At 70.7% G+C, this 57,336-nt stretch carries 49 protein-coding genes (2 of these 49 only partly in view); 30 read left to right on the forward strand and 19 right to left on the reverse strand.

What is annotated here, in order from left to right; genetic code table 11:
* The 5 genes from MTES_RS09635 to MTES_RS09655 form a co-directional block, all read left to right on the forward strand.
* Positions 1 to 242: the final stretch of an alpha/beta fold hydrolase gene (locus MTES_RS09635; protein WP_013585062.1), read on the forward strand. The gene continues 925 nt to the left of window position 1, outside the view; only the last 242 of its 1,167 coding nucleotides appear in the window; the start codon falls outside the window, past its left edge; it ends in the stop codon at positions 240 to 242.
* Between the two features lie 195 nt (positions 243 to 437).
* Entirely contained in the window at positions 438 to 1,484 is a 1,047-nt protein-coding gene (locus tag MTES_RS09640) for an acyl-CoA dehydrogenase (RefSeq protein ID WP_231848068.1), read from the forward strand.
* On the forward strand, positions 1,478 to 2,839 hold the full coding sequence (locus MTES_RS09645; protein WP_013585064.1) for a PIG-L family deacetylase: 1,362 nt from the start codon (positions 1,478 to 1,480) through the stop codon (positions 2,837 to 2,839). Before MTES_RS09640 ends, MTES_RS09645 begins: the two co-directional genes overlap by 7 nt.
* A 14-nt stretch (positions 2,840 to 2,853) precedes the next feature.
* Entirely contained in the window at positions 2,854 to 3,555 is a 702-nt protein-coding gene (locus tag MTES_RS09650; RefSeq protein ID WP_231848069.1) for a glycosyltransferase, read from the forward strand.
* 86 nt (positions 3,556 to 3,641) lie between these two features.
* Positions 3,642 to 4,823, forward strand: a complete 1,182-nt coding sequence (locus MTES_RS09655) for a zinc-dependent alcohol dehydrogenase (RefSeq protein ID WP_013585066.1) — start codon at positions 3,642 to 3,644, stop codon at positions 4,821 to 4,823.
* Positions 4,824 to 4,968: 145 nt separating this feature from the next.
* Here the strand turns inward: MTES_RS09655 and MTES_RS09660 are convergent, their stop codons facing one another.
* Complete coding sequence (locus tag MTES_RS09660) at positions 4,969 to 6,192, reverse strand: carbamoyl phosphate synthase large subunit (RefSeq protein WP_013585067.1); 1,224 nt, start codon at positions 6,190 to 6,192, stop codon at positions 4,969 to 4,971.
* Positions 6,193 to 6,310: 118 nt separating this feature from the next.
* Between MTES_RS09660 and MTES_RS09665 the strand changes: the two genes are divergently transcribed.
* From MTES_RS09665 to MTES_RS09675, 3 genes are all read left to right on the forward strand, one after another.
* Positions 6,311 to 8,095, forward strand: a complete 1,785-nt coding sequence (locus MTES_RS09665; RefSeq protein ID WP_013585068.1) for a circularly permuted type 2 ATP-grasp protein — start codon at positions 6,311 to 6,313, stop codon at positions 8,093 to 8,095.
* A gap of 49 nt (positions 8,096 to 8,144) precedes the next feature.
* Complete coding sequence (locus MTES_RS09670; protein ID WP_013585069.1) at positions 8,145 to 9,077, forward strand: alpha-E domain-containing protein; 933 nt, start codon at positions 8,145 to 8,147, stop codon at positions 9,075 to 9,077.
* A 76-nt stretch (positions 9,078 to 9,153) separates the two neighbouring features.
* Positions 9,154 to 9,999, forward strand: a complete 846-nt coding sequence (locus MTES_RS09675) for a transglutaminase family protein (RefSeq protein ID WP_013585070.1) — start codon at positions 9,154 to 9,156, stop codon at positions 9,997 to 9,999.
* On the opposite strand, the gene MTES_RS19720 is transcribed toward MTES_RS09675, so the two are convergent.
* Entirely contained in the window at positions 9,983 to 10,609 is a 627-nt protein-coding gene (locus MTES_RS19720) for a TetR/AcrR family transcriptional regulator (protein WP_050901776.1), read from the reverse strand. The two genes, MTES_RS09675 and MTES_RS19720, sit on opposite strands and share 17 nt — an antisense overlap.
* 72 nt (positions 10,610 to 10,681) lie before the next feature.
* Here MTES_RS19720 and MTES_RS09685 point away from each other — a divergent pair, with 72 nt between their 5' ends.
* Entirely contained in the window at positions 10,682 to 12,151 is a 1,470-nt protein-coding gene (locus MTES_RS09685) for an MDR family MFS transporter (protein WP_013585072.1), read from the forward strand.
* Positions 12,152 to 12,194: 43 nt separating this feature from the next.
* On the opposite strand, the gene MTES_RS09690 is transcribed toward MTES_RS09685, so the two are convergent.
* Entirely contained in the window at positions 12,195 to 13,181 is a 987-nt protein-coding gene (locus MTES_RS09690) for an aldo/keto reductase (protein WP_013585073.1), read from the reverse strand.
* 186 nt (positions 13,182 to 13,367) lie between these two features.
* The gene (locus tag MTES_RS09695; protein WP_013585074.1) at positions 13,368 to 14,378 is read right to left on the reverse strand and encodes a LacI family DNA-binding transcriptional regulator; all 1,011 of its coding nucleotides are present in this window, start codon (positions 14,376 to 14,378) and stop codon (positions 13,368 to 13,370) included.
* A gap of 154 nt (positions 14,379 to 14,532) precedes the next feature.
* On the opposite strand from MTES_RS09695, the gene MTES_RS09700 reads away from it, so the two are divergent.
* Genes MTES_RS09700 through MTES_RS09720 form a run of 5 tightly spaced genes read left to right on the forward strand, consistent with a single transcriptional unit; the run spans position 14,533 to position 22,977 of the window.
* Positions 14,533 to 15,876, forward strand: coding sequence for an MFS transporter (locus tag MTES_RS09700; protein WP_013585075.1), 1,344 nt, complete (start codon positions 14,533 to 14,535; stop codon positions 15,874 to 15,876).
* A gap of 36 nt (positions 15,877 to 15,912) precedes the next feature.
* Positions 15,913 to 18,402, forward strand: a complete 2,490-nt coding sequence (locus MTES_RS09705; RefSeq protein ID WP_013585076.1) for an alpha-L-rhamnosidase — start codon at positions 15,913 to 15,915, stop codon at positions 18,400 to 18,402.
* On the forward strand, positions 18,399 to 20,651 hold the full coding sequence (locus MTES_RS09710; RefSeq protein WP_013585077.1) for a beta-glucosidase: 2,253 nt from the start codon (positions 18,399 to 18,401) through the stop codon (positions 20,649 to 20,651). Before MTES_RS09705 ends, MTES_RS09710 begins: the two co-directional genes overlap by 4 nt.
* 2 nt (positions 20,652 to 20,653) lie before the next feature.
* Complete coding sequence (locus MTES_RS09715; protein ID WP_013585078.1) at positions 20,654 to 22,144, forward strand: NAD-dependent epimerase/dehydratase family protein; 1,491 nt, start codon at positions 20,654 to 20,656, stop codon at positions 22,142 to 22,144.
* Positions 22,141 to 22,977: an alpha/beta hydrolase gene (locus tag MTES_RS09720; protein ID WP_013585079.1), complete on the forward strand. Its 837-nt coding sequence runs from the start codon at positions 22,141 to 22,143 to the stop codon at positions 22,975 to 22,977. Before MTES_RS09715 ends, MTES_RS09720 begins: the two co-directional genes overlap by 4 nt.
* Positions 22,978 to 23,079: 102 nt before the next feature.
* Here the strand turns inward: MTES_RS09720 and MTES_RS18485 are convergent, their stop codons facing one another.
* Together MTES_RS18485 and MTES_RS09735 are read right to left on the reverse strand one after the other, a co-directional pair.
* A complete protein-coding gene (locus MTES_RS18485) occupies positions 23,080 to 24,849 on the reverse strand; it encodes an RICIN domain-containing protein (RefSeq protein ID WP_013585080.1) in 1,770 nt (589 codons plus the stop codon).
* Positions 24,850 to 25,096: 247 nt separating this feature from the next.
* A complete protein-coding gene (locus tag MTES_RS09735; protein WP_013585081.1) occupies positions 25,097 to 26,107 on the reverse strand; it encodes a LacI family DNA-binding transcriptional regulator in 1,011 nt (336 codons plus the stop codon).
* Positions 26,108 to 26,251: 144 nt separating this feature from the next.
* Between MTES_RS09735 and MTES_RS09740 the strand changes: the two genes are divergently transcribed.
* From MTES_RS09740 to rhaS, 4 genes are all read left to right on the forward strand, one after another.
* The gene (locus MTES_RS09740; RefSeq protein ID WP_013585082.1) at positions 26,252 to 27,784 is read left to right on the forward strand and encodes a sugar ABC transporter ATP-binding protein; all 1,533 of its coding nucleotides are present in this window, start codon (positions 26,252 to 26,254) and stop codon (positions 27,782 to 27,784) included.
* Positions 27,781 to 28,815: an ABC transporter permease gene (locus MTES_RS09745; RefSeq protein ID WP_013585083.1), complete on the forward strand. Its 1,035-nt coding sequence runs from the start codon at positions 27,781 to 27,783 to the stop codon at positions 28,813 to 28,815. Before MTES_RS09740 ends, MTES_RS09745 begins: the two co-directional genes overlap by 4 nt.
* Entirely contained in the window at positions 28,812 to 29,876 is a 1,065-nt protein-coding gene (locus MTES_RS09750) for an ABC transporter permease (protein ID WP_013585084.1), read from the forward strand. The genes MTES_RS09745 and MTES_RS09750 overlap by 4 nt, the downstream gene beginning before the upstream one ends.
* Positions 29,877 to 29,958: 82 nt before the next feature.
* Positions 29,959 to 30,999 carry a rhamnose ABC transporter substrate-binding protein gene (gene rhaS / locus MTES_RS09755; protein ID WP_013585085.1) on the forward strand — a complete coding sequence of 347 codons (1,041 nt, stop codon included), beginning with the start codon at positions 29,959 to 29,961 and terminating at the stop codon, positions 30,997 to 30,999.
* Positions 31,000 to 31,283: 284 nt separating this feature from the next.
* On the opposite strand, the gene MTES_RS09760 is transcribed toward rhaS, so the two are convergent.
* Positions 31,284 to 32,282, reverse strand: coding sequence for a LacI family DNA-binding transcriptional regulator (locus MTES_RS09760; RefSeq protein ID WP_013585086.1), 999 nt, complete (start codon positions 32,280 to 32,282; stop codon positions 31,284 to 31,286).
* Positions 32,283 to 32,364: 82 nt separating this feature from the next.
* On the opposite strand from MTES_RS09760, the gene MTES_RS19110 reads away from it, so the two are divergent.
* From MTES_RS19110 to MTES_RS09785, 5 genes are all read left to right on the forward strand, one after another.
* Positions 32,365 to 32,865: an L-rhamnose mutarotase gene (locus MTES_RS19110; RefSeq protein WP_013585087.1), complete on the forward strand. Its 501-nt coding sequence runs from the start codon at positions 32,365 to 32,367 to the stop codon at positions 32,863 to 32,865.
* Positions 32,862 to 34,028 (forward strand): L-rhamnose isomerase, encoded by a 1,167-nt coding sequence (gene rhaI, locus MTES_RS09770; protein WP_013585088.1) that lies wholly within the window; start codon positions 32,862 to 32,864, stop codon positions 34,026 to 34,028. The genes MTES_RS19110 and rhaI overlap by 4 nt, the downstream gene beginning before the upstream one ends.
* A gap of 205 nt (positions 34,029 to 34,233) precedes the next feature.
* On the forward strand, positions 34,234 to 36,270 hold the full coding sequence (locus tag MTES_RS09775) for a bifunctional rhamnulose-1-phosphate aldolase/short-chain dehydrogenase (protein WP_013585089.1): 2,037 nt from the start codon (positions 34,234 to 34,236) through the stop codon (positions 36,268 to 36,270).
* A complete protein-coding gene (locus MTES_RS09780) occupies positions 36,267 to 37,790 on the forward strand; it encodes a rhamnulokinase (RefSeq protein ID WP_013585090.1) in 1,524 nt (507 codons plus the stop codon). The genes MTES_RS09775 and MTES_RS09780 overlap by 4 nt, the downstream gene beginning before the upstream one ends.
* Before the next feature lie 68 nt (positions 37,791 to 37,858).
* On the forward strand, positions 37,859 to 39,115 hold the full coding sequence (locus MTES_RS09785) for an alpha-hydroxy acid oxidase (RefSeq protein WP_013585091.1): 1,257 nt from the start codon (positions 37,859 to 37,861) through the stop codon (positions 39,113 to 39,115).
* 122 nt (positions 39,116 to 39,237) lie between these two features.
* On the opposite strand, the gene MTES_RS09790 is transcribed toward MTES_RS09785, so the two are convergent.
* The gene (locus tag MTES_RS09790; RefSeq protein WP_013585092.1) at positions 39,238 to 39,861 is read right to left on the reverse strand and encodes a TetR/AcrR family transcriptional regulator; all 624 of its coding nucleotides are present in this window, start codon (positions 39,859 to 39,861) and stop codon (positions 39,238 to 39,240) included.
* 112 nt (positions 39,862 to 39,973) lie between these two features.
* Here MTES_RS09790 and MTES_RS09795 point away from each other — a divergent pair, with 112 nt between their 5' ends.
* Together MTES_RS09795 and MTES_RS09800 are read left to right on the forward strand one after the other, a co-directional pair.
* A complete protein-coding gene (locus MTES_RS09795; RefSeq protein WP_013585093.1) occupies positions 39,974 to 40,798 on the forward strand; it encodes a sugar phosphate isomerase/epimerase family protein in 825 nt (274 codons plus the stop codon).
* Positions 40,795 to 41,925, forward strand: coding sequence for a Gfo/Idh/MocA family protein (locus tag MTES_RS09800; RefSeq protein WP_013585094.1), 1,131 nt, complete (start codon positions 40,795 to 40,797; stop codon positions 41,923 to 41,925). The genes MTES_RS09795 and MTES_RS09800 overlap by 4 nt, the downstream gene beginning before the upstream one ends.
* Positions 41,926 to 42,137: 212 nt before the next feature.
* Here the strand turns inward: MTES_RS09800 and MTES_RS09805 are convergent, their stop codons facing one another.
* Positions 42,138 to 42,917: an aminotransferase class IV gene (locus MTES_RS09805; protein ID WP_013585095.1), complete on the reverse strand. Its 780-nt coding sequence runs from the start codon at positions 42,915 to 42,917 to the stop codon at positions 42,138 to 42,140.
* Between the two features lie 103 nt (positions 42,918 to 43,020).
* On the opposite strand from MTES_RS09805, the gene MTES_RS09810 reads away from it, so the two are divergent.
* Positions 43,021 to 43,452, forward strand: a complete 432-nt coding sequence (locus MTES_RS09810; protein WP_013585096.1) for a hypothetical protein — start codon at positions 43,021 to 43,023, stop codon at positions 43,450 to 43,452.
* On the forward strand, positions 43,449 to 43,760 hold the full coding sequence (locus tag MTES_RS09815; RefSeq protein ID WP_013585097.1) for a winged helix-turn-helix domain-containing protein: 312 nt from the start codon (positions 43,449 to 43,451) through the stop codon (positions 43,758 to 43,760). Before MTES_RS09810 ends, MTES_RS09815 begins: the two co-directional genes overlap by 4 nt.
* 183 nt (positions 43,761 to 43,943) lie before the next feature.
* Here MTES_RS09815 and MTES_RS09820 read toward each other — a convergent pair whose 3' ends face one another.
* The 9 genes from MTES_RS09820 to MTES_RS09860 all read right to left on the reverse strand — a co-directional run bounded on the left by MTES_RS09820 (position 43,944) and on the right by MTES_RS09860 (position 53,600).
* A complete protein-coding gene (locus tag MTES_RS09820) occupies positions 43,944 to 44,945 on the reverse strand; it encodes a S41 family peptidase (RefSeq protein ID WP_050901778.1) in 1,002 nt (333 codons plus the stop codon).
* 201 nt (positions 44,946 to 45,146) lie between these two features.
* Complete coding sequence (locus tag MTES_RS09825; protein ID WP_013585099.1) at positions 45,147 to 46,829, reverse strand: hypothetical protein; 1,683 nt, start codon at positions 46,827 to 46,829, stop codon at positions 45,147 to 45,149.
* Position 46,830: 1 nt separating this feature from the next.
* A complete protein-coding gene (locus MTES_RS09830; RefSeq protein ID WP_013585100.1) occupies positions 46,831 to 47,583 on the reverse strand; it encodes an SDR family NAD(P)-dependent oxidoreductase in 753 nt (250 codons plus the stop codon).
* A gap of 10 nt (positions 47,584 to 47,593) precedes the next feature.
* Complete coding sequence (locus MTES_RS09835) at positions 47,594 to 48,460, reverse strand: phosphogluconate dehydrogenase C-terminal domain-containing protein (protein ID WP_013585101.1); 867 nt, start codon at positions 48,458 to 48,460, stop codon at positions 47,594 to 47,596.
* Positions 48,457 to 49,251, reverse strand: a complete 795-nt coding sequence (locus MTES_RS09840) for a sugar phosphate isomerase/epimerase family protein (RefSeq protein WP_013585102.1) — start codon at positions 49,249 to 49,251, stop codon at positions 48,457 to 48,459. Before MTES_RS09840 ends, MTES_RS09835 begins: the two co-directional genes overlap by 4 nt.
* Positions 49,248 to 50,015, reverse strand: a complete 768-nt coding sequence (locus tag MTES_RS09845; RefSeq protein WP_013585103.1) for a triose-phosphate isomerase family protein — start codon at positions 50,013 to 50,015, stop codon at positions 49,248 to 49,250. The genes MTES_RS09840 and MTES_RS09845 overlap by 4 nt, the downstream gene beginning before the upstream one ends.
* Complete coding sequence (locus MTES_RS09850) at positions 50,015 to 50,485, reverse strand: ribose-5-phosphate isomerase (RefSeq protein WP_013585104.1); 471 nt, start codon at positions 50,483 to 50,485, stop codon at positions 50,015 to 50,017. Before MTES_RS09850 ends, MTES_RS09845 begins: the two co-directional genes overlap by 1 nt.
* Positions 50,482 to 52,233: a dihydroxyacetone kinase family protein gene (locus MTES_RS09855; RefSeq protein WP_013585105.1), complete on the reverse strand. Its 1,752-nt coding sequence runs from the start codon at positions 52,231 to 52,233 to the stop codon at positions 50,482 to 50,484. The genes MTES_RS09850 and MTES_RS09855 overlap by 4 nt, the downstream gene beginning before the upstream one ends.
* Positions 52,230 to 53,600, reverse strand: a complete 1,371-nt coding sequence (locus tag MTES_RS09860) for an MFS transporter (protein WP_013585106.1) — start codon at positions 53,598 to 53,600, stop codon at positions 52,230 to 52,232. The genes MTES_RS09855 and MTES_RS09860 overlap by 4 nt, the downstream gene beginning before the upstream one ends.
* Positions 53,601 to 53,701: 101 nt before the next feature.
* On the opposite strand from MTES_RS09860, the gene MTES_RS09865 reads away from it, so the two are divergent.
* Positions 53,702 to 54,430 carry a FadR/GntR family transcriptional regulator gene (locus MTES_RS09865; protein WP_013585107.1) on the forward strand — a complete coding sequence of 243 codons (729 nt, stop codon included), beginning with the start codon at positions 53,702 to 53,704 and terminating at the stop codon, positions 54,428 to 54,430.
* An 83-nt stretch (positions 54,431 to 54,513) separates the two neighbouring features.
* A complete protein-coding gene (locus MTES_RS09870) occupies positions 54,514 to 55,704 on the forward strand; it encodes a Fic family protein (protein WP_013585108.1) in 1,191 nt (396 codons plus the stop codon).
* A gap of 113 nt (positions 55,705 to 55,817) precedes the next feature.
* Here the strand turns inward: MTES_RS09870 and MTES_RS09875 are convergent, their stop codons facing one another.
* The gene (locus MTES_RS09875; protein ID WP_013585109.1) at positions 55,818 to 56,846 is read right to left on the reverse strand and encodes a LacI family DNA-binding transcriptional regulator; all 1,029 of its coding nucleotides are present in this window, start codon (positions 56,844 to 56,846) and stop codon (positions 55,818 to 55,820) included.
* Positions 56,847 to 56,981: 135 nt separating this feature from the next.
* Between MTES_RS09875 and MTES_RS09880 the strand changes: the two genes are divergently transcribed.
* Positions 56,982 to 57,336, forward strand: the 5' end (the start) of a protein-coding gene (locus MTES_RS09880; RefSeq protein WP_013585110.1) for an alpha-galactosidase. Its footprint extends 1,835 nt past the window's final position; the window shows 355 of its 2,190 coding nt (coding positions 1–355); its start codon is at positions 56,982 to 56,984; the stop codon falls past the right edge of the window.

Raw genomic sequence — 57,336 nt, forward strand, 5'->3', positions numbered from 1 at the left:
CGGCGGCACCGGATGCCACCCTCGTGCGCATCCACAACGGCCACAGCGCCCTCGACACCCACCCGATGGCGCTGCTCAACGCGGTCCGACGGCTGGTTCGGGGCCAGCAGGACCGCCTCCCCGGCGACGAGCCCGCCCTCGACCGCCTGCCTCGGAAGGGGCTGTCGGCTGCCTTCCCCGGCCTCCTGCTGCACATCGCGCACCTCGACGCCCTGCTCCGCCGGCGCGTGCTGCGCCGCTGATCCGCGGCGCCGGGGCGTGGCATCCGGATCTCGTGCGGGACGCCCTGGCTCGAGAACACGCGCGTCGGGGACCTCCGCGGGACGATGCAGGGCCCGTGGGCCCGTCGCCGTGAGCGGCGCGGGACGGCACGACCCGCGCGGAGTGCCGTGTCAAGGATCTGGCCGAACCCGGACCCCGGGCCCAAGCTGACGCGCGTGACCGACGGCGACCATCCCCGCTTCCCCCTCCTGCTCCCACCCGACACGGCCGGCCTCGACGGCATGCGCGCGACGCTGACGGGGGCGGATGCCGTCGGCGACCTCGGTACCGACCTCGCCGCCACGCTCGCCTGGGTGACGAGCGTCGCGCGGCCGCACTCCCTCGCGACGACCTGGGAGCTGCTCGCCTCGGTCGCTGCGCGCGACGTCGCCGCGGCGAGGATGCTGGAGCCGCACCTCGACGCCCTCGCGATCCTCGACGAAGCCGCTGCGGCCGGGTTCGCACCCGACCTCGACACGAGCGGATCGTGGGGCGTCTTCGCCGCCGAGGGCCCGGGGATGCGACTCGAGGCGAGACGGGATGCCGGCACCTGGACGCTGCACGGCACGAAACCCTGGTGCTCCCTCGCCGCCGACCTCGACCGCGCGCTGGTGACCGCGTGGGTCGATGACACGCACCGGCAGCTCTTCGCCCTCGACCTGCGCGACCCCGCCGTGACGGCGCGCCCCGGACCGTGGCACGCCCGTGGACTCGAGCGGGTCGTCAGCGCGCCGATCGACGTCGACGGCGCTCCGGCCGTCCCGGTGGGGGATGCCGGGTGGTACCTGCGGCGTCCCGGCTTCGCGCACGGCGGGGTCGGTGTCGCCGCGTGCTGGTGGGGCGGGGCCGTTCCCCTTCGCGACCCGCTCGCCGCGGCGGCGGCGCGAGACAGCGCCGACCAGCTCTCCCGCGTGCACCTCGCGCGCGCCGACGTCGCGCTGTGGGCCGCGCGCGCTGTGCTCGTCGAGACCGCGACGGTGTTCGGCGCCGGGGGAGAGGCATCCGAGGGTCTGCGGGCGAACCGCGCGCGCACCGTCGTCGCCGACGCCGTCGAGACGACCGTCGCCGAGGCCGCGCGTGCCCTCGGCCCGGGACCGCTCGTCGTCGACGAGGCTCATGCCCGCCGGGTCGCCGATCTGCAGGTCTACATCCGGCAGCACCACGGCGATCGCGACCTCGCGAGGATCGGCGCCGACATCGCGGCGGGGAACGCCGCATGGTGAGCTTCGATCACCGCGATCCCGGAACCGCCGAGGACGTCTGGACCGCCGCCCTCGCCCGAGACCTCCCCGCCCTCGACCTCGATGTCGACCGGATCGTCGTCGTGGCCGCGCATCCCGACGACGAGAGCCTCGGCGCCGCGGGACTCCTCGCCACCGCCGCCGCCCGCGGCATCCCGATCGACCTCCTCGTCGTGTCCGACGGCGAGGGCTCGCACCCCGATTCGCCCACCCACAGCCCGGCGACCCTGGCATTGCGCCGCCGCCGAGAGGTGTTCGCCGCGACCGAGATCCTCGGGCTGACGAATGCGCCGATCTTCCTCGGTCTCCCCGACGGCGGCGCGGACGAGTACCGGGATGCCATCGCCGCGGCCCTCCACGACACTCTCGACCGCGCTGGTCCGTGCCGTGTGCTCGTGCTGTCGCCGTGGCGCGGCGACGGGCACCGCGATCACCGCGTGGTGGGCGAGGTCGTCGAGGAGGTCTGCGCCGCGAGGCGGATCCGCTCGCGCGCGTTCCCCATCTGGCTGTGGCACTGGGGCGGCCCGGACGACGTCCCGTGGGAGCACGTCGAGCACCTGCCGCTGAGTCCGGACATCCAAGATGCCAAGACCCGCGCGCTCGCCGCGCACACGAGCCAGATCCTTCCGCTGTCCGCCGCCCCCGGCGACGAGGAGATGATCCACACCCGCATGCGCGCGCATTTCGACCGGGACAGCGAGGTGTTCTTCGCCCCGGCCCGTGTGGAACGGCCCTCCGTCGGGCAGGAGTACTTCGACGACATGTACGCGCGGCACGACGACCCGTGGGGCTTCGACTCGCGCTGGTACGAGGAGCGCAAGCGCACCGTGCTCCTCGCCGCTCTGCCCCGCCACCGCTACCGCTCGGCGTTCGAGGCGGGATGCTCGACGGGGGCACTGACGGTCGAGCTCGCCGAACGGTGCGACCGGGTGTTCGCGGTCGACCTCGCGCCTGCCGCCCTCGACCGGGCGAGCGAACGCCTGGCCGGACGGGCGAGCGTCGAGCTCCGCCGCGCGACGCTCCCCGCCGAGTGGCCCGAGGGTGCGTTCGACCTCGTCGTGCTGTCGGAAGTGGCGTATTACTGGGCCGGCGCCGATCTCGACCGGGGTCTCACCGCGAGCGTCGGCTCGATGAGCGCCGACGGTCATCTCGTGGCCTGTCACTGGCGGCATCCGGTCGCCGAATACCCGTGGACCGGCGACGACGTGCACGACGCGCTCGCCGCGCGCCCCGACCTGGTGCGCCTCGTCCGGCATGAGGAGGAGGACTTCGTGCTCGAGGTCTTCGCGCGCCCCGGTGCGCGGTCGGTGGCGGCCGAGGCGGGACTCGTGCCGTGAGGGCGGTGGCGGTGGTGATCCCCGCGCACGACGAGGAGGCGCTGATCGGGCGCTGCCTCGCCTCGGTGACCCGCGCGGTGGCGCACGCGCGCGAACGGGAAGCGGGGCTGGCCGCAACGGTCGTCGTCGTGCTCGACGCGTGCACCGACACGACGACCCCGCAGGTGCGACGCTGGCCGGTCGAGGCGGTCGAGATCTCGGCGCGCAACGTCGGCGCCGCCCGCCGGACAGGCGTCGCGCGCGCTCTCTCGTCCCTCGGGTCCGCTCCGGAGGACACCTGGATCGCGATGACGGACGCCGACACCGTCGTGCCCCGAGACTGGATCACGCACCAGCTCGACCTGATGGATGCCGGGATCGACCTTGTCCTCGGAACGGTCCGCCCCGACTTCGCCGACCTCAGCGCCCGCCACGCGGCCTACTGGCGCGCGACGCACCACCGGGGTCGGCCGCCGGGCAACGTGCACGGGGCCAATCTGGGCGTGCGGGCGAGCACCTACGCCGAAGCCGGTGGCATCCGGGATCTCGTCGCGCACGAGGACGTCGACCTCGTCCGTGCGGTGCGGGCTCTCGGCGCGCGCGAGCGGGCGAGCGATGTGCACGAGGTCGAGACGTCGGGCCGGTTCACGGGGCGCGCCCCCGCCGGGTACGCCGCGTTCCTGCGTCGGGTGCACGACTGGGTGGACGCGCCGCCGCTCGCGGCTCCCGGCGCCTGAACCATCGGACGAGCGTTCGTCAACCACCTCGGTCGCTCCCGTCGCACCGCGCAGACTGGCCGTCCCCCGGAACGAGAGGCACCACCATGAAGGCACTGACCTGGCAGGGCACGCGCAACGTGAGCGTCGAGGAGGTCCCCGACCCCGAGATCCTCGAGCCGACCGACGCGATCGTGAAGATCACCTCGACGGCGATCTGCGGCTCCGACCTGCACCTGTACGAGCTTTTCGGCCCCTTCATCGACAAGGGCGACGTGCTCGGCCACGAGCCGATGGGCGTCGTCGTCGAGGTCGGCTCGGCCGTGACGAACCTCGCCGTCGGCGACCGCATCGTCGTCCCCTTCAACATCTCGTGCGGACACTGCTTCATGTGCCGCCGCGGCCTGCAATCGCAGTGCGAGACGACGCAGGTGCGCGAGTACGGCAGCGGCGCGGCGCTCTTCGGCTACACCAAGCTCTACGGTCAGGTGCCGGGCGGCCAGGCGGAGTACCTGCGGGTGCCGCTCGCCGACTACAACCACATCCGCGTCGGCGACGACCTGCCGGACGACCGCTACCTCTTCCTCAGCGACATCGTCCCCACCGCCTGGCAGGGCGTGCAGTACGCGAACGTGCCCGAGGGCGGCACGCTCGCGGTCATGGGCCTCGGCCCGGTCGGCCAGTTCGCCGCCCGCATCGGCGTGCACCTCGGCTACCGCGTGCTCGCGATCGAGCCGGAGGCGGAGCGTCGCGCGATGGCCGAGCGCCACGGCATCCTGACCTACGACCTGACCGACACGGTGGTCGACGAGCTGATCGACCTCACCGAGGGGCGCGGAGCGGACGGGATCGTGGATGCCGTCGGCATGGAGGCGCACGGGAACGGGGCCGTCAAGCTGGCCCAGAACGCCGTCGGGCTGCTTCCCGACGCGCTCGCGCAGAAGCTCATGGACAAGGCCGGCCTCGACCGCCTCGCCGCGGTCTACGCCTCGATCGACCTCGTGCGCCGCGGCGGCACGGTCTCGCTCAGCGGTGTGTACGCCGGCGAGGCCGACATCCTGCCGATGAAGACGATGTTCGACAAGCAGCTGAACTTCCGCATGGGCCAGTGCAACGTCAAGCGCTGGATCGACGACCTGCTGCCGCTGGTCGAAGACCCCGCGGACCCGCTCGGCGTGATGGACCTTGTCACGCACCACGCCCCGCTCGAGGACGCCCCTCGTCTGTACGAGACGTTCCAGAAGAAGGAGGACGGCTGCATCAAGGTGGTGCTCCGCCCCGGTTCCTGACGGCCGGAGCGGCCGCGGTGCCGTGACGCGGCCGGACCGTCCTGCGGAGAACGGCGGTGGCACGCCGGGCACGGGTCCTCCGTGGCGGCGTGCCGGCCGCGAACTCCGCGGGACGGCACGGCGCCCGACTCCGGATGCCGGGAAGTTACACGCGGCCCGCGTGCACGGCCTCGAGGGCCGCGGCGTCCGCGTCGCTCATGCCGTCGATCGCCTCGCCGTTCCACACGATGTCGTCGCCGAGCGCCGCGAGGATCTCTTTGCGGTCGCCGTGCGAGATCTTCGCGCCGTGGACGATCGTGGCCGGGCTCCAGAGCATCGCGGCTCCGTCCCACCACCCCGCGCCCACGTCGCGCACGTGGAGCAGGTCGTGCAGGGTCTTGGGCAGGTGCGACAGCGGCTCGGTGAACGCGTCCGCGACGACGGCGAGCGTGATCTGGCGCTCGGTCCCGGGAACGGCGACGACGGGCTCGGCCAGCTCGCCCTCGATGGCCTTCGACACGTCCTCGGCGTCGAGCAGGATGACACCGTTGGTGGGGCGCGGGTTGCACTCGATGATCTTGTAGTCGGGGGCGGCGTCGGTGCCGTGGTAGACGAAGTCGAACGAGATCTGGCCGGTGAACCCGGGGTCGAGGGTGTCGACGATCTGCTGCGTGTAGCGCAGGGTGTCGGTGCTGTCGACGGCGATGAACGCGATCGCGGTGGAGTGCGCCCACTGCTCGGCGGCCTTGTAGGTGGTGTGCGCCTGCACCTTGCCGTCGACGACGACGCTGTACGTGCAGACCATCGGCCCGTCGACGAACGGCTGGACCAGCCACGGCTGCTCGGGGGTGGGGACGCACTCCTCGACGGGGATCTTGCCGGCGAGCGGACCGGTGTTGGTCAGCAGGCCCACCCCGCCCCGCGAGAACGCCGCGCGGGCGAAGTAGCGGGGGAAGCTGTCGATCGCGGTGCGCAGCTCCTCGGGGGAGGTGACGATGACCGTCTCGGGGATGGGCACCCCGGCATCCTGAGCCAGGCGCTGGAAGCTGGCCTTGTCGTGGAGGCGGGCGAGGTCGGCGAACGTGCCGGAGAAGAGGCGGACGCCGGAGGGGAGATCGGCCACGCGCGCGGCGAGGTAGAAGACCTCCTCGAACGTCGGGATGATCAGGTCGATGTCGTGCTTCTCGACGTAGTCGCCCACCGTGGCGATGAAGGCGTCGGTCTCGAACCGCGGCGACGGGGTGGCGAGGTGGCCGGCGAGGAAGCGCGAGTGGTTGCCCACCGCTCCGTCGTAGGTGTCGCTGGCGAAGACCGTGTGGCCGACGCTCCCGAGCTTGCGGATGAGGTCGAGGGCGAAGGTGTTACGGGAACTGGTGACGAGCACGCGCATGGAGGCACCCTTGGTCGTGGCGGCAGACGTAGGCGTCACTCTATCCATCTGCTGTGCCCTCGCGTGAGACGACCGTGGGGAAACCTTCCCGCAACACGGCCCTGAGTAGAGTCGTCGCATGGGTGACCTGTTCGACGGTTACGGCTCCACGCTGGCGCCGCGCAAGACCGCTTCCGGCATCCCGGCGTTCGACGAGATGTTCGGCGTTCCGGCGAGTCCCGGAGAAGCCGCCCCCTCTCGCGAGGCGTACCGGGAGCTGTACCAGACGCTCGCGCAGATGACGCAGGAAGAGCTGCGCGGGCGCACCGAATCGCTCGCCAGTTCGTATCTCGCGCAGGGCGTGACGTTCGACTTCGCGGGCGAGGAGCGGCCCTTCCCGCTGGATGCCGTGCCCCGCGTCATCGCCTACGACGAGTGGTCGCGGATCGAGGCCGGCGTCAAGCAGCGCGTCCGCGCGCTCGAGGCGTTCCTCGACGACGCGTACGGCAACCAGCACTGCGTGCGCGACGGCATCCTGCCCGCGGGCCTCATCTCGTCGTCGCAGTACTTCTACCGCCAGGCAGCCGGCATCCGCAGTGCGAACGGCGTGCGCATCCAGGTGTCGGGCATCGACCTCATCCGTGACGAGCACGGCGAGATGCGCGTGCTCGAAGACAACGTGCGCGTGCCCTCGGGGGTCTCGTACGTCATCTCGAACCGCCGGGTGATGGCGCAGACGCTGCCTGAGCTGTTCGTGTCGATGCGCGTGCGCCCCGTCGGCGACTACCCGAACAAGCTGCTCGCCGCCCTCCGCGCGTCGGCCCCGCCCGGGATCGACGATCCGAACATCGTCGTGCTCACGCCGGGCGTCTACAACTCGGCGTACTTCGAGCACACGCTGCTCGCGCGCCTGATGGGCGTCGAGCTGGTCGAGGGGCGCGACCTGCTGTGCATCGGCGGCAAGGTGTTCATGCGCACCACGCGCGGGCCGCAGCGCGTCGACGTCATCTACCGCCGCGTCGACGACGACTTCCTCGACCCGCTGCAGTTCCGCGCCGACTCGATGCTCGGTGCCCCCGGGCTCATGCTCGCCGCGCGCCTGGGCAACGTCACGATCGCGAACGCCGTGGGCAACGGGGTCGCCGACGACAAGCTGCTCTACACCTACGTGCCCGACCTCATCCGGTACTACCTCGCCGAGGAGCCCATCCTCAAGAACGTCGACACGTGGCGGCTCGAGGATCCGGGCGCTCTCGAAGAGGTGCTCGACCGGCTGCCCGAGCTCGTCGTGAAGCCCGTCGACGGCTCCGGCGGAAAGGGACTGGTCGTGGGACCGGATGCCTCGCCCGCCGAGCTCGACGCGCTCCGCAAGCGTCTGCTCGCCGATCCCCGCGGGTGGATCGCGCAACCGGTCGTCATGCTCTCGACCATCCCGACGCTCGTCGAGGACGGGATGCGTCCGCGGCACGCCGACCTGCGCCCCTTCGCCGTGAACGACGGCGACGACATCTGGGTGCTGCCCGGCGGGCTCACGCGCGTCGCCCTCCCGGAGGGCCAGCTCGTGGTGAACTCCAGCCAGGGCGGGGGCTCGAAGGACACCTGGGTGGTCGGCGGTGCGGCACCCTCGCACGTCGAGTACGGCCAGGGCCAGGGCGTCTCGGGACTCGTGGCCGATCAGGCCGCGGTGACCGAGTCGATCCCGATCATCTACGACGGTCAGCCGGCTCCCGCGACCGCGCCCCGTGATCCGCGCGCCGGCGGGCGGGAGCAGCAGGAACAGCAGCAGCAGGATGCCACCGTGCAGCACGGTCCGCAGGCGGAACAGCAGCAGCAACAGGCGTTCGCGGCGGGCCTGGACCCTTCGACGAGCTCAGGGTCCTCGATCGCGCCCGCGGGTGACGGACGGGAGCAGGGATCATGCTGAGTCGCATCGCGGACCCTTCGACAAGCTCAGGGACCAGGGAGGCCGACTCATGCTGAGTCGCATCGCAGAGAGCCTGTTCTGGATCGGGCGGTACATCGAGCGCAGCGACGGGACCGCGCGCATCCTCGACGTGCACCTGCAGTTGCTCCTCGAAGACCCGTGGATCGACGAGGACACCGCGTGCCGGTCGCTGCTGAGCGTCATGGGCTCGGCCTGGCCCGAGAACGTCGATTCGGTGCGCCGCGACGACGTGCTGGCCCGCCTCGCGGTGGACCGCATGAACCCGTCGAGCATCGCCTACTCGATCACCGCGGCGCGAGAGAACGCCCGCCGGGCGCGGGAGATCGTCTCCACCGAGCTGTGGGAGATCCTCAACACCACGAACTCCCGGATGCCGCGACGCCTGCAGACCGAGAAGGTGCACGAGTTCTTCCAGTGGGTGCGCGAGCGCGCCGCCCTGGCCATCGGCATCGTCGACTCCTCGACGAACCGCGACGAGGCGTGGCAGTTCTTCACGCTCGGGCGCAGCATCGAGCGCACCGACATGACCGCGCGGCTGCTCGCGACGCGGTCGCTCACCGAGGTCTCGGGCCCCTCGTGGACGACCATCCTCCGCTCGTGCGGCGCGTACGAGGCGTACCTGCGGACCTATCGAGGGATGCCGAGTGCCCGCAACGCGGCGGAGTTCCTGTTGCTCGACCGTCTGTTCCCGCGCTCGATCATCTACTCGATCCAGCGCGCCGAGGACTGCATGAGCGCGATCGACCCCCGCGCCGACCGCGTCGGCCACTCGAACACGGTGCTGCGGGCGCTCGGCCAGATCCGCAACGATCTCGAGTACCGGCCGGTCAGCGACGTGCTCACCGACCTGCCCGAGCACATGCAGCGCGTGCAGACGGTGACGCGAGAGGCGTCCGAGGCGATCCGCTCGCGCTTCTTCCCGACGCAGGCCGAGCCCAGCTGGATCGGAGAGATCTCATGACCCTTCCGCAGGCTCAGGGACCCCTTCGACAGGCTCAGGGACCCTCGGTGCGCCGCCGGGGTGAAGGGAACGGACGATGAAACGTCTCCGTATCGAACACCAGACCGGCTTCGCCTACCCCGGCGACGTCTCGGCGTCGTACAACGAGGCACGCATGCTGCCGCACTCGACCGACAGCCAGTTCGTGCTGAGCTCGTCGCTCGACATCGAGCCGTCGACGTCGGTCAACCAGTACGTCGACTACTTCGGCACGCGTGTCGCCGCGTTCGACGTGCTCTCCCCGCACGCCGCCCTCACGATCACGGCGCGCTCGCTCGTCGAGGTGCGCCCGCGCCCGATCGAGCACACCGACATGACGTGGGAGCAGCTCGCGGCCGAGGCGGACCGGTCGATCTCCACGGTCGAGCAGCTGACGCAGACGCGCCGGACGGCGCCGCACCCCGAGGTGGCCGAGCTCGCGCGATCGATCGCCGCCCGGCACGATCGCCCCGGTCCCGCGGCGCACGCCATCGCGGAGGCGATCGGCGACGCGATCGAGTACATGCAGGGCGTCACGGGCGTCACCTCGACGGCCGTGGATGCCTGGGACGCGCGGAAGGGCGTCTGCCAGGACATCGCCCACATCGCGATCGGGGCCCTGCGCGAAGTCGGCATCCCGGCCCGCTACGTCTCGGGCTATCTGCACCCGAAGCCCTCCGCCGAGGTCGGAGAGGCCGTGACGGGAGAGTCGCACGCCTGGGTCGAGTGGTTCGCCGGCGATTGGCAGGGCTTCGACCCGACGAACAACATCGAGATCGGCGATCGCCACGTGCTCGTCGGTCGCGGTCGCGACTACAACGACGTGCCGCCGCTGCGCGGTGTCTACGCCGGCCCCGGCAAGAGTCAGCTCAAGGTCAAGGTGACGATCACGCGCGAGACGTGATGGCGCGGCCCAGCCCTGCCTGCACCTCGCGGTGCAGGTCCTCGAGGGTGGCGGTCTCGCCGGCGTCGTGGCGGCGGGCCCACTCGTCGAGGGTGGTCCGCATCTCGAGGCCGGCGACACCCAGGGCGGTGCGGACGTCGAGCTCGGCGAGGCCGATCCGCTCGGCGATCTCGGGCACGAAGCGGTCGGCCGAGGTGACCTCGCGGCGGACGGCGGCGCCGAGCAGTGCGGGCTCGTGGGCGATGAGCCGCCGCACGCGCAAGAAGCGCTCGCGCGCGCGGGGATCGGCATCCAGAAGCTCCAGTTCGCGCGCGAACACCTGACGGAGCGCGGTCAGCAGGGCCGCGATGTCGTCGCCCACCTCGGCGACCCCGGCGAGGGCGTCGGCGAAGCGACCGTCGTCGACGAAGACGGCGTCTTCCTTCGTGCCCGCGACGCGGAAGAAGGTGCGGGGGGAGACACCGGCGCGGGCGGCGATCTCGTCGACGGTCGTGCCGTGCACGCCCTTCTCCTCGAACAGGTCGAGGGCGGCTGCGCAGATCTCGACCGACGTCTCGCGGCGGCGGCGGTCGCGGAGATCGCCGACGGGAGGTGTCGTGGGGGTGCTCACATCCGATACGGTAGTCCATGTCTTCTTGGCAGTCACTGCCATATTGTCTTCTCCTGCTGAGATTGGTCGCTCATGGTCGCCACCGGAACCGTCCCCACCACCGCCCCGCCCGGAAAGCCCGCCGTGCGCCCCGGCGCGGTCATCGCCCTGCTCGTCGTCGCCGCGTTCGTCGTCATCCTCAACGAGACGGTCATGGGCGTCGCCCTTCCCGAGCTCATGCGCGAGCTCGACATCTCCGCCGCCACGGCCCAGTGGCTGACGACCGCGTTCCTGCTGACCATGGCGGTCGTGATCCCGACGACGGGCTTCCTCATCCAGCGGCTGCCGCTGCGGACCCTGTTCTTCACCGCCATGGGCCTGTTCACCCTCGGTACCGTGATCGCCTCGCTCGCGCCCGGTTTCAGCGTGCTGCTGGGCGCGCGCATCGTGCAGGCCTGCGGGACGGCGATCATGCTGCCGCTGCTGTTCACCACCGTGCTGAACGTCGTGCCGGCCCACCGCCGCGGGCGCATGATGGGCCTCATCTCGATCGTCATCTCGGTCGCCCCGGCCATCGGGCCGACCGTGTCGGGCCTGATCCTCTCGGTCTTCCCCTGGCGCGGGATGTTCGTCGTGATGGTCCCGATCGCCCTCGTCGCCATCGCTCTCGGCGCCCGCTGGGTGCGCAACCTCACCGACACGCGCCGCGTGACGCTCGACGTGATCTCGGTGGTGCTCTCGGCGCTGGCCTTCGGCGGCCTCATCTTCGGCCTGTCGAGCATCGGCGAAGCCGCGAGCGGGCACGAGATCGTGCCGGTCTGGATCCCGCTCGTCGTGGGCGTGGTCGCCCTCGCGGCCTTCGTCGTCCGTCAGCTGCGCCTCGGCTCGACCGACCGCGTCCTGCTGAACCTCGGTGTCTTCCGGCACTCGTCGTTCACCCTCGCCGTGATCCTCGTCGTCGTGGCGATGACGATGCTCTTCGGCGTCCTCATCCTCCTGCCGATCTACCTGCAGAACGTCCTGGGTCTCGGGACGCTCCCGACCGGACTCCTCCTCCTGCCCGGAGGCCTGCTCATGGGGCTCATGGCCCCGCTGGTCGGCAATCTCTTCGACCGCTTCGGCGCGCGCCCTCTCGTGCTGCCCGGCGCGATCATCGCGAGCCTCGGGCTGTGGGGCTTCGCCACCCTCTCCGCCGAGACGGCGGCCGGCTTCGTGATCGCCGTGCACTGCGTGCTGAGCCTCGGCCTGGCGTTCATGTTCACGCCGCTCATGACCTCGGCGCTCGGCTCGCTCCCGCGCGAGCTCTATCCGCACGGCTCCGCGATCGTCTCGACCGTGCAGCAGCTCGCGGGCGCCGCGGGGACGGCGGTGTTCGTGACGCTGATGACCGTGGGTGCCGCTTCGGCTGTCGACGGGGGAGCGAGTGTCGTGGATGCCACGGCCACCGGCATCCATTCCGCGTTCTTCCTCGCGGCGTGCCTGTCGATCGCGGTGATCGTGCTCGCGGCGTTCGTGCGGACGCCGAAGCAGGCCGAGGGTGTCGAGGGGATGCCTGTGCACTGAGGCGCTGGCCCGACCGTCAGCGAGACGGTCGGGATCGCGCCCGTCAGCGGTTCACGAAGCCCATGTGCTGCGCGTTGTAGCGGTCGCCGTGGACGCCGACGCGGCGGGCGAGTCCGTCGAGGTCCGCCTTCTCGTCGGCGGACAGGGCCACCTCGGTCGCCCGCGCGTTCTCGATGATCCGCTCGGTGCGCCGCGTGCCGGGGATGGGGACGATGTGCGGCCCCCGGGCGAGCAGCCAGGCGAGCGCGATCTGCCCGGGCGTGGAGTCCTTCTGCTCGGCGAGCTCGCGCACGTGCGCGACGAGCGCCTGGTTCGCGGCGAGGTTGTCGGCCTCGAAGCGGGGGACGCGCGTGCGGATGTCGCCCTCTGCGAAGGCGGTCGAGGTGTCGACGGTGCCCGTGAGGAACCCCTTGCCGAGAGGACTGAAGGGCACGAATCCGATGCCCAGCTCCGCCAGGGTGGGGAGGATCTCCGCCTCGGGATCGCGGGTCCACAGCGAGTACTCGCTCTGCAGCGCCGTCACGGGGAAGGTCGCGTGGGCGGCGCGGATGGTCGCCGCCGACGCCTCGGAGAGCCCGAAGTGGCGCACCTTGCCCTCGGCGACGAGCTCGCCCACCGTTCCCGCCACGTCCTCGATCGGAACGTCGGGGTCGACGCGGTGCTGATAGAAGAGGTCGATCACGTCGGTGCGCAGACGCGCGAGCGACGCGTCGGCCACGCGACGGATCTGCTCGGGCCGGCTGTCGAGTCCGGCCATCGCGCCGTCGCGGATGTCCCACCCGAACTTGGTGGCGATGACGACCTGGTCGCGGATCGGCGCGAGCGCCTCACCGACCAACTCTTCGTTGTCGTACGGGCCGTAGACCTCCGCGGTGTCGAAGAGAGTGACGCCCGCGTCGAGAGTCGAGCGCAGCACGGCGATCATGTCGTCGCGGTCGCCCGGATTCGGTCCGTACGACTGCGACATCCCCATGCAGCCGAGCCCGACGGCCGACACCTCGAGCCCCTGTCCCAGCGTCCGTGTGTGCATGTCGTCATTCCTCTCGCGCCGCTGCAGCGGCATCCCATCGAAGCCCGCCTTCGGTTTCGCGCCGTTCCCGGCCTGCCAGGTGGCCCGGCACGCGGACCATCCCGCTGTGTCTGCCCCTCAGCGCCTCAGGGTATCGAGGAGGGACGAATCGCGGCCACCGGCCGCTGCGCGATGACGACGAGTCCGTCACCCCACGCGACGGGTCGACGCCCGCGGAATGACCGTCTCGAACGTCACGGGTGGGAGCGGGGCGGGCTCGCGGCCCTCGATCTTCGCGAGGACGAGGTCGGCGACCAGCCGCCCGAGTGCGGTGCCGTCGAGGTGCACGCTCGACAGGCGGGGGAGGAAGAGGGATGCCAGGGGTGAATCGTCGTGTCCGATCACCGAGACGTCTTCCGGCACGTCGAGCCCGGCGGTGATCGCTGCGCCCGCGACCATCGCTGCGATGTCGTCGTTGTAGGCGACCACCCCGGTCACCTCGTCGCGAACCCACCCGTGGACGAGCGTTTCGAGGTCGATCCCGGGCGCGTCCACGAGCTCGGGTGGCGCGCACGTCATCCCTCGCGCCGTCGCGGCTCGCAGGGCGACGTCGTGTCGTTCGCGGCTCAGGTCGGCCAACCGCGGATCGGAGGTCGACGCGAACGCGATGCGGCGATGTCCGAGCTCGTACAGGTGCTGCACCTGCAGGGCGGGACCCGCACCGCCGACGCGCTCGGCCTCGCCCGCGGGAGCCTCCACGTCGGGGTCGGGGATGATGGCGCGGATGCCCTGCTCCCGCATGGCGGCCACGTCGGCGTCGGAGAACGGGAGGAAGCCGAAGACCACATCCGGATCGAGCAACTGCCACAGGGGGCGAGTCCTCCCGGTCGCGTGGGGCGTCCAGGTGACGAGGGTGTAGCCGGCCTCGTCGAGGAGGAGGGAAGCCTCCTCTATGTAGCGGCGCACGCTGTAATCCTGCGGCCAGTCGGGCAGGACGAGCAGGACGATGCGCGTCCGTCCGCTCGCGAGCGCCTGGGCGGCGGCGTGAGGGCGGTAACCGAGCGCCCTCGCGGCATCGAGCACGCGCTCGCGGGTCGAGGCGGAGATCGTCTGACCGGGGGTGTCGTTCAGCACGTAGCCGACCGTGGCGCGGGAGACGCCGACGGCGCGCGCGATGTCGGCCGCGGTCGCGCGGCGCGTCTGCGGAGCGGTCGTCATGTCATCGCCTCTCGTGCGTTCTGATAGGGACACTCTACTTGCACGCGCAAGTTGATCTTGGTATGTTCCATTCACTTGCACGCGCAAGCACCTCTAGATCGGCCCGTGAAACGTTTCATAGCCCGATCTCCCACTCGACAATGGAGTCTTCGCGATGAACGCCCCCTCCGAAAACGCTCCGGCTTCCGACATCCCGATGCCGCAGCCGATCCCGCCGGTCCCCGCCGCCATGGCAGAGGTGATCGACGTCGACGACGCCCCCGGGGAGATGCCCAAGGTCGGCCCCCGCTATATCTGGTTCATGACGCTCGCGCAGCTCGGCGTCTTCATGGCCTTCATCACACCGCTGGCCATCTCGCTGACCATCCGCGTCAACACCCTCGCACCCGGACATCCCGAGTACCTCGGCTTCATCACCGGTGCCGGCGCGCTGTTCGTCATGCTCACTTCGCCCTTCATGGGGATCTGGAGCGACCGCACGCGCACCCGCTTCGGACGCCGCCGTCCGTTCATGCTGGGCGGGATGCTCATCGGTGTCGTGTCGCTGTTCGTGATGGCTCTCGCCCCAAACGTGTTCGTCGTCGGCCTCGGGTGGATCCTCGCGCAGTGGGGATGGGGCACCACCCTCAGCAACCTCAACATCTCGCAGGCCGACCGGCTGCCCGAGTCGCAGCGGGGTCGCGTGGCCGGACTGACGAGCTTCGCGACGCAGATCGCCCCTGTGTTCGGTGTGGTGCTCGCGCAGTTCTTCACGGCCGATGCGCTCCTGCTCTTCCTCGTTCCGGGAGCCGTCGGCGTCCTCTTCGTCGTGCTGTTCGTCACGCTCGTCCACGAGGACGACAGCCGGTCGATCCCCAAGGATCCGATGACCGTGACGCAGATGCTCGCGAAGTACCTCTACAACCCCCGCAAGCACCCCGACTTCTCGTGGAACTGGCTGGGTCGCTTCCTCTTCTACACCGGCATCACCCTCAGCACGACGTACTCCGCGTTCTTCTTCGCCGACCGTCTGGGTGTCCCCGTGGAGTCGGTCACCGGGATCATCGCCTCGCTCAGCCTCGGCGGCATCCTCGCGGTGACGCTCGGCGCACTGGGGGGTGGCTTCCTGTCGGACCGCCTCCACCGCCGCCGTGTGTTCGTACTCGTGGGCGGGGTGATCATGGCCGCCGGCATGGTCACGCAGGGGCTCGCGCCCGACCTCACCTTCCTCATCGTCGGATCGTTGCTGGGCTCGGTCGGCCTGGGCATGTTCGCCGCCGTCGATACGGCGTTGCTGCTCGATGTGCTCCCCGAGCGCGAGACGGACGCCGGACGGTTCATGGGCATCGTCGGGTTCGCGACGTCGATTCCGCAGTCGATCGCCCCGCTGCTCGCTTCCGCGATCCTGCTGATCGGCGTCAGCGGCGACGCCCGCAACTACACGCTCGTGTACATCGTCGGTGCCGTTTGCGTCGTCCTCGCCGGTGCCGTCGTGCTCCGCATCCGCTCGGTCCGCTGACCCTCCGTCTCGCCCCACCTCGAAGGAGCCTCCCTCATGACAACCCCGACCCAAGGCGCGTTCATCACGTCCGCCGCCTCCACCGGCCGCGAGGGTGAACCCGCGATGTACCTCCGCCGCGCGTTCTCGCTCGCGGAGCGCCCCGTGCGGGCCACGCTCCGCCTCACCGCGCTCGGCGTCGTCGAGGCGCGCGTGAACGGTGCCGTCGTGGGGGACGAGGTGCTCGCGCCGGGCTGGACCTCGTACCGGCACCGCCTCGTGGTCTCGGAGCACGACGTGACCGACGACCTCGTCGTGGGCGAGAACGTCCTCGGCGCGATCGTCGGCGAGGGGTGGGCGCTGGGCCGCCTCGGCTGGGAGAACAAGCGCAACCACTACGCCGAGCGTCCGGCGCTCTTCGCCGAACTCGTGCTCGACTTCGGTGGCCGCACCGAGGTCATCGCGAGCGACGGGTCGTTCCGCGCGGGTACCGGTGGCATCCGGGACAACGGCATCTACGACGGCGAGACGTTCGACGCGCGCCTCGAGCCCTCGGGGTGGGATGCCGCGGGCTTCGACGACTCCGCATGGGGCGACGTCGAGACGGTCGAGTGGCCCCTCGAGGCGCTCATCGACTCGCCGGCCGAGCCGATCCGCCGCGTCGAGGAGCTCGCTCCGGTCGCGGTCATGACGACGCCCTCGGGCAAGACGGTCGTCGACTTCGGGCAGAACCTGTCCGGTCGCGTGCGCTTCACCGTCACCGCCGAGGAGGGTGCCGTCATCACCCTCCGGCATGCCGAGGTCATGGTCGCGGGCGAGATCGACATGGAGACGGTCCGCACCGCGAAGGCGACCGACCGCTTCATCTCGGCCGGTGGCACCGACACGTGGGAGCCGCGCTTCACCTTCCACGGCTTCCGCTACGTCGAGGTCGAGGGGTGGCCCGGCGAGCTCGACCCGGCCGCGATCCGCGCGGTCGTCACGCACTCCGACATGACGCGGATCGGGTGGCTCGAGACCAGCGACCCCCTGCTGAACCAGCTGCACTCCAACGCGGTGTGGTCGATGCGCGACAACTTCGTGGGCGTCCCGACCGACTGCCCTCAGCGCGACGAGCGTCTCGGATGGACGGGCGACATCAACGCTTTCGCGCCCACCGCGGCCTTCCTCTACGACGTGCGCGGCGTCCTCGGCTCGTGGCTGCGCGACCTGGCTCTCGAGCAGAAGGCCATGGGCTTCGTACCTTGGGTCGTGCCCGACGTGCTGTCCACGCCGTCGTCGCCCACAGCACTGTGGAGCGACGTCGCGGTGAGCCTCCCGTGGGCGCTGTACCGCGAGTACGGCGACACCGGCATCCTCGCTCAGGCGTACGAGTCGATGACGACGTTCATCCGACAGGTGGCGGGTCTCCTCGACGACGACGGACTCTGGAGCACCGGCTTCCAGTACGGGGATTGGCTCGACCCCGACGCCCCCGACGACAACCCCGCGGGAGGCAAGACCGACCGCCACCTGGTCGCCTCGGCCTATCTGTGCAAGACGACGCGCGAGATGGCCGAGACGGCGCGCATCCTCGGTCGCGATCAGGATGCCGCGGAGTTCGGAGCCCTCGCCGCGCACGTTCGCGCCGCGTTCCGCCGTGAGTACGTCACCGAGAAGGGTCGCGTCGCCGGGGAGACCGTGACGGGCTACTCGCTCGCGATCACCTTCGGCATCCTGGACGACGACCAGCGCGCGCACGCGGGCGATCTGCTCGCGCGTCTGGTGGCGAAGGCGGGGTACCGCATCTCCACCGGCTTCGCGGGCACCCCGCTCGTCACAGACGCCCTCTCGAGCACCGGCCACCTCGACGAGGCCTACCTGCTGCTGCTCGAGACGGGGTGCCCGTCCTTCCTCTACCCGGTCACCATGGGTGCGACCACGATCTGGGAGCGGTGGGACTCGGTGCGCCCCGACGGCACGATCAACCCGTCGGGGATGACCTCTCTGAACCACTACGCGCTGGGCGCCGTGGTCGACTGGATGCACCGGACGATCGGAGGTCTGACCGCGATCGAGCCCGGGTACCGCCGCGTGCGTATCGCCCCCCTCGTCGGAGGTGGCCTCACCTCGGCATCGCTCCGCCACACGATCGCCGCCGGGGACGTGGAGGTGTCGTGGAAGCGCGAGGCCCAGAGCATGACGCTGACGGCGACGGTGCCCGAGGGGGTCACCGCCGAGATCGCGCTTCCGCTGCACCCGGATGCCGAGATGCACGAGGTCGGCGGCGGCACGCACAGTTGGACCTACGGCGTGCCCGTGGCGACCGGCGGCAGCTACGATCTCGACTCCACGCTCAAAGAGATCGCCGATGACGCCGCGGCCTGGCGCGCGTTCTTCGACGCGTTCTCCACGCATTTCCCCGGGGTGCCGCTGGACGGTACCGCCCCCGAGGCGGCGTTCATGACCGTCAATACGATGCTCGAGTACGTGCCCGGCGCGTCCGACGAGCTGCGCGGCGACCTCGCCGCCGCCCTCGCCCGCGTCTCCGAAGGAGCCTCCTCATGACCCTCGACCCCTCGCAGCTGACTCTCGAGCAGAAGGCCTCGCTCCTTTCCGGCCGCGACTTCTGGTCGACGAAGGAGATCGCCGAAGCGGGCATCGCCTCGATCGTCTTGACCGACGGTCCGCACGGCATCCGGCGTCAGAAGGGGGATGCCGACCACCTCGGCATCCACGACAGCCTGCCCTCGACGTGCTTCCCACCGGCTGTGGCGATCGGCTCCAGCTGGGATCCTGAGCTGGCGCGAGCGGTCGGTGGAGCGGTCGGCGAGGAGGGCGTCGCGTTCGGAGTGTCCGTCGTTCTCGGCCCGGGCATCAACATAAAGCGCTCGCCGCTGTGCGGCCGCAACTTCGAGTACTACTCGGAGGATCCGCTGCTGTCGGGTGCGCTGGGCGCCGCGCACGTGATCGGGCTGCAGGCTGCCGGTCCCGGCGCCTCAGTGAAGCACTTCGCCGCCAACAACCAGGAGACCGAGCGCATGCGCGTGAGCGCCGAGGTCGACGAGCGCACGCTGCGCGAGATCTACCTTCCGGCCTTCGAACGTGTCGTGAAGGAAGCTGCGCCGGCGACGGTGATGTGCTCGTACAACAAGGTGAACGGCGTCTCTGCGTCGCACAACCGGTGGTTACTCACCGAGGTGCTGCGAGGGGATTGGCGATACGAGGGGGCCGTCGTCTCGGACTGGGGCGCCGTCAGTGACCGCGTCGAGGGCGTGCGCGCCGGCATGGACCTCGAGATGCCCGGCAGCAACGGCACCACCGACGCCCAGGTCGTCGAAGCCGTGCGGCGGGGCGAGCTCGATGAGGCCCTCGTCGACGCGTCGGCGCGACGCGTGCTGCAGCTCGCCGAGCTTGCGTACGAGGCCACCGACGAACTCGACGTCGACGGGCACCACGCCGTCGCGCGTCGAGCGGCGGCCGAGTCGGTCGTGCTGCTGAAGAACGACGGCGTGCTGCCGATCGCCGGGGGGAAATCGATCGCCGTCCTGGGCGCGTTCGCCTCCCAGCCGCGCTACCAGGGCGGGGGAAGCTCGCACATCAACCCCACACGCGTCGACGCGGCGCTCGACGAGATCCGCGCGTTCGCTCAGGCGCACGGATCCACGGTGGACGCCTCCGCCGGATTCACCCTCGAAGGTGCCGATGAGGACGCTGGTCTCGCGTTGCGCGCCGAGGCCGTGGCGATCGCGACAGCGGCCGACGTCGCCGTCGTCTTCGCGGGGCTGAGCGATCGCGAAGAGTCCGAGGGCTTCGACCGCACCACGCTGATGCTGCCCGAGGCTCAGGTCGCGCTCATCCGTGCCGTCGCCGCAACGGGTACGCCCACCATCGTCGTGCTCTCCAACGGTGGCGTGGTCTCGCTCGAGGGATGGCACGACGAGGTCGCCGCGATCGCCGAAGCGTGGCTGCTGGGCCAGGCGGGTGGCGGGGCGATCGCCGACGTGCTGTTCGGCGCGGTGAACCCGTCGGGTCATCTCGCCGAGACGATCCCGCTGCGACTCGAAGACACCCCGAGCTGGCTGAACTTTCCGGGCGAGCAGGGTCACGTGCGGTACGGCGAGGGCGTGTTCGTCGGCTACCGGCACTACACGACCGCGGGTGTCCCCGTGCGATATCCCTTCGGACACGGGCTGTCGTACACGACCTTCCGAACGGATGCCGTCGAGGCGGAGGTCGTCGGCGATGACGCGGTGGACGTCGCGGTCACCGTCACGAACACGGGGAAGCGGACCGGAAAGCACGTCGTGCAGGTCTACGTCTCGACCGACACCGGCCCCGTTCGCCGACCCCTGCGCGAGCTGCGGGCGTTCGAGAAGGTGTCGCTCGAGCCCGGTGAGACGCGTCGGGTCGAGCTGCGGTTGGACCGACGTGCCTTCGCCTACTGGGACATCGAGCAGCACGACTGGGTGGTGCCCGCGGGGGAGTACACCGTCCAGGTGTGCTCGGACGCGTCGACCGTGCTCGTCGAAGAGCGCGTCGCACTGGCGGGCGATGCGCTCGTGTGTGAGCTGACGATGGAGTCCACGGTGGGCGACTGGTTCGGTCACCCCGTCGTGGGTCCCGCGCTCATGGCCGGGCTGACGGCATCCATGACTCCGGAACAGGCCGAGCAGGCCGAGCAGAACCCGGATGGGCTCAAGATGGTCGAGTCGATGCCGATGCAGCAGTTCCTCGTTTTCACGAACGGGGCGATCCCGATCGAGGCCCTCGAGCAGCTCATCGACCTCAGCAAGGCCCCGGTGGCGGTGGTCTGATCGTGACCATCTCTTTCGAACGGACCGTCCTGCTCACCGGTGCCACGGGCAACTGGGGACGCGCCGCTCTGCGCGCGTTCCGTGCGCGCCCCGACATCCGCGTGCGGGCTTTCGCGCTCCCCACGCCTGCCGACGACGCGGTCCTCGCGGAATTCGAGGGGATGCCGAACCTCGAGGTCGTGCGCGGGGACCTCACGCGGTTCGCCGACGTGCGGGCGGCGATCCGCGACGTCGATGTCGTGCTGCACGTCGGGGCGGTCGTCTCGCCCTTCGCCGACGAGCGGCCCGACCTCGCGCGGCGCGTGAACATCGGGTCGATGCAGAACCTCATCCGCGCGGTGAAGGAACTGCCCGATCCCGGTGCCGTCGCGATCGTCGGCATCGGCTCGGTCGCCGAGACCGGGGACCGGCAGGAGCCCGTCCACTGGGGGCGCGTCGGCGACCCGCTCCGGGTGTCGCAGTTCGACGAGTACGGCCAGACGAAGATCGTCGCGGAGCGTCTGCTCGTCGATTCGGGACTGCCGAAGTGGGCGTGGCTGCGCCAGACCGGGATCTTCCACGCCGGCATGCTCGAGATCCGCGACCCGATCATGACGCACTCGCCGTTCGCGGGGGTCATGGAGTGGGCGACGGCGGAGGATTCGGCGCGCCTGCTCGTGGGCGCGGCATCCGCCGACGTTCCCCCCGACTTCTGGGGCGGCGTCTACAACATCGGCGGGGGCGAGCAGTGGCGACTGACCAATTGGCAGCTGCAGAACCTCATCGCCGGGGCGCTCGGCGTGCCCGACATCCGCCGCTGGTACGACCGCAACTGGTTCGCGCTGAAGAACTTCCATGGGCAGTGGTACACCGACAGCGACCGGCTGAACGAGCTCATTCCCTTCCGGAAGGACACGGTGGCGGATGCCATGACTCGGGCGATCGAGGCCGCTCCGGCCGCGGTGCGCTCGGCGGGGAGAGTGCCGCCGTGGATCGTGAAGAACTTCGTGATGAAGCCGCTGACGCGGAAGCCCCGCGGCACGATGGCCGCCGTGCGCGCGGGTCGCGCCGACGAGATCGCGGCGTCCTTCGGCTCGCGTGAGGCGTGGGAGGCGATTGGCGACTGGAGCACGTTCACCGTTCCGGAGCCGTCGCGCGTGCCGCAACTGCTCGATCACGGGTACGACGAGTCCAAGCCGGCCGCGGCGTGGACCGCCGATGACGTCGCGGGCGCGGCCGACTTCCGTGGTGGGGAGCTGCTCAGCACGGACGTCGGGGCGGCGTCGACGCCGCTTGTCTGGCGCTGCGCGCTCGGACACGTCTTCGCCGGCAGCCCGCGCCTGATCTTGACGGCCGGGCACTGGTGTCCCGATTGTGTGCGCGATCCTGCGGGCTACGGGCGCCAGGCCGAGGCGAATCAGCACCTTGCGCAGGTGGAGATGCCGGCGGCGGCCCGCCGCGTCGCGGCGGGGGCGGACGCGCGGCGTGGGGCGGCCGGTGCCGTGTCGGCATGACCGTCTCGTTCCATGCGGGAGCCGTGCCGGGTCGGCACGGGGCGGTCCCGATTCGCACTTACACCCTCGATGAGTCGCCCCGCGGCACACGGACGCCGCTCGTCTGGCTGCACGGCGGAGCCTTCGCGTACGGGGGCCTCGATCAACCGGAGTCGCACGCACCTGCGATGAGTGCGGCAGCGACGGGACGGACGATCGTCACGGTGGACTACCGTCTGGTCGGCCCGTGGAATCCGTTCTTCGACGTCAAGGACTCGTCGCTGACCGGCATCCGCTTTCCGATTCCGTTCGATGATGTGCTCGACGTCATCACCGCGGTCGCCGGGGAGGCCCCGCGAGGGCACATCCTGCTCGGCGGGGCCAGCGCGGGAGCGTGCCTGGCCGCCGCTGCCGCGCGCGATCTGGCACAGCGCCGATCCGCCTCCGTCCGCGGCCTTGTGCTGGCCTACGGAACATTCCACGCGCAGTTGCCTGCGATTCCGGCGGAACTGCGCTCGCGGATGCGCGGTCGGCACTGGTTCTCGCAGTTCCGCCCGGCGACCGTGCGTCGGATGAACCACAACTACGCCGGGAGCGTCGCCGCGATGCAGGATCCGCGTGCCTTCCCCGGTGGACACGATCTGACGGGGCTCCCCGACACCCTCATGCTCGACGCCGACCGCGATTCGCTGCGCGCGTCGGGCGGGGCGTTCGCCGAGGAGCTTCGTCGTGCGGGTGTGCCGCTGCGGTACGAGGTGGTCCCCGAGACGCCGCACGGGTTCCTCAACCGACCCGGAACACCGGGCTATGACGCCGGTGTCCGCATCATGACCGATTGGCTCGGAGGGCGCTGAGGTCTCGGCATCCGAGATCGGGGAGTCTTCTGTATCACGGACTCCGTCCGACGACGACGGGGCGGAGGGCGCGCCATCGCCCTCCGCCCCGCCGGGTCCGATTCAGCCGACCTTGGTGATCTCCCAGCGCTGGTTCGCGCTGCCGGTTCCGGGCCACTGAATGATCTTCGCGCCGTTCGCCGTAGACGCGCCCGTGACGTCGAGCACCTTGCCGCTGCCGCGGTTGGTGATCGTCAGGGCCCCGTCGCCGGAGCTGGTCAGCGTCCACTGCTGGCTCGCGCGACCGGCATCGGTGGACTGTACGATCTGCGCACCGTTCGCGGTCGAGGCACCCGACACCTCCAAGACCTTGCCGCTGTTGCGGTTGACGATCTTCACCGCGCCGTTCCCGGCGTCGGCGAAGCTCCACTGCTGGTTCGGCGTCGCGCGGTACTCCCACTGCAGGGCCTCGGCACCGTCGGCGGTCGAGGCGGAACCGATGTCGATGGCACGGTTGCTGCTCTTGCTCGACACTTCGAACTGGGCCGTGGTGTCGAGGGTGATTCTGATCGAGGAGATCTGGTCGTTGTTGCCCGTCTGGCGCAGGTCGAGGTTGGTGCTCGTGAACGTCCACGGGGTGCCCGACAGGTTGTCGTCGGCGTAGGCGACCACCTTGTATCCCGGCGGGACCGCGACGGAGGAGATCGCGTCGTTGCCGATGCCCTTCGCCTGCAACTGCGCGATCGTGTAGGTGCCGATTCCCAGGGCGGCGTTGGCACCCGCGCGATCGGTGTCGGCGTAGACGGTCGGCAGGGTCAGCGCGGGAGCGTTCAGCGAGGCCCCGTCGAACGGTACGACGATGACCTTGCTGCCGTGGCCGTCGTTGCCGTTCTCCTGGTTCTTCTCCACGTCGACCACGGCGAACGTCATGGCGGTGGGGACGCCGTTCTCGATGTACATCGAGGGACGCTCGAGCTTCGCCCAGTGGTTCTTGGTGCCGTCGGTGTAGGTGGTGAAGTCGACGTTCGCGTCGTACGCGACGCCGGGTTGCAGAGTCCAGTTCGTGGCGCCGTCGGTGGAGGTGTAGTGGTACGCCTTCTTCGCCGACCACGAGTTGAAGATGACGTGGTACTGGCCGCCGCTATACCAGATCAGCGGATCCTCCATGTCATCGGTGGGGCTTCCCGTGATGGATGAGAACAGCGGCGGGTTCTGCACCGTGTACGGTCCCACGACGTTGTCGGCGACAGCCGTCTGGAAGCCGTTGACGATGGCGTGGTACTTCCCGTCGGGACCGAGGATCGTGCGGAAGTTCCCGCCGGTGTTGAACGTGCTCGAATAGGGACCGGATGCCACCTGCACCTGACCCTGCGCGGTCCAGGGCCCGTTCAGCGAGGGGGAGGTGAAGACGCGCGCGTCGGAGAAGCCGCTGATGGTGACGGCGTAGGTGCCGTCCTTCAGCTGGACGGGGGTGACGTTGTGGCCGTGGCCGCCGTCGACGTCGGGCCACATCAGACCCTGGTCGGTGTACGGACCGTACAGGTTGTCGCTGACGGCCGAGACGGCGTACGAGTCGTAGCGCCACGCTTCGTGGCCCTCGGACTCCGGCCAGCGGCTGGCGAACATGTGGTACTTGCCGTCGGCTCCCTTGATGATGCCGCCGTCCCAGTACACCCAGTTCGCGAGCGTCTTGTCTTCGAGGCCGTTGGACTGGTCGCGCGGGCCCACCGTGGCTGCGCCCCACGCCGTCGTGGACAGAGATCCGACGATCGGGGCGGGCTTGATGTACGTCAGGAACTGTGTGGCGGCAGCGGCGCCACTCGCTGGGACGGCGAGGGCCACGGCGACGGCAGCCGCCGAGACGACGGCCGCGATCCTGCTTCTTCTCTTCACGGATGCACTCCTCATCGAGCGTTCGTCGGCACCACAGGGGGAGGTGGTGCCTGTCGAGTGGGGGTCCTCGACAGTCACCTAGGGAACCACGTCGGAACAACGCCGTCAAGAATTCATTAGATGAATATGGGTTTGCATGGCGGAATTCCGAACCGATGCGTGCTTTTGTTGGAGAATCCGCCTTATTTCATCCGACATATCCCCGAGTGATCGCCGTTCGCGCGCCTCACGCGTGCCCGGTCGGAGGCTAGGGCGCCCCCGTCGACGCCCGCGCGACGAGTTCGGGCGCGAACACCGTCTGCCGGGTCGCTCGCCCGGGATCATCGGCCTCGTCGAGCAGGATACGCATCGCCGTTCCCCCGATGAGCGCACTCGGCTGGCGTACCGAGGTGAGTGGCACGGCCGCGGCGGCGGCGAAGGGGATGTCGTCGAAGCCGACGACGGCGATCTCGTCGGGCACGAGGACGCGCCCGTCGACGATCAGGCCCTGGAGGAGTCCGAGCGCGACGAGGTCGTTGCCGGCGAACACCGCGTCGGGGCGGTCGGAGCGATCCCGCGCGAGAAGGCGCCGCGCGGCCGCGACGCCCTCGTCGACCGTGAGGGCGTGGGTCGGGACGACCTCGAGCGTGGCGCGATGCGTGCTGTTCTCGACCGCGCTGCGCGCCCCGGCGAGACGGTCGGTCACCTGCCGGATGTCGAAGCCTCCGCCGACGAAAGCGAGGCGCCGACGACCGCGTTCCAAGAGGTGCTCCGCCGCCAGTCTTCCGCCCGCCACGCTGTCGACCGAGACCGAGGAGAACTGCGCGTCGCCGGAGAAGCGGTCGATGAGGACGGACGGGATGCCGCGGGCTCGCAGCCGCGTCAACCGTGCGGTGACATCTCCGAACGGAGCGATGAGGAGCCCGCGCACCATCTGCTGCTCGAAGAGGTCGATGTAGAGCGTCTCCCGAGCGGCATCCTCGTCGCTGTTGCCGTGGAGGAGGGCGAGTCCCCGGGCGGTCGCCTCGTTCTCGGCACCCCCGACGACGTCGGCGAAGAACGGATTGCGCCCATCCAACGCGACGAAGCCGACCGTCGTGCTGACCCCGGCGCGGAGCTGGCGAGCGGCGTCGTTGCGCACGTAGCCGAGCTCTTCGATAGCCCGGTTCACGCGCTCGATCGAGCCCGCGGAGACGGCGTCGGGGCGGTTGAGGACGTTGGAGACGGTGCCCACGGACACGCCGGCGAGGGTTGCGACATCGCGGATGCTGATCGACACGGTGCCCCCTCACGTCACGATCCGGTCTCGACGTGATCCTGACTTGACCGCATCGTCGGACTCACCCTACAGTGACTGGCATCCAATCTGAAACGATTCAGATTTCGGCCGGGCGACCGGCTCCACCCTCAACGAGGAGGCCGCATGGCTGACGCGACGGACGCGACACCCGCCCCGCCCGATCACGCGCTCGAGCTGCGACGCGTGATGAAGTCGTTCGGCCCCGTGGTCGCCCTGCGGTCGGGGAGCCTCGTGCTCGATCGCGGTTCGATTCACGCGCTGATCGGGGAGAACGGGGCCGGCAAGTCGACTCTCGTGAAGATCATCGCGGGGCTGTACCGCCGCGATGACGGCGACTTCCTGCTCGACGGCGAGAGCGTCGATTTCGCCAGCACGGCGCAGTCGAAGGCCGCCGGCATCGCGGTGATCTACCAGGAGCCGACGCTCTTCCCCGACCTCTCGGTCACCGAGAACATCTTCATGGGCCGTCAACCGACCGGGCGCCTCGGTCGCATCGATCGCGCGGCGATGCGCGAAGAGGCGACGCGCATCTTCCAGCGTCTCGGCGTCGCTCTGGATCCCGATCGGGTGACCGAGGGCCTCTCGATCGCCGACCAGCAGATCATCGAGATCGCGAAGGCCATCTCCCTCGACGCCCGCGTGCTGATCATGGACGAGCCCACCGCCGCACTCAGCGGCGTCGAGGTCGAGCGCCTGTTCGCGGTCGCCCGGAGCCTGCGCGACGAGGGTCGCGCCCTCCTGTTCATCTCGCACCGCTTCGACGAGGTGTTCGCCCTGTGCGACACCGTCACCGTCATGCGCGACGGGGCATACGTCCACACCACGCCCCTGGCCGACACCACGGTCGACGACCTGGTCCGCCAGATGGTCGGCCGAGACGTGACCGAACTCTTCCCGAAGCTGCCGTCCACCCCCGGCGACGTCGTGCTCGAGGTCGAGGGGCTCACGCGACCCGGTGTGTTCCGCGACGTGTCGTTCTCCCTGCGCGCCGGCGAGATCGTCGGTCTCGCGGGACTCGTCGGTGCCGGGCGCAGCGAGGTCGCCCGCGCGATCTTCGGCGTCGACGCCTACGAGTCGGGAACGGTCCGACTGGGTGGCACGGTCCTCCCCAAGGGGAGTGTCCGTCAGGCGACCGCCCGCGGTCTGGCCCTCGTGCCCGAGGATCGCCGCAAACAAGGGTTGGTGCTCGACGAGGGCGTCTCGCGCAACATCACCCTGGCGATCCGCTCGAAGCTCTCCCGCTGGGGGCTGCTGCGCACGACCGACGAGAACCGCGCCGCCCGGGAGTGGGCGAGCCGCCTCGAGGTCAAGACCGCCGCGCTGGATGCCACCGCGGGAACGCTCAGCGGAGGAAATCAGCAGAAGGTCGTCATCGGGAAATGGCTCGCGACCCAGCCCCGGGTGCTGATCGTCGACGAGCCCACCCGCGGCATCGACGTGGGCACGAAGTCCGAGGTGCACCGCCTGCTCTCCGAACTCGCGCAGCAGGGCCTCGCGATCCTCATGATCTCGAGCGAGCTCCCCGAGGTACTCGGGATGGCCGACCGCGTCCTCGTCATGCGCGAGGGACGCCTCACCGGAGAATTCGCCCGAGCGGATGCCACCCCCGAAACGATCATGTTCGCTGCGACCGCCGATGCGGAGGGCATCCGATGAGTACCGCCACCCCCGTCCGGCCGGGTGCCAGCCCCGCCGCGAAGCTCGTCTCGCACGTCGCCACGGCGCGCGAGAGCGGCATCGTCCTCGCTCTCGTGCTCATCGTCGTCATCGCGACGCTGAACAACCCGACCTTCCTCTTCTCTCCCGACGGCTTCCGCGACCTGCTGTTGACGCCGTCGCTGCTGCTGCTGGTAGCCGTCGGTCAAGCCATCGTCATCGTCACGCGCAACGTCGACCTCTCGGTCGGATCGGTCGTGGGCCTGACCGCGTACCTGACCGGCCGCCTGTTCATCGACGTCCCGGGCCTGCCCCTGGTGGTGGTGTTCCTCGCGGGCATCGTCGTCGGCGGCATCCTGGGCCTGATCAATGGCGCGCTCGTCGCGTACGCGAAGGTCCCCGCGCTCGTCATCACGCTCGGAACGATGTACATCTACCGCGGCATCAACGTCGCGTGGGCGGGCAGCAACCGGGTGAACGCCTCCGACCTGCCCGGCAGCTTCCGCGACCTCGGCACGGGCCAGGTGCTCGGCATCCCGATCCTGACGATCCTCGCGGTGGTCGTGCTCATCGGTGCGGCGTGGTACCTGCGCAACCTCCGCAGCGGCCGCGAGCTGTACGCGATCGGCTCCGACCCGGCCGCGGCCCACCTCTACGGCCTCAAGGTCAACCGCCGCATCATCGGCGCGTTCGTCACGAGCGGCGCTCTCGCGGGTCTCGCCGGCGTGCTGTACGCGGCGCGCTACGGCACGGTCGCCTCGAACGCCGGCTTCGGCTGGGAACTGCAGGCGATCGGCGCGGCCGTCATCGGCGGCGTCGCCATCTCGGGCGGCGTCGGCTCGGTCTGGGGCGCCGCGATCGGTGCCTACCTGCTGCTGACCATCAACCGTGCACTGCCGATCCTCGGCATCGACGACTTCTGGCAGCGGGCCGTGGTCGGTGCGCTCATCCTCGGCGCGATCGTGCTCGACCGCGTGCTCGCCGTCCGCCAGTCCCGCAAGCTCACCGCAGAGAGGGAGACGGGCCGATGACCTCCACCGCCGTCGACGACCGCGCCCGCACCTACCGCGCGCACGCCCGCCCGTTCTGGCGCCGCGCCCTGTTGACGCGCGAGGCCGCCATCATCGGCATCCTGTTGCTCGTCATCGCCGTGTCGCTCGCGACCGTGCGCAACTTCGACAGCCCGCTCACGGTCACGTACCTGCTGCGGGACATCGCGCCGATCCTGTTGATCGCGCTGCCGATGACCCTCATCATCATCACCGAGGAGATCGACCTCTCGGTGGCGAGCATCGTGGGCCTGTCGAGTGTCACGGTCGGTGTGCTGACGCAGTCGGGGTGGCCTTTCGAGTTGGCGGCCCTCGCGGCCATCGTCGTCGGCCTCGTCGCCGGGGCGATCAACGGCTTCCTCGTCACCGTCGTGGGCCTGCCCTCCCTTGCCGTCACGATCGGGACGCTCGCGCTCTTCCGCGGGATCGCCGTGGGCCTGCTCGGCACCGAGGCGGTCACCGAGTTCCCCGAGACGTGGACCGACCTCGCGAAGGCGAACATCCCCGGGACCCCGCTCCCGCTGATCATGATCCCGTTCGTCGTGCTGGCGATCGTGTTCGCCGTGCTGTTGCACCTCACCTCTTTCGGTCGGTCGCTGTACGCGATCGGTCTGAACAAAGAGGCGGCGCAGTTCTCCGGGATCGACGTCGCCCGCACCAAGTTCCTGCTGTTCGTCATGAGCGGCACCGTCTCGGGCTTCGCCGGGGTGTACTTCACCCTGCTCTACAGCAATGCCCGCGGCGAGAACGCCATGGGCATGGAGCTGCAGGTCATCGCGGCGGTGCTGCTCGGCGGCGTGTCGATCTTCGGCGGCCGCGGCGCGCTCCACGGCGTCATCGCCGGCGTGCTGCTCATCGGCACGCTGGGCAGCGCCCTCCGTCTCGCCGGCGTCACCAGCGACATCATCAACGTCATCACCGGAGCGCTGCTCGTGCTCTCGGTGGTGTCGGCCAGCCTCCTCGCCTGGCTGCAGGCTCGACGCGTCACCGCGCTCGGCAAGAGGAAGAGCGTGCGGCCGACCGCCCCCGCGTCGATCGCCTGAACCCCGCCCACCACCCGCACCACCACCACCCGCACCACCACCACTTGCACCACCACCACTTGCACCACGGAAGGAAACAACGATGTTCGCATTCACCCGCAAGACCCGCGTCGGCACCGCTGCCGCCGCCCTGACCCTGGCGGTCACCCTCCTCGCCACCGGCTGCTCCGGCGGCGCCGGCGGAGGCTCGAGCGAGGGAGGCGACGGCGGCAACCTGTCGATCACGTTCCTCCCGAAGAACCTCGGCAACCCGTACTTCGAGACCTCGAACAAGGGTGGCGAAGAGGCCATCAAGGAGTTCGGCGGCACCTTCGAGCAGGTCGGCCCCAGCGAGGCGACGCCCACCTCGCAGGTGCAGTACATCCAGACCGCGGCCCAGCAGGGTGTGGGCGGGCTCGTCATCTCGGCGAACGACCCCTCCGCCATCTGCGACGCTCTCGACGAGGCCCGCAGCGCCGGGGTGAAGGTCGTGACCTTCGACTCCGACACCGACGCGAAGTGCCGCGACCTCTTCATCAACCAGGCCACGGCCGACGGCATCGCCAAGGTGCAGGTCGACCTGGTCGCGAAGCAGATCGGCGACGCCGGTCAGGTGGCCATCCTCTCGGCGGCCGCGAACGCGACGAACCAGAACACCTGGATCGAGCTCATGAAGAAGGACTTCGCCGCCAACCACCCGAACATCGAGCTCGTCGACGTCGTCTACGGCGACGACGACGATCAGACCTCGTTCGACCGCACCGCGGCCCTGCTGCAGACCTACCCCAACCTCAAGGGCATCGTCTCGCCGACCACCGTCGGCATCGCCGCGGCCGGTCGTTACCTCTCGACCTCGGAGTACAAGGGCAAGGTCGCGCTGACCGGTCTCGGTACGCCGAACCAGCTGCGCGAGTACGTGCAGGACGGCACCATCACCTCGTTCGCCCTGTGGAACCCGGCCGACCTCGGGTACCTGTCGGCGTACGCGACGAAGGCGCTGATCGACGGCACCATCACGGGCAAGGAGGGCGACACCTTCGAGGCCGGCAAGCTCGGCTCGTTCACCGTCGGCGCCGACGCCACGGTGCTCCTGGGCGACCCCTACGTGTTCGACGCCTCCAACATCGGGAACTTCGACTTCTGAGTCGAAGCCTCCGCTCCGGCCCCGGCCGCCCTCGTGGCGGTCGGGGCCTTCGTCATTCTCGGGGCCAGGTGTCTCGTGCGAGCGATGCACACGGCGTCGGAGGGAGGAGAACCGGGGAGCGGAGGACTCCGGATGGGTGGATCGTCCTCCCGTCCCGGGGAGTCCTCCGCTCGCGGGTCAGCGAGTGCAGCCGGAGCTCGCGCTCGACTCGACCGCGCAGACCCGCGGTCGCATCCCCGGGGCGTGGGCCAGCAACGCACCGCGCTTCGTTCGTCGCGCGCGTCTCAACCGCTCGATGCCCGCACCACGAGCTCCGGGCGGAACCGCACCTGCCGCTCGGCCGGGTCGACGCCGCCGTCGAGCTGGCGCAGCAGAAGGTCGACCGCGGTCGAGCCGAGGGCCTCGGCGGGCTGTCGCACCGAGGTGAGGGGCACCACGGTCGCGGCGGCGAAGTCGATGTCGTCGTAGCCGACGAGGGCGATGTCGTCGGGCACGCGGATGTCGCCGAGCATCGTGAGCGCCTGCAGCACGCCCACCGCGAGGAGGTCGTTGGCGGCGAACACCGCGTCCGGTCGGTCGTCGCGCTCGCGCAGCCCCTCGCCGGCGGCGCGGCCGGCGAGGACGGTCATGGCATCCGTCTCGATGATCTCAAGGGTCGCGCCCTCGACCTCGCCGACCGCGCGACGAGCGCCGGTGAGGCGGTCGGCGACCTGTCGGGTGGTGAGGGGGCCGGCCACGAACGCGATACGCCGTCGGCCCTGGGCGAGCAGGTGCGCCACCGCGAGGGAGCCCCCCTCGACGTCGTCGACCGAGACGGTGCAGACGTCGTCGCCGGGGGTCTGCTCATCGACGAGGACGACCGGGATGCCGGCGGCCGCGAGATGCTCCACGACGTCTCCGCCGGCGTCGGCAGGCGTGAGAAGAACCCCGGCGACCCGCTGCTCGCGGAACTGATCGAGGTAGAGGCGTTCCTGGTCGGCGTCGGCGCCGCTGGATCCGAGGAGGACGACGTATCCGTCGGCGGCGGCGCGCGCTTCGGCGCCGCGGGCGACGGCGGCGAAGAAGGGGTTGCCCACGTCGAGCACGATCAGCGCGATCGCGCGGCTCCGGCCGGCGCGCAACTGGCGGGCGGCGTCGTTGCGCACGTAGCCGAGGGCGTCGATGGAGGCGCGGACGCGCGCGACGACCGCGGGCGACACGGTGTCGCGACCGTTGAGCACATTCGAGACGGTGCCCACCGAGACGCCGGCGTGCGCGGCGACGTCCTTGATTTTGACCGCCATGATCCGACGACGATATCGCACGCGTCGGCGCATCGTGCTACCGTGTCGTGAAACGATTCATTCTCGAGGAAGAGAACTCTCCATGCCCGCCCGTGTCTGCTTCGAACTCCGCGTTCGACCTGAGCTGATCGACGAGTACGTCGCCCGGCACACGCCGGTCCGCGCCGACATGCTCGCCGAGATCGCCGCCGCCGGACGCCGCAACTACTCCCTGTTCCTCGGAGAGGGCGGGCGGCTCATCGGTTACTACGAGACCGACGACGACGCGGCCGCCCAGGCCTACCTCGCCGCCTCTCCCATCGCCGCGGCGTGGGAGGCGGAGATGGCCCCGTACTTCCTCGGCCTCGAGGGGCGTCCCGATCAGGCCGCCACCCCGCTCACCGAGGTCTTCCACCTCGCCGACCAGCTCGCCGGTGTCGCCGGCGCCGCACACGACGGCACCGCACACGACGGCACCACCCGCCCCGGCACCACCCGCCCCGGCACCACCCGAACCGTCACCGCGCACACCAACGCCGCGCTTACCGACGACGCGCGCCCCGAGACCACGGCATCCGCCCCGACCGAAAGCACCCCCTCATGACGACGCTGTCTCCCGAGATCCTCTCGACCCTCGAAGCCCAGGCCATCGAACTGCCCTCGTGGGCCTTCGGCAACTCCGGCACGCGGTTCCGCGTGTTCCCCACCGCCGGCACCCCGCGCGACCCGTTCGAGAAGATCGCGGATGCCGCCGAGGTCAACCGCCTGACCGCCCTCGCCCCCACGGTGGCCCTGCACATCCCGTGGGATCTCGTCGACGATTACACCGCCCTCCGCCGCCACGCGGAGGACCTCGGCGTGAAGCTCGGCACCGTCAACTCCAACACGTTCCAGGACGAGGACTACAAGTTCGGCGCCCTCACCCACCACGACGAGCGCATCCGCCGCAAGGCCATCGACCACCACCTGGAATGCATCGACGTGATGGATGCCACGGGCTCACGCGATCTGAAGATCTGGCTGGCGGAGGGCTCGAACTACCCCGGTCAGAACGACATGCGCGGCCGCCAGGACCGCCTGCAGGACTCGCTGCAGCAGATCTACGCGCGCCTCGGCGACGACCAGCGTCTCGTGCTGGAGTACAAGTTCTTCGAGCCGTCGTTCTACCACACCGATGTTCCGGACTGGGGGACGTCGTACGCCCAGGTCGCCGCCCTCGGCGACAAGGCGATGGTCTGCCTCGACACCGGTCACCACGCGCCGGGCACGAACATCGAGTTCATCGTCATGCAGCTGCTGCGCCTCGGAAAGCTCGGCTCGTTCGACTTCAACTCGCGCTTCTACGCTGACGACGACCTCATCGTGGGTGCGGCCGACCCGTTCCAGCTCTTCCGCATCCTCACCGAGGTCGTGCGCGGGGGCGGCCTGAACAACCCCGACGTGGCCTTCATGCTCGACCAGTGCCACAACATCGAGGACAAGATCCCCGGCCAGATCCGCTCGGTGCTGAACGTGCAGGAGATGACGGCGCGCGCGCTCCTCATCGACCGCGACGCCCTGGATGCCGCGCAGCAGGCGAACGACGTGCTCGGTGCGAACGCGGTGCTCATGGACGCCTTCTACACGGACGTGCGCCCGGCCCTCGCCGAGTGGCGGGAGTCGCGGGGCCTTCCCGCCGACCCGATGGCCGCGTTCGCGGCATCCGGATACCTGCCCCGCATCGCCGAAGAGCGCGTCGGCGGCACCCAGGCCGGCTGGGGCGCCTGACCGCAACCGCTGCGGGCGCTCGCGCGTAAGCGCTTCGCAGCGACCGAGTGTCCAAAACACCCGGAGCCGCGCGAAAAACCTCCGGGTGTTCTGGACACTCAGCGACAGAACCGACGCCGGGAGCGCGACGCGCACCGCGCGACCCGCGACGCAACGCACACGACACCACGCACGACACGACCCATCACACGACGAGGGAAACGACATGACCACCTCCACCGCGCACGAGCTCGTCGAGCGCAGCAATCGCCTCGGCTCCGACCCCAAGGTCACCAACTACGCCGGCGGCAACACCTCCGCCAAGGGCACCGACATCGACCCCGTCACCGGCGAGCCGGTGGAGCTGTTGTGGGTCAAGGGCTCGGGCGGAGACCTGGGCACGCTCACCGAGAAGGGGCTCGCCGTCCTGCGCCTCGACCGCATGCGCGCGCTCGTCGATGTGTACCCCGGGATCGAGCGCGAAGACGAGATGGTCGCCGCGTTCGACTACTGCCTGCACGGCAAGGGCGGGGCGGCTCCCTCGATCGACACCGCGATGCACGGACTCGTGGATGCCGCGCACGTCGACCACCTGCACCCCGACGCGGGGATCGCGATCGCGACCGCCGCCGACGGCGAGGAGCTGACGCAGAAGATCTTCGGCGACAAGGTCGTGTGGGTGCCGTGGCGTCGTCCCGGCTTCCAGCTGGGGCTCGACATCGCCGCGATCAAGGAGGAGAACCCGCAGGCGATCGGCACGATCCTCGGTGGCCACGGCATCACCGCGTGGGGTGACACCTCCGAGGAGGCCGAGTGCAACAGCCTGTGGATCATCGACACCGCGCAGGCCTACATCGACGAGCACGGTGCGGCCGAGCCGTTCGGCGGGGTGCGCGCGGGCTTCGCCGCTCTGCCCGAGGCCGAGCGTCGCGCGAAGGCGGCGGCGCTGGCCCCGACGATCCGCGGGCTCGCCTCGACCGACAAGCCCATGGTCGGTCACTTCACCGACGCCGACGTCGTGCTCGACTTCCTGGCATCCGAGAAGGCTCCCGCCCTGGCCGCGCTCGGCACGAGCTGCCCGGACCACTTCCTGCGCACCAAGGTGAAGCCGCTGATCCTCGACCTGCCCGCCGACGCGTCGGTGGAGGAGGCGATCGCGCGGCTGAAGGAGCTGCACGTCGCCTACCGCACGGACTACCAGGCGTACTACGACGCGCATGCCACCGCCGACAGCCCGGCGATCCGCGGCGCCGACCCGCTCATCGTGCTCGTCCCGGGCGTCGGCATGTTCTCGTACGGCGCGAACAAGCAGACCGCGCGCGTGGCGGGCGAGTTCTACGTCAACGCCATCAACGTCATGCGCGGCGCCGAGGCCCTCTCGACCTACTCTCCGATCTCGGATGCCGAGAAGTTCCGCATCGAGTACTGGGCGCTCGAGGAGGCCAAGCTCCAGCGCATGCCGAAGCCCAAGACGCACCAGGGTCGGATCGCGTTCGTCACGGGTGCGGCATCCGGAATCGGCAAGGCCATCGCGACCCGCCTCGCCGCGGAGGGTGCGTGCGTCGTCGTCGCCGACCTCGACCTCGAGAAGGCGCGAGCGGTCGCCGCCGAGCTCGGCTCGACCGACGTCGCGATCGGGGTCGCGGCGAACGTGGCGGATGCCGAGGGCGTGCAGGCCGCGATCGACGCCACCGTGCTCGCGTTCGGGGGCATCGACCTCGTCGTGAACAACGCCGGTCTCTCGCTGTCGAAGCCGCTGCTCGAGACCACCGAGAAGGACTGGGACCTGCAGCACGACGTCATGGCCAAGGGCTCGTTCCTCGTGTCGAAGGCGGCGGCCAAGGCCCTCATCGCGCAGGGCATGGGGGGAGATGTCATCTACATCTCGTCGAAGAACTCCGTGTTCGCCGGTCCGAACAACATCGCCTACTCGGCGACCAAGGCCGACCAGGCGCACCAGGTGCGCCTGCTCGCGGTCGAGCTCGGCGAGTACGGGGTGCGCGTCAACGGCATCAACCCCGACGGGGTCGTGCGTGGCTCGGGCATCTTCGCCGCCGGCTGGGGCGCGAACCGCGCCGCCACTTACGGCGTCGATGAGAAGGACCTCGGTCAGTTCTACGCCAACCGCACGATCCTCAAGCGCGAGGTCGTGCCCGAGAACGTCGCCGACGCGGTGTTCGTGCTGACCGGCCCCGAGCTCTCGCGCACGACCGGCCTGCACGTGCCCGTCGACTCGGGCGTCGCGGCGGCGTTCCTGCGATGAGCGGGACGTCGTCGGGCAGCGCCGCCGGAGAGGGCGGAGGCGTGGCGGCCGCGGCCTCGGGAGCTCCGGTACCCGCGGCCGGAGCCTCGGCCCCCGCGGCGGGTGCGCCCGCCGCCCAGGCGCCCGGCGCCGTCCGCGCCGTCGCCGCCGTCGATCTCGGGGCCACGAGCGGCCGCGTGATGATCGGGCGGGTCGGCGACGGGGTGCTCGAGCTCGAGCAGGTCGCGCGGTTCCCCAACGGCCCGGTCGAACGCGCCGACGGTTGGCACTGGGACATCGAGGCGCTGTGGGATCACGTGCGCGCAGGGCTCGTCGAGGCCCTCCGCCGCGAGCCCGGCATCGAGAGCGTCGGCATCGACTCGTGGGCCGTCGACTACGGCCTGCTCGGTGCGGACGGCCTGCTCGCCGAGCCGTTCCACTACCGCGACGAACGCACGGCGCGCGGGGTGGACGCGGTGCACGGCATCGTCCCGTTCGAGGAGCTGTACCGTCGCAACGGCCTGCAGTTCCTCCCGTTCAACACGCTGTACCAGTACGCCGCCGACCCGCAGCTGGCCGCCGCCGAGACGAGCCTGCTCATCCCCGACCTCCTCGCCGAGCGGCTCACCGGCCGCCGGGTCGCCGAGCGCACGAACGCCTCGACCACGGGGCTCGTCGACGTGCACACGGGGGAGTGGGACCTCGCTCTCGCCGAGGTGCTCGGCATCCCTTCGCTCGTCCTGCCGCCCCTGGTCGATCCCGGGGAGACGATCGGACGCGCGCGCGGGCTGGGCGATGTCCCGGTGGTCGCGGTCGGCTCGCACGACACCGCCTCGGCGATCGTCGCCGTCCCCCTGTCGTCGCCGAATGCCGCGTACATCTCCTGCGGGACCTGGGGGTTGGTCGGGCTCGAGCTCGATGCGCCGATCGTGACGGATGCCGCCCGCGCGGCGAACTTCACGAACGAGGGAGGCGTGGACGGGCGCGTGCGCTTCCTCCACAACGTCACGGGCCTGTGGCTGTTGAGCGAGACCGTGCGGGCGTGGGCGGAGCGCGACGGCGTCGCGGTCGACCTCCCCGCGCTCCTGGCGGCCGCCGCCGTCGAACCGGCGCCCGCGCGTCTCTTCGACGCCGACGACCCCTCGCTGTCGACGCCCGGAGACATGCCGGCGCGCATCGCGACCCTGCTCGGGATGCCGGAACCCGGCGTCGCGGAGCGCGCCGCCTTCGCGCGGGTCATCGTCGAGAGCATCGCGGACGCCTTCGCGCGAACGCTGCGGACGGCGGGGGAGCTCGCGGGGCGCGACATCGATGCCGTGCACCTCGTCGGCGGGGGAGCGCTCAACGCGCTGCTGTGCCAGGCGACCGCGGACCGCAGCGGAGTACCCGTGCTCGCGGGTCCGGTCGAGGCCACCGCGCTCGGCAACGTCCTGGTCCAGGCGCGCGCCCTCGGCTGCTTCGGCGCCGACGCGTCGCTCGAAGAGCTGCGCGATCGCGTGGCATCCGCTTTCCCCGCGGTCAGATTCGATCCCCGCTCCTGAAAATCCCGGCCCGCGGACGACCCGACAGGCCTTATGCTGTGGTCAGACCACACGAAAGCGAGACACCCATGGTGCAGCGACAGCTCCCCAAAGTCGGCGAGCTCCTCGAGCTCATGCAGTTCAAGAAGCCGGAACTCGACGCGCGCAAGCGCCGCCTCGACGCCGCGCTCACGATCGGTGACCTGCGCGCGATCGCCAAGCGGCGCACGCCCAAGGCGGCCTTCGACTACACCGACGGCGCCGCCGAGGGCGAGCTCTCGCTCGACCGCGCCCGCCGCGCGTTCGAGGACGTCGAGTTCCACCCCGACATCCTTCGGCCGGCGAACGAGGTCGACACCTCGTGCGAGATCCTCGGCGGCCCCTCGGCTCTGCCGTTCGGCATCGCGCCCACCGGCTTCACCCGCCTGATGCAGACCGAGGGCGAGACCGCGGGGGCGTCCGCGGCGGCGGCCGCCGGCATCCCGTTCACCCTGTCGACCCTCGGGACGACCTCGATCGAGGGGGTGAAGGCCGCCAACCCCGTCGGCCGCAACTGGTTCCAGCTGTACGTGATGAAGCAGCGCGAGATCTCGTACGGTCTGGTCGAGCGCGCCGCGAAGGCCGGGTTCGACACGCTGCAGTTCACCGTCGACACCCCCATCGCCGGCGCGCGTCTGCGCGACAAGCGCAACGGCTTCTCGATCCCGCCGCAGCTCACCGTCGGCACGATCGTCAACGCGATCCCGCGTCCGTGGTGGTGGTACGACTTCCTCACCACGCCCAAGCTGGAGTTCGCCTCCCTCAGCACGACCGGCGGCACCGTCGGCGAGCTGCTGAACGCGGCGATGGACCCGACGATCAGCTACGACGACCTCGACATCATCCGCGGCATGTGGCCGGGCAAGCTCGTCGTGAAGGGTGTGCAGAACGTCCAGGATGCCGCGCGCCTGGTCGACCTCGGCGTGGACGGCATCGTGCTCTCGAACCACGGCGGGCGTCAGCTCGACCGCGCGCCGATCCCGTTCCGCCTGCTGCCCCACGTCGTGCGCGAGGTGGGTAAGGACGCCACGGTCATGGTCGACACCGGCATCATGAACGGCGCCGACATCGTGGCATCCATCGCCCTGGGCGCGAAGTTCACGCTCATCGGCCGCGCGTACCTCTACGGTCTGATGGCCGGCGGTCGCGAGGGCGTGGACCGCACGATCGCGATCCTGCGCAGCGAGATCGAGCGCACGATGACCCTCCTCGGCGTCTCGTCGCTCGCCGAGCTCGAGCCGCGGCACGTCACCCAGCTCACGCGGCTGGTGCCGGTGGCGGGCCAGGGGGTCGACGCGCGCGTCTGAGGCCCGCCGGGCGACGGTGCGCAATCTCCGCGACGTGCGCAATCTCCGCGCGGTCGCGGTGTTTGTGGCTGAGGTTGCGCGCGTCCATGAGGTTGCGCGCGCCGGGCGCGACTCGCCGGCCCTCAGCGCGGCGGTGCGAGCAGGCCCCCGAGAGCGCCGAGCACGTCGGCGAGGGGCATCGAGGGCTCGAGCAGCCACTGCACCTGCAGGCCGTCGGAGGCCGCGATCAACAGCGCGGCGACCTGGTCGGGGTCGCAGTCGGCGCGGACGCGGCCGTCGGCCTGCTCGGCGCGGAGCCGATCGGCGAGTTCCTCGCGCAAGCGGGCGAAGCGGTCGGTGAAGTATTCGCGGGCGGTCGCGCTGTCGGCCTTGAGCGAGGTGGCGACGAGCGTCGTGTAGAGCTCGACGAGGCCGGGGACCGAGGTGTTGTTCTCGGCGGAGTCGGTGAGCGACGACAGGGCGGTCGCGTCGGGGGCGCTCGGCGTCGACTTCGCCGCGTGGTCGTAGACCGCGACGAGCAGTTGCTCGCGCGAGTCGAAGTAGTGCAGGAGCGCCGCGTGCGAGACGCCGAGCGCCCGCGCGATGCTCCGGAGCGAGGCTCCCTCCGCCCCGCGTTCTGCGAAGACGTGGATCGCGCGGTCGAGGATCTCCTGCCGTCGCGCGACGCCCTTCGTGTAGGCGCCGGAGCGTCCGAGGCGGTCGTCGCCCTCGCTGGCGGGGGCCTCGGCCTCGTCGTCGCTGGTCACCCCGTCAGTGTAGGGGAGATAAAAGCGACCAGTGGTCGGTTTTGTGGTAGCGTTCCCGCAATGCCCTCGGCGCCACCCGCGGTGCCCTCGACGACGAGCAAGGAAAGGTCCGATGTCGCTCCCTATCCCCTCCGTTCAGCTCTACACGCTGGCCGCAGAATTCACCGCCGACCCGGGCGGCTCGCTCGACCGCCTCGCCGCGATCGGCCTCCGCAACGTCGAGGCGTTCGATTTCGTGCGCCGTCCCGCGGAGATCCGTGCGGCCCTGGATGCCAGCGGCCTGGCCTCCCCGACCGGACACGCCCCGCTGCTCTCGGACGAACTGTGGACTCCCGACGGCTCGATCCCCACCCCGGCTCCCGAGGTGGTCTTCGAGGCCGCCGCGCAGATCGGCATGTCGACCGTGATCGACCCCTTCGTGGACCCGGCGCGCTGGATGACCGCCGACGGGATCGCCGACATCGCCGAGCGTCTGAACAAGGCGGCCGACGTGGCCTCCACCTTCGGACTCAACGTCGGGTACCACAACCACGCGCAGGAGTTCCTGATCGACGTCGACGGCAAGAGCGGCTTCGAGCACTTCGTGTCGCTGACCGACGAGCGCGTCGCGATCGAACTCGACCTGTTCTGGGCGCTCACCGGCGGCCAGGACGTGCCGGCCCTCGTGCAGCGTCTCGGGTCGCGGCTCGTGGCCGTGCACGTCAAGGACGGCATCGTCCCCGTGCCCAACCCCTTCGCTCCGGATGCCGACCGCAGCGCCACGCGACAGCTCGACCAGCGTCGTCCCGGCGAGGGCCAGGTTCCCCTCGTCGAGGCCATGCAGGGTGCCGCCGACGTCAAGTACGCGGTCATCGAGTACGACCAGGCCCCCGGTGACGTGTTCGACGACATCGCCGCCAGCTACGCGTTCCTCCTCGAGAAGGGTCTCGCCGCGTGAGCGCCCCGGTGGGAGTCGGCATCATCGGTGCCGGTGTCATCAGTGACACCTACCTGGAGAACCTCACGTCGTTCCCCGACGTGACGGTGCTCGCGGTCGGCGACATCGACATCGAACGTGCCCGCGCCAAGGCGGAGAAGTACGGCGTCGCCGCGTGGGGCACCGCCGACGAGGTGCTCGGCAACCCCGACATCCAGGTCGTCGTCAACCTCACCATTCCCGCCGTGCACGTCGAGGTCTCGTCCGCCGCGATCGCCGCGGGCAAGCACGTCTGGACCGAGAAGCCGCTCGGCCTCGACCGCGCCGGCACCGCGCAGCTTCTGCGCGACGCCGAGGCCGCGGGCCTGCGGATCGGCTCCGCCCCCGACACCGTGCTCGGACCCGGCTTCCAGTCCGCCAAGCGCGCGATCCTCGACGGCGTGATCGGTCAGCCCGTGTTCGCGCAGGCCTCGTTCCAGACGCAGGGGCCCGACCTCTGGCATCCGGGACCGCAGTTCCTCTTCGCGCGCGGGGCCGGCCCCCTGCTCGACATGGGTCCGTACTACCTGACGGCGCTCGTGAGCCTGCTCGGTCCGGTGGACCGGGTCGCGGCCCTCGGCGCGAAGCCGCAGGCGCAGCGCGAGATCCACGCCGGACCCGACGAGGGCACGTTCTTCGACGTCGAGGTGCCCACCACGGTGCAGCTTCTCGCGGCGTTCGAGAGCGGCCAGCAGGCGCAGGGGCAGTTCAGCTTCGACTCGGCGCTCGAGCGCCACGGTGTGCTCGAGATCCACGGCACCGAGGGCACGATCGTGCTTCCCGACCCCAACCGTTTCGAGGGGCCGACGCGGTACGTCAAGCCGCTCGGCGTGCTGCGCGACGGCGCCCGCTTCGACCAGCCGTGGATCGACGTCGAGCAGGAGGGCGTGGTCGTCGGCCGCGGTCTCGGCCTGCTCGACATGGTCCGCGCGATCGCGGAGGACCGCCCGCACGTCGCCACGGGTGAGCTCGGCTACCACGTGCTCGACATCATGCTGTCGGCCGAGGAGTCGATCGAGAACGCGGCCTTCACGACCGTCGAGAGCACGCTCGCGGCTCCCGTGCCGGTCGTGCCCCGCGACTTCGATCCCTTCGCGCGCACGATCTGATCGACCTGAACCCCGCCGAGGCGGCCCCTTCGTGGGTCGCGTCGGCGGGGTTCGTCGTCGGTGCGGGCTGCCGCCGCCGGCCGGGCCGCGTGCGGCGCCGAACCCGCACCCCGCTGCCGAGGCCGCACGCGTTTCGGTGCCATCTCGCGCGGGTTGGGCGGGCGGATGCGGTTTCGGCGGGTGTCCGTTCCGCGGAGGTGGTCAGCGCGATGTCACAGGCGGTCCCACGGCACCGCTGAGTACAGCGCGGTGAGGTCCGCGACGGCGTGAGGGGCCGCGGGGAGTTCGCGCGGGCCGATGCGCGAGACCGCGGAGACGCCGATGGAGTTTGCGGTGAAGGCTCCCGTGAACCGCGTCACGGTGTCGAGGGTGATCGGGGCGCACCGCGCGGGGTGACCGCGGGCAGCGAGCTGCTCGTCGAGGAGTTGCCAGGTGATGCCGTGCAACGAGGGGCCGTCCGGCCACACCACGCCGTCCTCGTCGAAGAAGCCGATGTTGGCGATCGTCGTCTCCGAGATGCGGCCGTCGGGTCCGACGAGGAGAGCGTCGTCGAAACCCTCTCGAACTGCCTGCTCGCCGTAGCGGATTTGCGCGAAAGCTCCGACGTGCTTGATGTGGGCGAACGGTCGGACGTAGGGGACGGGAAAAAGGGCCTGAGGTGCGTCGGTCGCGTCGACGGGAGGGCGCACGACGGTCATGACGCGCGGCCGACCCGGCGATTCTTCGTACAGCGTGACGCGCAGGTAGCAGTCCGGCTGGTCGGCGACGGCGACTCGCATCCGGTCTCGAACCAGCGCGGCATCCAGTTCCGAGCCGTAGAGCTCCGCGTGCGCAGCAGACAATCTCCGGAGGTGACGCTCCAGGCCGCGCGTGGCGCCGTTGCGCACCTGCATGGCGGTGAAGTGGCCATCATTCACCAGCGCGGGGCGCACCAACGCCTCGACCGACGCGGGACGACCGTCGATCGAGATCACCGGAAAGGTCGCACCCATTCCTCCACGCTACGACGCTTCGCGGCGCGAAGACACTTCGTCAAGGAAAGTACTTGCCTATATGGCAAGTGCTTGACAGGATGGAGTCATCGGAAGGAACCCCATGGACACCCACCCCGCCCTCACCCCCGCGGAAGCGCGACACCTCCTCGACCGAGCCGACCGGCTGAGCCGTTCCGCTCACGACGCGACCCGGTGGCCCTACATCACCTTCATCGTGGCGCTCGGCGTGGCCACGGCGATGGGGACCTTCGCCATGGCTCTCGCGACGGGCGACGCCTTCGGCCCCGCTTACGTCGGCACGTTGGCCGTGGCCTTCGCGCTCATCCTCTTCTTCGTGATCAGCATCCAGGGTCGGGCGGCGTTCGCCCGGAGCCGCCGCTGGACGACGTACATCGCGAGCTGGTTCGTCACCTACGCGGCGGCGCTCGCCGTGGTGATCTTCGCGCACGGGTCGGTCGTGCTGGCGAGCGTCGCGTCGGGGCTCATCCTCGTCGTGTCGTTCCTCTGCGCCGCGCGCGAGGCTCGGTCATGACCACGGCCGCACCCCACCCTCGGCACAAGCTCGACGAGCTGCTGCAGAACTCCGTGCGGTTCTCGATCGTCGCGGCCCTCGACCGGGCGAGCACCCTGAGCTTCAAAGAGGTTCGGGATGCCGTGGAGATCACGGACTCCGCCCTGAGCAAGCAGGTGTCGACGCTGGAGGCGGCGGGCTACCTGTCGGTCGGCAAGTCTTTCGCCGGCAAGATGCCCCGCACCTCGCTCACGCTCACCAAGGAAGGCCGCGCCGCCTGGCGGGCGCACCTCGCGACCCTGCGCGAGATCGCGGGATCGCTCGACTGAGTCGGGCAGCCCGCCCAGACCGCCCAGACCGCACGCGTCCGCCGAGACCGCACCCTATGGACCGCCCGCGGGTGCGGTCTCGGCATGCGGGTGCGGTTTCGGCGAAGCCGTGGCGGCAGGGGCCGCTGCCCTGGCCGCCACGGCCGGGCCAGGGCCACGGCCGGGCCGGGGCCGCAGCCCGCGTCAGCGGCACCCCTGCCCGCCGAGCCACGCGCGCGCCGCCTCGGCCGCATCGACCGGGGCGGCTTCGTCGGGGGTGATCGGCGTCTCGGGGAACTCCGTGCCGGTGCGATCGGCGTAGATGCTCTGCGTGAGGATGATCCTCGCGCCGTCGTACAGGGGGATCGGGAGGTTCGCCGAGGTGTAGCCGGCGGTGGGCGCCCCGAAGAGGCGGACCCCCTCGATGCCTCGGAAAGCCGTGACGACGGCCTCCGCGCTCGATCCGGTCCCGGCATCCTGGAGCACGGCGATCGGCGCGCCGCTGACCTTGCCGCGCGCGGTGACCGGCACGATCGTCTGGCCCTCCAGCCCTGCACCGTCCTCCTGCACGGTGACCGAGGTCGAGGCGCCGCCCCGCGTGCGGAACGACAGCGCCGGACCGTCGGGGAGCAGGGCCGAGACGCCCGAGAGCATCGGGTACATGTTGCCGCCGCCGTTGCCGCGCACATCCACGATCCACCCGCACGCCTGGTCGGCGTGGGCGGCGATCCCGGTGGCCACGACGTCGGCGTAGTCCTGCTGCGCCCGGTCGTCGGGGTCGATCAGCTCGGGAAGGGTCACGACGCCCACCCCGCCGGACACCGTGACGGTCGGGAGGGTCGGGTCCGAGGCCTTCGCGTGCTCTCGGGCCGTCGGAGGCTGGAAGACGGAGTGCTTTCCTCCCGCCGCCCGGGTGGCCGCATCGATCAGCGGGTAGAGGTCCTCGTAACTGCGCGCGGCGGGCGCGGCGTGCACGAGTGCTGCCCGGGCCGCCGTCCATTCGGGCCCCGAGGCGTAGTACCCCGTGTCGAGGCGGTCGACGACGATCTCGGCGTACCGCTGCGGGGACGGCGGCATCAGATACATGCCGAAGCGCGGGCCGTACTCGTGCAGTCCCCACGCGGCGGCCCCGCAGACGGCCAGCACGACCGCGGCCATCGCTCCGATCACGTACGGGCGTCGGCGGCGTTTCTCGGTTCGGATCACCTTTCCATGCTCGCCATCCGCTCGGCGGGGCACATCCGTCCATCGGTGTATTCCGCCCGTCCGATCGGCGGACCGACCGTGCTTGTCCACGCGTGCGCGCGGACCTCCGGCCGCGTCGAGGCCGCATCCCTTCGCCCAAGCCGCATCCGATGGGCGGCACACGCGTGCGGTCTCGGCGAAAGCATGCGCTTTCGGCGGTGGTCACTCCGCCCGAAGCCACGCGCCGGCGGGGAGCCGCATCCGCCCCGCACCGACGCGGACGTCTCGAGCCCGCTCGTCGAGGTTGGCCGCGAGCGTCACCCGCCCCTCCGCTGTCGTCACCCGCATCACCCACACGCGGGAGTCGGCGCTGCACCCGACCTCGACCGAGCTCCCCGCGAGGCTCGCGAGGACGTCGAGCGCTTCCGCCACGGGGTACGGCTCGCCGGAGGAGGACCGGATGCCACGGGGCCCCCACTCCTCGAAGAACGCCACCGACGCGATCCCCGGTGTCGTCAGCGCGGCGAGGCTCGCCACCGTCCAGGCTGCGAGCTCCGGTGCGCTCTGGCGCGGATCCGCCGCGTCGAGGAGAGCGGGGCCGTACCCCGCGCGCAGATCGGGTTCGCTCGGAACCGGTTCCGCCGTCGTCGCGACCGCGTCGACGTGCGGGCGCAGGGTCACGGGCCCGACGTGCACGGGGGTGCCCCCGGAGAGCTTCACCGCCTGGCGGGCGATGAGGGGCAGGATGCCGAGGGATTCCACGAGCTGCGCCGTCGCCCGCGCGTGGAACAGCGGCGTGAGGGCGAAGCCGACGCCGTCGAGGTCGTCGGGGAGCAGGGAGTGTCCTCGGTTCAGTTCCGTGAAGTGCGTCCGGGCTCCACCGACGACGGGCAGGTCGAGCCCCTCCGCGTGGAGCGCCTCGCGCAGTCCGGCCACGGTCGTGGCATCCGATACGTGCTTCTCGGGCCCGTCGCCGGCGAAGGCGCCGACCGTGCGCACGTCGAGGCCGCGCAGGGGCGCCACGGCCGCGCGCAGATGGCGGGGAGAGGCGCGCACGAAACGCACGTCGAGCGGGAGTCCGGACGCGGTGGCCCGATCGAGTGCCGCGCGCCACGCGGGTGAGGCGAGGTCGAGCTCGACGCGGACGAACGAGCCGACCGGGGCAGGAGGGGGCGCCGGGTCCGGCGCGGTCGCGGCGCCGACGCCGAGCGCGGGGACGACGCCGGCCGGCCGCAGGACCACCTCGTCATCGGCGGTCGCGAGGGGCTCCGCCGCACCGGTGGCGCGGAGCGTCACCGCTTGCCGCACGCGACTCCCCGCGGCGAGCCGGTAGGGGAAGGGGAGCTCGAGCGGGCGGCTGTACGTCTTGAACGAGGCATCCGTCCAGTTGCGCTGGTCCTCCATCTCGAACACGTCGCCCTCGAGGGTCATCGACAGGGCGAGGCCGCGGTGCTCCCAGGCCAGTGCCGCGATGTCCAACGCCGGCTGGTGGGGGCTGATCGCGCGCGGGAAGCGAGTGGCCTCGACGGCTCCCTCCGTGTGAGTGACGGTGAGGTCCGCCCCCGCCACCGCGGGAGGGTGCAGGACCACCAGGCCGAGGCGATTGGTCTCGACCTCGCGCTCCGCGACCACGTCGGCGACGACCTCGAGGCGCGCCCCGTCCACGCGCACCCCGACCGTGCCGACGATCCCGCCGCCCCGGACGTGCAGGGTCACCGCGGCCGGGCCGCTCTCGCACCGTTCGACGTCGAAGTCGACGGTTCCCCAGTCGCGGTCGCGCAGCACGAGACGGACGCTGCGGAGCACGACGACCCCGTCGACCGCGAGGTCGGCGAGCTCATCGCCGCGGCGCTCGAGCGACCACCGCCCGTCCGTCCACGCCGCGCCCGGCTCCGCCCACGTCATCTCAGAGCGTCGTCATGCCGCCGTCGACGGCGAAGAGGGCCCCGGTGGCGAACGCTCCGTCGTCGGACGCGAGGAAGACCATGATCCCCTCGACGTCCTCCGGGGCGCCCGCGCGACCGAGCGGGATGCGCCCGATGATCGCGGCTCGCGCCGCGGGGTCGTCGGTGATCGTGGTCACGAGCGAGGTCTCGGTGTACGCGGGGACGACGGTGTTCACGAGGATGCCGCGATCGGCATATGCCGCGGCGACGGTGCGCGTGAGCCCGTGGATGCCGGCCTTCGTGGCGCTGTAGGCGGTGAAGTCGCGCCCCTCGCCGTTCAGTCCGGTGGGGCTGCCCGTGACGATGATCGACCCGCCCGTGTCGCGCATCGCACGGACGGCGTGCTTGATGGTGAGGAAGGTCCCCGTGAGGTTCACGTCGACGGTGCGCTGCCAGACGGCGAGATCGAGGTCCGCGATGGGAGCGTCCTGGCCGAACAGCTGTACGCCCGCGTTCGCGACGACGACGTCCGGCGTCCACCCCGCTTCTCCCGCGTCGGCGAAGGCGGCCGCGACGGACTCCTCGTCGGAGATGTCGAGGACGGCGGCCCGCGCGGCCCCGCCGATCCGCGCGACGGCCGCGGCCGTGGCATCCGCGTCCCGGTCGCCGATGAGCACGCGGGCGCCCTCGCGGGCGAAGCGCACGGCGACGGCGAAACCGATCCCGGTGGCCGCGCCCGTGACGAGCGCGGTCTTTCCCTGAAGTCTGGTCATTGCGGTGTCCTCAGCGCGAGATCTGGTCGAGGTGCAGCATGCGCGCGAGGTTCTTGTCGAGCTCGTCGTCGCGGAAGATCTTCTTCCAGTCGTCCTTGATGATGCTCTCGCGACCGTAGTCCATCGCGATGAGGCACGCGTCGCTGAACGGGTTGTCGCCGCGGAGGCCGTTCGCGAGCGCCACCTGCGTGTGGCCGTACAGGATGCTGCGCGCCGCCGCCTCGGGCACGCCCATGGTGTGGATCGCCTCGTCGAGCGCTTCGTTGAGGAGCGCCCCGATCATGCACGCGACGGTCTCGACGAGGGTCGGCTCGAGCTGGGCGAGCTGCTTGACCGTGACCCAGTGCACGTCGATCACCGGGGCGTAGATCGCGCGGACGGTGGCCTCGACGATCGCCTTCTTCTCGGGGTCGTCGGACTCGATCGCGGCGATCGCGTCCTGCGCGGCGGCGATGCCGCCGAACGTGTCGGCCCACTCCTCCTTCGTCGTGCGCTCGAGGAACACCGAGGGGTGGCAGGGGTGCGCGACGGCCTGCACGACGTCGCCGCGGGTGGTCAGCAGTCCCGCGTAGGCCGCGGCCGGGTCGAGCGTCAGCACGATCGCGCCCGGCTTCAGCTGCGGCACGAGCTCGGCGGTGACGGGCCCGAGGGCGAGGTCGGGCACGGCGAGCACGACGATGTCGGCGTCCGACACGGCATCCGCCGCGTCGGTCAGCTCGCGGCCCGCGGCGAGGGTGCGCTCGCGCCCCGCCGGGGAGTTCTCGACGTACGCGACCGGGTGGGCGGTGCGCGCGAGGTTGTTCGACACGCGCATGCCCATCTTGCCGCCCGCGCCGATGACGGCGATCGAGTGGAGGTCGGTGGTGGTCTCGGTCATGGGGTGCTCCTCAGGTAGTCGATGGTGGTGCGGGTCCACTCCCGCTCCAGACGAAGGGTGGTTTCGGCGTCCCCCTGCCAGGGGAGCCAGTGCTCGACGATCTCGTCGATCCCGCGCTCGCGGGGTCGGACGGTGTCGAGCAGATGGGGGTAGTCGTGCAGTCCGGCGCCCATCGGTACGCCGGTGTACTCGAAGCCGACCCAGCCGTCACGGCGCTGGAAGGCGAAATCCTTGACGTGCACATTGGCGACGAGCTCTTCGCACACCTCGACGCACGCTGCGGGCTGCTCGAGCCGAGCCACCACGTTCGCGGGGTCGAGACAGATGCCCAGGCTCTCGCTCGACAACGACCACACCAGTTCGACGAGATCGGCCGTGGCGACCTGTTCGTAGGTCTCGAGGGCCAGGGTCACCCCGGCCGCCTCGAAGGAGGGCAGGGTGTCGGCGAGCCAGCGCTCTGCGCGAGCGAGGGACGGCGTGCCCTCGGGGCCGATGAGCATCGAGCGGATCAGCCGTGCGTCGAAGACCTCGGCGAGGCCCAGGAAACGGTGGAGCCGTTCGGGCGTGAGGCCCTTGGTGCCGAGCTGCACGGTGATCCCGAGGTCGCGGGCGGCGGCCGAGGCCTCGGACAGCTCGCGATCGCCCATGTACTCGAGGGGGGCGAAGTCGCAGATCTGGAAGAGGTCGACGTCGAGCGCACGGGTCGCTTCGAACGCCCCGCGCAGCGTGAGGGGCTCGGGGGCGCGCGCCGAATGCTGCCAGAAGAACGCGTAGGTCCCGAGGCCGATCATGCGCTCACCGCCGCGCGAGCGGCGGCCTCGTCGATGACTCGTCGAAGCTGTGCGGGATCGTGGGCGAAGCGCCCCAGGAACAGGCCGTCGACCGCGCCGTCCAGGTCGGTGAGAAGGCCGGGCCCCGCCGAGCCGCCGTAGACCACCGCGCTGCCCGTGCGTTCGGGCAGCGCGTCGAGAGCCTCGCGGAGCGCCCGCGTGACGCGGACGATGTGCGGAATGGATGCCGGAGACTCCGCGCCGATCGCCCACACCGGCTCGTAGGCGACGGTGACCGCACCGGCGGGGGCGCCCTCGAGATCCGCGTGCAGCTGCGCCACGACGGTCGCGGCAGCGACGTCGGACGCGGTTCTCTCGGTCTCCCCCAGACACAGCAGAGGGGTGAGACCCGCCGCCAAGGCCGCCGTGGCTTTCGCCGCCGTGTCGGCATCGGTCTCGCCGAAGAGGCGTCGGCGCTCGGCATGGCCGATCTCCGCATAGGAGACGCCGATCTCCGCGAGCTCCGACGCCGCGATCTCACCGGTGAAGGCCCCGCCCGGGTGGGCCGAGACATCCTGTGCGCCGATCAGCACGCCCGTCCCGGCGAAGGCCTCGAGTGCCGCGGGGATCTGCAGATAGGTGGGGACGACGACGAGCCGCACGGCGCCGGAGGCGACGGCCGGAGTGTCGCGGACGACCCCGGCGACCTCGCGCAGCCACGCGAGAGCGCGGGAGTGCCCGAAGTACGTCTTCAGGCTCACTCCCACCCATACCGGCGCGGTCATCAGCAGGATCCGGTGTTCTCGTACGCGGTGAGGACGGCGACCTTCTCGGCGCTCGCCGACGACTCATCGAAGCGATAGGTGAGCCACTCGCGCACGAGGCGTCGCGCGAGCTCGATCCCGACGACGCGCTGCCCCATCGTGAGCACCTGCGCGTTGTTGGACAGAACCCCGCGCTCGACCGAGAAGGAATCGTGCGCGGTGACGGCGCGGATACCGGGGACCTTATTGGCCGCGATCGCCACGCCCAGCCCCGTCCCGCAGATCAACAGGGCGCGGTCGGCCTCGCCGTTGGCGACGCGGGAGGCCGCTTCGATCGCGACCGTCGGGTAGGGCGTGTGGCCCTCGGCATCCACTCCCACGTCGGTGACCGACACGACGCCGCCGTTCGCCTCGAGGTCGCGTTTGAGGATCTCCTTGTAGTCGAATCCGGCGTCGTCGGAGCCGATCACGATGCGCAGGGGAGAGGTCATGAGGGGGTTCCCTTCTCGGAAGCGGTCGCCAGGACGTCGGCGACCGCGGCGGTGATGAGCGCGAGCGAGACGGCGCCCGGGTCGGGGGTGCCCACGGCGTGCTCGCCGTGGGTGCGGGCGCGGCCCTTGCGGGGCAGCAGATCCGCGGTCGCCGAAGCGGCGCGATCCGCCGAGACGGCGGCGGCAGCCCAGGCGGCCGAGAGCGAGGCGCCGCCGTCGACCCCGTGCGCGAGGGTCGTGGCGAAGGGCACGAGCGCGTCGACGAGGGTCTTGTCGCCCAGCTCGGCCTTGCCGTAGTCGGTGACGGCGCGGGAAGCGGCGGAGACGCCGGCCGCCACGTCGGCGGCGGTCGGGGTGCCGCTGTCGCCGAGCGCGCGGGCGATCGCCGCGAGGATCACTCCCCACAGGGCTCCCGAGGTGCCGCCCGCGCGATCGGCCCAGGCATCGGCGGCGCGTTGCATCGTCGTGGCGGCCCCGGCGCCCGCCTCGGCGGCGGCGTCCGCTGCCGCCCGCGCCGCGTGGGCCCCGCGCTGCATCCCGATGCCGTGATCGCCGTCGCCGGCCACGGCATCCAGTCGTCCCAGCTCATCCACGTGCGCATCGATCGTGTCGGCGATCGCCGCCACCGCGAGACGGACGGTCTGTGCCGCCGCTCGCGAGGAGTCGTCGGCATCCGGGATCTCGTCGGCGACCGTGACCGTCGCCGCCGGGGCGGCTACGCGATCGGTCGCGGTGACGGCCCCGCGGCGGTAGGCGGGGGTGTCGACAGGGTGCTCCCACAGTGTGGCGAGCTCGTCGTCGAGCCAGTAGAGGGTCAGCGACGTGCCGGCCATGTCGAACGAGGTGCAGTACTCGCCCACGTGCGGGTCGACGATCTCGATACCGGCCTCTTCGAGCAACTGGGCGACGCGCCGGTACACGACGAACATCTCCTCGTACTTGAGCGAGCCGAGCCCGTTCAGGATCGGCACCACACGAGCACCGGACACGGATGCCACCCCGTCGGGGAGTTCGGCCGGGTCGAGGAGGGCCGCGACGAGCATCTCGGCGAGCCCGTCCGCGGTCGGGACGTCGGTCTCGTCGATTCCCTGTTCTCCGTGGATGCCGAGCCCGACCGCCATGCGGCCCTCGGCGACGGTGAACAGCGGGTCCTCGGCGCCCGGCAGGGTGCAGCCCGTGAACGCGACGCCGAACGAGCGGGTGCGTTCGTTCGCGAGGGCGGCGACGCGAGTCACTCCCTCGAGGTCGTCGCCGCGTTCGGCGGCGGCCGCGGCAGCGCGGAAGACCGTGAGATCGCCCGCGATGCCCCTCCGGCGGAGGCGCTCCGCGGGAGGCGCGGAGGAGATGTCGTCGGTGACGGTGACGGTGCGCGCGTCGATGCCCTCGCGACGCAGGCGCTCCTGGGCCGCGTCGAAGTTGAGGACGTCGCCGGCATAGTTGCCGTACGTGAAGAACACGCCGCCGCCGTTGTCGGCTGCGCGCGCCGCGCCGTACACCTGCTGCGTCGAGGGCGAGGCGAAGAGGTTGCCCATCGCCGCGGCGTGCGCCAGGCCCGGGCCGACCAGGCCGCCGAACGCCGGGTAGTGGCCGGAGCCGCCGCCCACCACGACCGCGACCTGGCCGCGCGGCGAGGTCGTCGCGCGGGCGACGCCTCCCGGGATGCGGCGGACGTAGCGGCCGTTGGCGGCCACGAAACCGTCGATCATCTCGTCGGCGAACGCCGCGGGCTCGTTCCAGAGTCGGGTCATCGGGCCGGCTCCTCGACCTCGGCCGGTTCGGGTGTCGCCGCGCGGGCGGATGTCGTCCGGCGGGCGAGGACGATCATGAGGATCGCGGAGACCAGCATCACAGCGCCGACGATGAACATCGGAACCTCGTAGCCGCCCGTCCAATCGTGCACGGCGCCGGTGACGTACGGGGCGCTGAAGCCGGCGAGGTTGCCGATCGTGTTGATGAGGGCGACGCCCGCCGCCGCCGCAGCGCCCGTGAGGAACTTCGTGGGCAGCGTCCAGAAGTTCGGCAGCGCGGCGAAGATCGCCATCGCGGTCAGCGTGATCACAGCGATCGTCAGGGCGGGTGAGCCCGCGAACAGGGCCAGCGGGATGCTGACCGCGCCCACCAACGCGGGGACCACGATGTGCCACGTGCGCAGGCCTCGACGCGAGGCGTCGCGCGACCAGAAGTACATCGCGATCGCCGCCGGGACGTAGGGGATCGCGGTGATGAGGCCCTTCTGGAACACGTCGAAGGTGGCTCCGGTCTGCTCCTGGAACCCGTTGATGATCGTGGGGAGGAAGAACGCGAGGGCGTAGAGACCGTAGATGAAGCCGAAGTAGATGAACGACAGCATCCAGACGCGTCCGCTGCGGAAGGCGAAGCGCGCGGAGACGTGCTTCTGGCTCGCTGCGGTCGCGGCCGACTCCTTCGCGAGGGCGGCGGTCAGCCACTCCTTCTCGTCGGCGGCGAGCCAGCCCGCGTCGGCGGGCTTGTCCTTCAGGTAGAACCACGCGATGACGCCGATGACGATCGCGGGGATCGCGACGCCGAAGAACATGAAGCGCCACCCCTCGAGGCCGAAGAACATTCCGTGCTGCTGGATGAGGGCGCCGGCGAGGGGTGCACCGATCACGGTCGTGAGCGGCTGGGCGAGGTAGAAGAGCATCAGGATGCGACCGCGGTGCGCCGCGGGGACCCAGAGGCTGAGGAAGAGGATCGCTCCGGGGAAGAACCCGGCCTCTGCGACACCCAGGAGGAAGCGCAGGACCACCAGCTGCTCGAAGTTCTGCACCCAGGTGAACAGCAGGGCGACGATGCCCCAGGTCACCATGATCCTGGCGAGCCAGCGGCGGGCGCCGAAGCGGTGCAGGGCGAGGTTGGAGGGCACCTCGAGCAGGATGTAGCCGACGAAGAAGACGCCGGAGGCGAAGCCGAACTGCGCGGCGCTCAGGGCGAGATCGTCGTTCATCCCGTTCGGGGCGGCGAAGCCGATCGCGGTGCGGTCGAGGTAGTTGATGAAGAACATCAGGGCGACGAAGGGGACCAGCCGCCACGCCACCTTGCGAATGGCGCGGCGCGCGACGTCGGGTTCCGCCGCACGAGGGTGAGAGGTGTCCACGATGACTCCGTTCGATGAGGGCGCTTCGGCGCGCACGTCCATATTGGCCAACCGGTTGACCAATTGCAAGCGCGACGACGGCGCCACGCTAGGTTGAGGGGGTGCCCGCCTATCCCGCCGACCGCAGCCACGAGATCGCGGCCGCGCTCGAGGCCCTCCCCGCGGGCTCTCCGGTCAGCGAGGTCGCACGGCGACTGCTCGACCTCTTCACCACCGGCTCGATCGCGCCCGGAACACGTCTGCCCGCCGAACGCGCGCTCTCCACGACGCTCGGCGTCGGCCGCTCGGCCGTCCGCGAGGCGCTCGCCGCCCTCGAGATCCTCGGGATCGTCGACGTCCGCCCCGGGTCGGGCACGTACCTGCGCGGCACCGCGAGCTCCCTGCTCCCGCAGACGCTGCGCTGGGGACTGCTCCTCGGCGACACCGACACCGCCGAGCTCCTCGACCTTCGCGCGGGGCTCGAGATCTACGTCGCCCGCCTGGCCGCCGAGCGCGCGGACGCCGTCGCGAACGAACGCCTCGCGGCCACGCTCGCCGACATGACGCGGTCGCAGGGCGACCTTCGCGCGTTCGCCCGCGCCGACCTCGCCTTCCACGACGCCCTCGGCCACGCCGCCGGCAACACCCTGCTCGTCGATCAGCTCAACGTCGTCCGCTCGCTCCTGCAGGTCTACGCCGACCGCGCGGTCCAGAGCGCCGACGACGCGACCCGGGCCATCGCCGAGCACGACGCCGTGCACCGGGCGATCCAGGCACGCGACGCCGACGCCGCGGCATCCGCGATGGCCGTCCACATGGCGACGGCGTCGGCTCGTCTCGTCGGGGAGTGATCGCGGGGTTGTGCGTTCCCAGAAGACGTCGTCTCTCTTTTTATGAGATAGTGCCCTAAGTCATAAAAGCTGGGGGATTTCTTATGAGTTATGGCGAACGGCCGCTCCCCGGCCCCTCCTGGCCGGCGGTGGACGCCGAGACGCGGATCGGGATTCGGGCTGCCCGCGCGGGTCACGCGAGGGTCGCGTACGACGCATCCGTGCCGCCGATGATCGCCTCACGGCACCCCGTCCTGCTCCCCGAGGTCGCGGCTGACGCGGACGAGGCAGCTGCGGAACTCGCACGATTCGATGCGGAGCTCGGCGGCAGGGTCGCCGGCTTCGCCCCTGTTCTCCTTCGCTCGGAAGCCGCGTCCTCCTCGCAGATCGAGAACCTCACAGCCTCAGCGCGCGCGATCTTCTCCGCCGAACTCGGAGCGAAGGGATCCCGGAACGCCGAGCTGATCGCCGCGAACACGCGCTCCCTGCAGGCGGCTCTCGGGCTCGCGGAGCAGATCACGCCCGCCACCATCGCGGCGATGCACCGGGTTCTGATGGAATCGCAGCCGCGACACACCCCCGGCGAGTACCGAGGCGAGCAGGTCTGGATCGGGACGCGAGGCGACTCGCCCGTCGGTGCCGAGTTCGTCCCACCCCATCACGAACGCGTCGCGCCCCTCATCGACGACCTCGCGGAGTTCGCGGTGCGCTGGGACGTGCCGTCGCTCACCTCTGTCGCGATCGCTCACGCGCAGTTCGAGACCATCCACCCCTATACCGATGGCAACGGTCGAACGGGGCGAGCCCTCGCGCAGTCGATGCTCCGCTACCGCGGCGTCACAAGGAACGTCGCCGTCCCTGTGTCGGCGGGCCTCCTCGCGGATGTCGACGGCTATCACGCCGCGCTGACCGCGTACCGCGCGGGAGACCCCAACCCCATCGTCCGCGCCTTCGCTGCCGCGGCTTTCCGCGCGGTGTCCAACAGTCGAGAGCTCGTCTCCGACATCGACGCGATACGCGCGTCGTGGAACAGTCGGCTGACCGTCCGCCGTGACTCGAGCGCCTGGAGACTCCTCGACATCTTCTTGTCCCGACCCGTTCTCGACTCGGCGACCGCCGCCCGGGAGCTCGGGGTCGCTCAACCCAACGTGTATCCGCCCTTGAAGGCCCTCGTCGACGCCGGGATCGTCCGCTCGAAAGCCGAGCACAAGCTGGGCCCCTTCTGGCGAAGCGAGGAGATTCTGGACGCTGTCGACGCGTTCGCCGCGAGGGCGGGGCGTCGCCAGCGGGGGTGAGTGGCGTCGCTCGCCACGAACGACTCCCTCGCGCGCATCGCGCGATTCCACGAGCGACACGATGTCCGTTCGGGTCGAGATCGTCGACGCGGGACGGTCTCCGTCGAAGATCTTTACGCGGTCTCGCGCTGCCGTGGGGGGGCGGCGCTGCTCTCGCGCACGACGAGGGTCGGGGTGACGGCGGAGTCCGCGGGATGCCGGTTCTCCGTCAGCCACTCCTCGAGCAGCCCGAACGTCCGCCGGCCCAGATCGACGAAGTCCTGTCGCACGGTCGTCAGGGCCGGCATCCACATCCGTGCGAACGGTTGATCGTCGAAGCCGACGATGCTGATGTCCTGGGGAACCCGACGGCCGACCTCTTGGAAGGCGCGCGCGGCACCGATCGCGAGCTCGTCGTTGCCGCAGAGGAGAGCGGTGATGCTCGGGTCGCCGGTGAGCTTCTGCGCCGAGTCGTATCCCGAGGTGGGGGAGTAGCTGGCCTGCACGACCGGGGGGATGGGGGCGTCGGCTTCCTGCAGGGCCTTCCTCCACCCCCAGGCGCGTCCGCTCCGCGGCTTCGTCGCGGGGATGGCGAGGTGGTGCACCGTCGTGTGTCCGAGGGACAGGAGATAACGGGTGGCCTCGTAGCCGCCGGCGGCATCGTCGAGGAACGCGTGCGGGGTCTCACCTGACGCGCGGCGTGCACCCGCCGCCGCGACGACGGGGAGCGTGGACGGGAGGGCGGCGAGGGTTGCGACGCCGACCTTGTCGAACTCGATCACGATCGCGCCCGCCAGGGGATGCGAGAGTGCGTTGTTCACCGATCGAGCGATGTCGTCGGGGTCCCCGGACTCGACGACGGCGATGACGACCACGTATCCCGCTGCGCGGGCCGCCTCTTCGATCCCTTGCAGTGTTGCGGCGTATCCGTACCGGATCGTGTTCCGCGCGAAGACGGCCACGGTGGACCGGCGCCCACTGACGAGGGACTGCGCCGCGGCGTTGGGGCGATAGCCGAGCTCAGCGACAGCGGCCTCGACTTTGACCCGCAGCTCGTCGCTCACGCGGACGCGGCCCGAGAGCACGCGCGAAACCGTGGAGAGGCTGACCCCTGCCTTGGTGGCGACGTCGACGATCCCCGGGACGTGGCGATCGAGAGGCATCCGGCCAGCCTAATGACCAACGTTCATCTTTCGGACGTCCTTTTCTCTGACCAACGTTTGCAGAGCGGTGTCACCCGTGCTAGCTTGACCAACGTTTGCAGGCCCGATGTCGGGTCAGGAAAGGCGAAGAAGCTTTTGACCACTCAGGTGATTTCCGAGCTCTCCGGTGCGGTCGACGCCCCGTGGGACTCCGTCGTCGCACTTCGGGCCGGTGGGGTGTCCCTCATTCTCGGCCTCCCCGACGACGCCCTCCCTTTCGTCATCCACTGGGGTGCGGATGCGGGTGCCCTGGATGCCAAAGAGCTCCGCGAGCTCGCCACCCACGCGTTGCCGCCCCTCGCGACCAACGGTGTCGACAGCAGCGTCGTCGCCTCGGTGCTGCCCGAGAACTCCCGCGGATGGACCGGAACGACCGGCCTGGCCGGGCACCGTTCGGGAAAGGCCTGGTCGACGAGGTTCGTTCCGGTCGCCGTCGAGGTCGCCGAGCAGG

This window comes from Microbacterium testaceum StLB037, assembly GCF_000202635.1.
Lineage (GTDB): Bacteria > Actinomycetota > Actinomycetes > Actinomycetales > Microbacteriaceae > Microbacterium > Microbacterium testaceum_F.

Excerpts from the sequence above, each read along its gene's own strand:
- MTES_RS09645 (WP_013585064.1), top strand. The coding sequence starts at position 1,478 with ATGGTGAGCTTCGATCACCGCGATCCCGGAACCGCCGAGGACGTCTGG.
- MTES_RS09655 (WP_013585066.1), top strand. The coding sequence starts at position 3,642 with ATGAAGGCACTGACCTGGCAGGGCACGCGCAACGTGAGCGTCGAGGAG.
- MTES_RS09660 (WP_013585067.1), bottom strand. The coding sequence starts at position 6,192 with ATGCGCGTGCTCGTCACCAGTTCCCGTAACACCTTCGCCCTCGACCTC.
- MTES_RS09665 (WP_013585068.1), top strand. The coding sequence starts at position 6,311 with ATGGGTGACCTGTTCGACGGTTACGGCTCCACGCTGGCGCCGCGCAAG.
- MTES_RS09670 (WP_013585069.1), top strand. The coding sequence starts at position 8,145 with ATGCTGAGTCGCATCGCAGAGAGCCTGTTCTGGATCGGGCGGTACATC.
- MTES_RS09675 (WP_013585070.1), top strand. The coding sequence starts at position 9,154 with ATGAAACGTCTCCGTATCGAACACCAGACCGGCTTCGCCTACCCCGGC.
- MTES_RS09685 (WP_013585072.1), top strand. The coding sequence starts at position 10,682 with ATGGTCGCCACCGGAACCGTCCCCACCACCGCCCCGCCCGGAAAGCCC.
- MTES_RS09690 (WP_013585073.1), bottom strand. The coding sequence starts at position 13,181 with ATGCACACACGGACGCTGGGACAGGGGCTCGAGGTGTCGGCCGTCGGG.
- MTES_RS09695 (WP_013585074.1), bottom strand. The coding sequence starts at position 14,378 with ATGACGACCGCTCCGCAGACGCGCCGCGCGACCGCGGCCGACATCGCG.
- MTES_RS09700 (WP_013585075.1), top strand. The coding sequence starts at position 14,533 with ATGAACGCCCCCTCCGAAAACGCTCCGGCTTCCGACATCCCGATGCCG.
- MTES_RS09705 (WP_013585076.1), top strand. The coding sequence starts at position 15,913 with ATGACAACCCCGACCCAAGGCGCGTTCATCACGTCCGCCGCCTCCACC.
- MTES_RS09710 (WP_013585077.1), top strand. The coding sequence starts at position 18,399 with ATGACCCTCGACCCCTCGCAGCTGACTCTCGAGCAGAAGGCCTCGCTC.
- MTES_RS09720 (WP_013585079.1), top strand. The coding sequence starts at position 22,141 with ATGACCGTCTCGTTCCATGCGGGAGCCGTGCCGGGTCGGCACGGGGCG.
- MTES_RS09740 (WP_013585082.1), top strand. The coding sequence starts at position 26,252 with ATGGCTGACGCGACGGACGCGACACCCGCCCCGCCCGATCACGCGCTC.
- MTES_RS09745 (WP_013585083.1), top strand. The coding sequence starts at position 27,781 with ATGAGTACCGCCACCCCCGTCCGGCCGGGTGCCAGCCCCGCCGCGAAG.
- MTES_RS09750 (WP_013585084.1), top strand. The coding sequence starts at position 28,812 with ATGACCTCCACCGCCGTCGACGACCGCGCCCGCACCTACCGCGCGCAC.
- rhaS (WP_013585085.1), top strand. The coding sequence starts at position 29,959 with ATGTTCGCATTCACCCGCAAGACCCGCGTCGGCACCGCTGCCGCCGCC.
- MTES_RS09760 (WP_013585086.1), bottom strand. The coding sequence starts at position 32,282 with ATGGCGGTCAAAATCAAGGACGTCGCCGCGCACGCCGGCGTCTCGGTG.
- MTES_RS19110 (WP_013585087.1), top strand. The coding sequence starts at position 32,365 with ATGCCCGCCCGTGTCTGCTTCGAACTCCGCGTTCGACCTGAGCTGATC.
- rhaI (WP_013585088.1), top strand. The coding sequence starts at position 32,862 with ATGACGACGCTGTCTCCCGAGATCCTCTCGACCCTCGAAGCCCAGGCC.
- MTES_RS09775 (WP_013585089.1), top strand. The coding sequence starts at position 34,234 with ATGACCACCTCCACCGCGCACGAGCTCGTCGAGCGCAGCAATCGCCTC.
- MTES_RS09780 (WP_013585090.1), top strand. The coding sequence starts at position 36,267 with ATGAGCGGGACGTCGTCGGGCAGCGCCGCCGGAGAGGGCGGAGGCGTG.
- MTES_RS09785 (WP_013585091.1), top strand. The coding sequence starts at position 37,859 with ATGGTGCAGCGACAGCTCCCCAAAGTCGGCGAGCTCCTCGAGCTCATG.
- MTES_RS09795 (WP_013585093.1), top strand. The coding sequence starts at position 39,974 with ATGTCGCTCCCTATCCCCTCCGTTCAGCTCTACACGCTGGCCGCAGAA.
- MTES_RS09805 (WP_013585095.1), bottom strand. The coding sequence starts at position 42,917 with ATGGGTGCGACCTTTCCGGTGATCTCGATCGACGGTCGTCCCGCGTCG.
- MTES_RS09810 (WP_013585096.1), top strand. The coding sequence starts at position 43,021 with ATGGACACCCACCCCGCCCTCACCCCCGCGGAAGCGCGACACCTCCTC.
- MTES_RS09815 (WP_013585097.1), top strand. The coding sequence starts at position 43,449 with ATGACCACGGCCGCACCCCACCCTCGGCACAAGCTCGACGAGCTGCTG.
- MTES_RS09825 (WP_013585099.1), bottom strand. The coding sequence starts at position 46,829 with ATGACGTGGGCGGAGCCGGGCGCGGCGTGGACGGACGGGCGGTGGTCG.
- MTES_RS09830 (WP_013585100.1), bottom strand. The coding sequence starts at position 47,583 with ATGACCAGACTTCAGGGAAAGACCGCGCTCGTCACGGGCGCGGCCACC.
- MTES_RS09835 (WP_013585101.1), bottom strand. The coding sequence starts at position 48,460 with ATGACCGAGACCACCACCGACCTCCACTCGATCGCCGTCATCGGCGCG.
- MTES_RS09840 (WP_013585102.1), bottom strand. The coding sequence starts at position 49,251 with ATGATCGGCCTCGGGACCTACGCGTTCTTCTGGCAGCATTCGGCGCGC.
- MTES_RS09845 (WP_013585103.1), bottom strand. The coding sequence starts at position 50,015 with ATGACCGCGCCGGTATGGGTGGGAGTGAGCCTGAAGACGTACTTCGGG.
- MTES_RS09850 (WP_013585104.1), bottom strand. The coding sequence starts at position 50,485 with ATGACCTCTCCCCTGCGCATCGTGATCGGCTCCGACGACGCCGGATTC.
- MTES_RS09855 (WP_013585105.1), bottom strand. The coding sequence starts at position 52,233 with ATGACCCGACTCTGGAACGAGCCCGCGGCGTTCGCCGACGAGATGATC.
- MTES_RS09870 (WP_013585108.1), top strand. The coding sequence starts at position 54,514 with ATGAGTTATGGCGAACGGCCGCTCCCCGGCCCCTCCTGGCCGGCGGTG.
- MTES_RS09875 (WP_013585109.1), bottom strand. The coding sequence starts at position 56,846 with ATGCCTCTCGATCGCCACGTCCCGGGGATCGTCGACGTCGCCACCAAG.